The organism is Salmonella sp. NW38 (genome assembly GCF_051807745.1).
Taxonomy (GTDB): Bacteria; Pseudomonadota; Gammaproteobacteria; order Enterobacterales; family Enterobacteriaceae; genus Salmonella; species Salmonella enterica.
In genome coordinates this window covers 57672-112776 of record NZ_JAMMTO010000009.1, presented here as the reverse complement: position 1 = coordinate 112776, position 55105 = coordinate 57672, and the positions used below count along the sequence as shown (strand labels likewise).

Genomic DNA, 55105 nt, shown 5'->3' with positions numbered 1-55105 from the left:
CTGCGCCGTATTGATCGCTCCAACGTGCGTGAAAAAACGGTTCGTGGTCAATACACCGCTGGCTTTGCGCAGGGTCAAAAGGTGCCGGGTTATCTGGAAGAAGAGGGCGCGAATAAAAGCAGCAACACCGAAACTTTCGTCGCGATCCGCGTCGACATCGATAACTGGCGTTGGGCGGGCGTGCCATTCTATCTGCGCACCGGCAAGCGTCTACCAACCAAGTGCTCTGAAGTCGTGGTTTATTTCAAGACGCCTGAACTGAACCTCTTTAAAGAGTCCTGGCAAGACCTGCCGCAGAACAAATTGACGATTCGCCTGCAGCCGGATGAAGGCGTAGATATTCAGGTGCTTAACAAAGTACCGGGGCTGGATCATAAGCATAATCTGCAGATCACGAAGCTTGATCTGAGCTACTCCGAGACCTTTAATCAGACGCACCTGGCGGATGCATATGAGCGCCTGCTGCTGGAAACGATGCGTGGCATTCAGGCGCTGTTTGTCCGCCGTGACGAAGTGGAAGAAGCCTGGAAGTGGGTGGACTCCATTACCGAAGCATGGGCGATGGACAACGACGCGCCGAAGCCGTATCAGGCGGGCACCTGGGGACCGGTAGCGTCCGTGGCGATGATTACCCGTGACGGTCGTTCGTGGAATGAGTTTGAGTAAATTTGCTACTCACTCTTAGGTGGTATTTTACCGGTAACATGATCTAACACAGATTGTAGAATCATTTTTGCACTTTTAAGCCTCGTGTGGATTCACCTGCGAGGCTTTTTTTATTACACTGCCTGAAACGATTTTGCCCCATTATCACCGGACATCATGCATTTCACTGTCTTTCCACATTGATAAAACGCATGGTAAACCCGGTAGCCGGACAGATAAATTTCAGGAGCCTCTATGAATCCTAATTTGTTACGCGTAACACAGCGCATTGTCGAACGCTCGCAGCAGACCCGCAAAGCCTATCTTGCCCGCATTGAGCAGGCGAAAACCGCCACGGTCCACCGATCTCAACTGGCCTGCGGCAACCTGGCGCATGGTTTCGCCGCCTGTCAGCCAGAGGACAAAGCCTCGCTGAAAAGTATGTTGCGCAATAATATCGCCATCATCACCTCCTACAATGACATGCTCTCTGCGCATCAACCGTATGAACATTATCCGGAAATTATTCGTCAGGCCCTGCATTCCGTGAATGCGGTAGGTCAGGTCGCAGGCGGCGTACCGGCAATGTGCGATGGCGTTACGCAAGGGCAGGATGGCATGGAGTTGTCATTACTCAGCCGCGAAGTGATAGCGATGTCGGCAGCAGTAGGCCTCTCTCACAATATGTTTGACGGCGCGTTATTCCTCGGCGTATGCGACAAAATCGTTCCGGGGCTGGCGATGGCCGCGCTCTCTTTTGGTCATTTACCCGCGATTTTTGTTCCGTCAGGCCCGATGGCGAGCGGCCTGCCGAATAAAGAAAAAGTCCGTATTCGTCAGCTATATGCGGAAGGAAAAGTAGACAGAATGGCGCTGCTGGAGTCAGAGGCCGCCTCTTACCATGCGCCGGGCACCTGTACATTTTACGGCACCGCCAACACCAACCAGATGGTGGTGGAGTTTATGGGAATGCAGTTGCCGGGTTCTTCGTTTGTGCATCCGGATGCGCCGCTGCGCGAGGCATTGACTGCCGCTGCCGCACGTCAGGTAACACGTCTTACCGGCAACGGCAATACGTGGATGCCGCTCGGTAAAATGATCGACGAAAAAGTCGTGGTGAACGGCATTGTCGCGCTGCTGGCTACCGGCGGCTCCACCAACCACACCATGCATCTGGTTGCAATGGCGCGCGCGGCGGGCATTCTGATCAACTGGGATGACTTCTCGGATTTGTCGGAAGTGGTTCCGTTGATGGCGCGTCTGTACCCGAACGGTCCGGCGGACATTAACCACTTCCAGGCGGCGGGCGGCGTACCGGTATTGATGCGTGAGCTGCTCAATGCCGGATTGCTGCACGAAGACGTTAATACTGTCGCAGGCTTCGGCCTGAAACGCTATACGCTGGAGCCCTGGCTCAACAACGGCGAGCTGGACTGGCGTGAAGGCGCGGAAAGGTCACTGGATAACGATGTCATTGCCTCTTTTGATAAGCCGTTCTCTCCTCACGGCGGTACTAAGGTGCTAAGCGGTAATCTGGGACGCGCAGTAATGAAGACGTCTGCGGTACCGGTTGAAAACCAGATCATTGAAGCGCCTGCCATGGTATTTGAAAGTCAGCATGATGTGCTGCCTGCGTTTGACGCGGGCCTGCTTGACCGGGATTGTGTCGTTGTCGTGCGTCATCAGGGACCAAAAGCGAATGGAATGCCAGAATTACATAAACTCATGCCGCCACTTGGTGTATTATTGGACCGCCGTTTCAAAATCGCGTTAGTTACTGATGGACGACTTTCAGGCGCTTCGGGTAAAGTGCCTTCAGCTATCCACGTAACGCCGGAAGCCTACGATGGCGGCTTACTGGCAAAAGTGCGCGATGGCGACATCATTCGCGTGAATGGGCAGACAGGTGAGTTAACTCTGCTGGTCGACGAGGCGGAACTTGCCGCTCGTCAGCCTCATATTCCGGACCTGAGCGCGTCGCGCGTCGGAACGGGGCGTGAGTTGTTTGGCGCGCTGCGCGAAAAGCTGTCGGGTGCGGAGCAGGGCGCAACCTGTATCACTTTTTAAGATGACACACTAGTAATCAGGCGAGAGAAGAATTCCGATGAAAAACTGGAAAACAAGTGCAGAAGCAATCCTGACCACCGGCCCGGTTGTCCCGGTCATTGTAGTCAATAAACTGGAGCACGCGGTGCCGATGGCTAAAGCGCTGGTGGCCGGGGGCGTTCGCGTTCTGGAAGTGACTTTACGTACGGCCTGCGCGATGGATGCTATTCGCGCTATCGCTAAAGACGTGCCGGAAGCGATTGTCGGCGCCGGAACCGTTCTCAATCCGCAGCAGTTGGCGGAGGTGACGGAAGCGGGTGCGCAGTTTGCGATTAGCCCGGGACTGACTGAGCCACTGCTGAAAGCCGCGACGGCAGGCACTATCCCATTGATTCCCGGTATTAGCACCGTTTCTGAACTGATGTTGGGCATGGACTATGGTCTGAAAGAGTTCAAATTCTTCCCGGCGGAAGCGAATGGCGGCACTAAAGCGTTGCAGGCGATTGCCGGTCCGTTCTCTCAGGTGCGTTTCTGCCCAACCGGCGGCATCTCTCCGGCAAACTATCGTGACTATCTGGCGCTGAAAAGCGTGTTGTGCATCGGCGGTTCCTGGCTGGTGCCGGCCGACGCGCTGGAAGCGGGTGATTACGATCGCATCACCAAACTGGCGCGCGAAGCGGTAGAAGGCGCGAAGCAGTAAGCCGTTAAATGCCCGATGGCGCTTGCTTATCGGGCTTACGAGTGGCGATCAGGCAGGTCTGATAAAAATGCGCTAACGTCGCCATCAGGCGATGGCGCATTAGCCTTTTACCGTCACGCGGCTGGCGGCCTTTTTCGCTCTTATCACCGCTTCTTCAACGTTTTCACCTGTCGCTAACGCTACACCAAGACGACGGGTGCCGTCGATCTCAGGCTTACCAAACAGCCGTACCTGCACTCCGGCCCCTACCGCCGCGTGAACATTATCAAACGTCACATTTTGACTGGTAAGCTGCGGCAGAATCACGGCCGAGGCAGCGGGACCATACTGGCGAATAGCGCCTACGGGCATTCCCAGAAAGGCGCGCACATGCAGCGCAAACTCAGAGAGATCCTGAGAAATCAACGTGACCATTCCGGTATCGTGCGGGCGAGGGGAGACTTCGCTGAAAATGACTTCATCGCCACAGACGAAGAGTTCAATGCCGAACAGGCCATGACCGCCTAACGCCAGTACCACATGACGGGCAATCTCTTGCGCCCGCTTCAGCGCCAGTTCGCTCATCTGCTGTGGCTGCCAGGATTCGCGATAGTCGCCATCTTGCTGACGATGACCGACCGGCGCGCAGAAATGCACGCCATCGACGGCGCTAACGGTGAGCAGCGTAATTTCAAAATCAAATTTAACCACGCCTTCCACAATCACGCGACCCGCGCCAGCGCGTCCGCCCTGTTGAGCATACTCCCATGCCTGCGCGAGCTGTTCGGCCGAGCGGATAAAGCTCTGGCCTTTGCCGGAAGAGCTCATGACCGGTTTGACGATGCAAGGAAAACCCACTGCGGCTACCGCATCATGAAAACTGGCCTCATTGTCGGCAAAGCGATACGTCGATGTCGGCAGTCCTAATTCTTCTGCGGCCAGGCGACGGATCCCTTCGCGGTTCATCGTGAGCTGCGTTGCACGGGCGCAAGGCACGACATTCAGCCCTTCGCCCTCCAGCTCGCGCAGCGTATCGGTGGCGATCGCTTCTATTTCCGGCACGATATAATGCGGTTTTTCCTCTGTAATCACATGACGTAGCGCCTCGCCGTCCAGCATATTAATGACGTGTGAACGGTGAGCCACATGCATGGCGGGAGCATCAGGATAGCGATCGACGGCGATAACCTCGATCCCCAGGCGTTGGCATTCAATCGCCACCTCTTTTCCCAATTCTCCTGCCCCTAATAACATCACCCGCGTTGCTGCCGGACGCAGCGCAGTGCCTAATAGCGTCATATTTCTGTCCCCTTATTTACCTGCGCGCAGTATATACGAAAACGTTTGCGTATGTCTTTTCGAATAGATTGCTTTTCTTGCTGCCTTGCAATATACTGTATATAAACACAGGTAAATAAGGGGCTGCAAAATGGCGGTTGAAGTTAAATACGTAGTCATTCGCGAGGGTGAGGAGAAGATGTCATTTACCAGTAAAAAGGAAGCCGACGCCTGGGATAAAATGCTCGATACTGCCGATCTTCTTGATACCTGGCTTGAGCAGTCGCCAGTCGTGCTGGAAGATGGACAGCGCGAGGCGTTGTCGCTGTGGCTGGCGGAACATAAAGAGGTGTTAAGCACTATCCTCAAAACCGGTAAGTTGCCTTCTCCGCAGGCGGTTGAAAAGGACGCCGCGAGTAAAACGAAAAAGCAAGCCGCCTGAACCCACACTTGCGCTCCCGGCGTTTTGTACCATGCTTTTCCTGAATCATTGTGCTAAGGAGAAAAGTATGAATAAAAGAGGAGCGTTGTTGAGCCTGCTGTTGTTATCCGCCAGCGTATCGGCATTTGCGGCATCCACCGAGAGTAAATCGGTTAAGTTTCCGCAGTGCGAAGGGCTGGATGCCGCCGGGATTGCGGCAAGCGTGAAGCGCGACTACCAGCAAAATCGTATCGTGCGGTGGGCAGACGACCAAAAAAAGGTCGGGCAGGCTGACCCGGTCGCGTGGGTTAATGTGCAGGACGTTGTGGGTCAAAATGATAAATGGACAGTTCCGCTAACCGTTCGCGGTAAAAGCGCCGATATTCATTATCAGGTCATCGTTGATTGCAAAGCCGGCAAGGCGGAATATAAGCCCCGCTAGCAGCGTAATTTGCGCTTCTTTTGCTGGAACAGACAATTCCTGACATCCCCTCAGGTACGCTTGACCATTATTGGTCTGTATTTGAGGGGTACTATGGCTAACTGGTTGAACCAATTACAATCACTTCTTGGGCAAAAAGGCGCTTCCGCATCGCCTTCCGGTGAACAGGGGTTAAATAAACTGCTGGTTCCCGGCGCGCTGGGCGGTCTGGCTGGACTGTTGGTCGCCAATAAGTCTTCGCGCAAATTATTAACCAAATACGGTACTGGCGCTTTGCTGGTGGGCGGCGGCGCGGTGGCGGGTTCCGTATTGTGGAATAAGTACAAAGATAAAGTACGCGCCGCGCATCAGGGGGAGCCGCAATTCGGCAGCCAAAGTACGCCGCTGGATGTTCGCACTGAGCGACTGATCCTGGCGCTGGTTTTTGCTGCAAAAAGCGATGGGCATATTGATGCCAAAGAACGCGCGGCGATTGAGCACCAACTGCGAGAATCAGGTGTAGAAGAGCAAGGGCGTGTGTTTATCGAGAAAGCTATTGAGCAGCCGCTTGATCCACAACGTCTGGCACAGGGCGTTCGCAATGAAGAAGAAGCCCTGGAAATCTACTTCCTGAGCTGCGCCGCCATTGATATTGACCACTTTATGGAACGTAGCTATCTGAATGCGTTAGGAGACGCACTAAAAATTCCTCAGGAGGTTCGGGACGGTATCGAGCAGGACTTGCAGCAGCAAAAACAGGCGTTACCAGGCTGATAACCTGCCATTAAGTAACATGTTTCGCTTGCATCATGCGTGTCTTTTGCCACCCTTATAGGATGGATAGTTTACGTCATTCATGTTGCAGGATAGCGGCGAAGCAGTGACATCTCAGGCGCTTACCGAGGTGAGCGACCGGGACTACCATGCTACGCCGCTGTGTTTGCCGCGTGATATATAACAAATATTAACGCAAAAGAAAAAACGACATGTTGCCAAAAGCCAATCGAATTCCCTATGCCATGACCGTACATGGCGATACGCGCATTGATAATTATTACTGGCTGCGAGATGACACTCGCTCGCAGCCGGAAGTCCTTGATTACCTGCATCAGGAAAATGAGTATGGCCGGAAGGTCATGTCCTCTCAGCAGGCGTTACAGGACCGCATTCTAAAAGAAATTATCGATCGTATCCCGCCCAGAGAAGTTTCCGCTCCGTATGTGAAAAACGGCTATCGCTACCGTTATATCTATGAACCCGGCTGCGAATATGCCATCTATCAACGACAATCGGCGTTAAGCGAAGAGTGGGATGTGTGGGAAACCTTGCTCGATGCGAACCAGCGGGCCGCGCACAGCGAATTTTATACGCTCGGCGGACTTGCCATTACGCCGGATAATACCATCATGGCGCTGGCAGAAGATTATTTATCCCGTCGTCAGTATGGGTTGCGTTTTCGTAACCTCGAAAGCGGTAACTGGTATCCGGAACTGCTGGATAACGTTGCGCCTGAATTTGTCTGGGCCAATGATTCCCTGACCCTTTACTATGTGCGTAAGCATAAGAAGACGCTGCTGCCCTATCAGGTTTGGCGGCACACGATTGGCACTCCGTCATCGCAAGATGAACTGGTATATGAGGAGAAAGACGATACCTTTTATGTCAGCCTGCATAAAACCACTTCGCAGCATTATGTGGTGATTCATCTTGCCAGCGCCACCACTAGCGAAGTGCTGTTACTTGACGCGGAACTGGCCGATGCCGAGCCGTTTTCATTCTTACCGCGTCGCAAAGACCACGAATATAGTCTCGATCACTATCAACATAAGTTTTACCTGCGTTCTAACCGGAACGGTAAAAACTTTGGGTTGTACCGTACCCGCGTGCGCAATGAAAACGCCTGGGAAGAGCTGATCCCTCCGCGCGAGCATATTATGCTGGAAGGGTTTACCCTGTTTACCGACTGGTTAGTGGTCGAAGAGCGTCAACGGGGGCTTACCAGCCTGCGGCAAATTAACCGTAAAACCCGTGAAGTGATAGGCATTGCCTTTGACGATCCGGCTTACGTGACGTGGCTTGCCTATAATCCCGAACCTGAGACCTCCCGGCTGCGTTACGGCTATTCTTCAATGACGACGCCAGATACCTTGTTTGAACTGGATATGGATACCGGAGAACGACGGGTACTTAAACAGACGGAAGTGCCTGGGTTTGATTCTGGCTGTTATCAGAGCGAACACCTGTGGATCACCGCGCGCGACGGCGTCGAAGTGCCGGTATCGCTGGTTTATCATCAGAAGTATTTTCGTAAAGGGCAAAATCCGCTTCTGGTTTACGGCTACGGATCTTACGGTTCCAGTATTGACGCCGACTTCAGCAGCAGCCGACTGAGCTTGCTGGATCGTGGCTTTGTTTACGCAATCGTACACGTTCGCGGCGGCGGTGAGCTGGGGCAGCAGTGGTATGAAGATGGCAAGTTCCTCAAAAAGCGGAATACTTTTAATGATTATCTTGATGCCTGCGATGCCTTATTAAAACTGGGTTACGGTTCGCCGTCGCTGTGTTACGGGATGGGCGGGAGCGCGGGCGGAATGTTAATGGGCGTCGCTATCAACGAACGCCCCGAGCTTTTCCACGGCGTTATTGCCCAGGTACCCTTTGTTGATGTATTAACCACGATGCTGGATGAGTCGATCCCACTAACGACAGGAGAGTTTGAAGAGTGGGGGAACCCGCAGGATATTGAGTATTATGACTATATGAAAAGCTATAGTCCTTATGACAATGTCAAAGCGCAGGACTATCCGCACCTGCTGGTGACGACAGGATTGCACGATTCCCAGGTGCAATACTGGGAACCGGCGAAGTGGGTGGCAAAATTACGCGAGCTAAAAACGGACCAACGTCTGCTGCTGTTATGTACGGATATGGACTCCGGGCACGGTGGTAAGTCGGGGCGGTTTAAATCCTACGAAGGCGTCGCGCTGGAGTTCGCCTTTTTAATCGGCCTGGCGCAGGGAACCTTACATAGCGCATAGACGCGCGCCCGCAACGGCTTGTGAGCGTCTCGGGTTATTGTGGTGTTCCATTGCTGCGTTGCTCGTCAGCCTGAACATCTTCCAGGTAGTGTTTAAGCGTCAGGCGAAGTTCCGGGCTCATATTATCAAGGTTATTAAAAAGCCAGCGTAAATAGCCCGGATCGCGTTTTGCGACTTCAGATACCGCCTTACCGCGGTATTTACCGAACGGGAAAGTGGTTAACAGCGCAGGACGGCCCGTGATATTGACCATTTCTTCCGCGGTCCAGCCGGTGGTTCGCATAATATCAATCAGCAAGGCGGCGGTGATATAGCAATCATAAAGCGCCCGGTGATGATGCAGCCCCGGCGGCGTTTGTACGCTTAGTTTGCGCGATTTATAGAGCGCCATATTGCTGTATTTTATTCCCGGCCACAGGCGTCGCGACAACTTCATGGTACAGATCCACTCACCCGGCAATTCAGGTAATACGCGTCTGTCGAAACTGGCATTGTGAGCGACATACCACTCACTACCGTAATAAAGCGGTATGACATCTTCAATCCACGGCTTATCGGCAACCATGGCTTCGGTAATACGGTGTATCGCCATCGCCTGCGGCGTAATAGGGCGATCGGGGCGTATCAGGTGACTCATGGGATTGACAATGTTGCCATCAATGACATCAACAGAGGCTATCTCTACGATCCCGCCCTGCAGCCCGCAGGTTTCCGTGTCTATAATCCGCAACATGATTCATTCCTCACCGAAAGACCTTAGCGTAATGGAATGATATCGCCTTGCCAACCCTCGGTTGTGCGCAGACCCGTCAGTAATAGCGAACCGCAATCGGCACGAACAATAAGTTGCCCGCTTTCATCCCACAGCGCGCTACTGCCACAGGCATTGGCCATCAGTACGGCCAGCGCATATTTATGCGAAAAACGTTGTAAGCGTGAGGTAGAGGCATGGAGTTCAGGCTCGTTAAGACATTGACTGGTTGTGAATAACGTAAATGAGGGATCTATATCACCACCTTCTGGCTGCTCATCCACCACGTTGATAGCGCTTCGCTGCCTGGCAATACAGGCGCCATGACTTTTGTGAAACATGAGCGGCGACGTTAGCCATGGGGCAAAAATAGCGATGCCTTTTACGAAGCGGCAGTTATGCTCAACAGGCATACCCACAATGATAGTCATATGGTGAGTATCGGCCGCATGAGTGAGCGGCTGTAAAAGCGCCTCGTCAGGCGGGGCGGGCAACGATTTATTTCTTTCGTCGCAGCCTAATAGCGACAGTGACGGAAAGACCAGCAGTTCGCACTGTTGACGAGCCGCAAGCTCAATATATTCCAGATGATGGGCAACATGCTCCGCCGGCGAGGCGTTCAGGGGCGCATACTGCGCAGCAGCAATTTTCCAGGAGGACATAATGACTTCCTTTTCATAGTCTCTACAGCCATTCTAAAAAGCATAGGTTAAGAATCGCCTTATAATGTAGTCGTCTGCATGTAAGGAAGTGTAACGTTATATAATTTTTATTTAACTTTGGGTTCGTAAGGGAGTCGGGATAGTGATACGGAAGCCAGACGATGGGCAATCAGCCGCTCGCGAAACCAGGCGCGTAGATGCTCTGGCTGCTCACGTTCGACCACCTCCGCGACAACTGGCATATTGTAGCGCTCTTTAAATGCTACCCCGGCTGCCGCCAGGTCCACATTGACTTTATCCATTTCCGCTTGTTCAAGCTGAGCCAGATTCGTTTTCATACGCGTCTCCTTTTTTGTTGCCGCCAGAAGGTACTAAGAGTCCGCGGTAATGGCAAGATGGAAATGATGATCCTCGACTCATTGATTGTTGAAGGTTATTCTTTGTAACGTAGGTATAACAAAAAGGAATAGTGAATATGGCTTCTTCTGCACCATCGCGACGTTTAGCTTTACTGCTGTTGGCATCGACATTTGCGACGCCAGCGGCCTGGGCACATGCGCACCTGACGCATCAGTATCCAGCGGCGAATGCTGCCGTTACGGCCTCGCCACAGGCGCTGACCCTGAATTTTTCTGAAGGGATTGAGCCAGGATTCAGCGGCGCAACCATTACAGGCCCTCAGCAAGAGCTCATCAAAACGCGCCCGGCAAAGCGAAATGAACAGGATAAAACGCAGTTGATTATCCCGCTTGAGCAGCCGTTAAAATCTGGCGCTTACACGGTAGACTGGCACGTTGTGTCGGTGGATGGGCATAAAACAAAAGGGAAATACACCTTCAGCGTGAAATAAATGATGCTGACATTCGTCTGGATAACTCTCCGATTTATTCATTTTGCTAGTTTGATGCTGGTCTACGGCTGCGCGCTTTACGGCGCCTGGCTGGCACCCGCATCAATTCGTCGTTTAATGACGCGTCGATTTTTACATCTGCAACGACATGCCGCCGCCTGGAGCGTTATCAGCGCGGCTTTCATGCTGGCGATTCAGGGCGGACTTATGGGCGGCGGCTGGCCCGATGTTTTTTCCGTCTCGGTGTGGGGCGCGGTACTGCAAACCCGCTTTGGCGCGGTCTGGATATGGCAAATTATCCTCGCGCTGGTCACGCTGGTGGTGGTAGTCATTGCGCCGGTAAAAATGCAACGACGGCTTCTTATTCTAACCGTTGCTCAGTTTATCCTGCTGGCAGGCGTTGGACATGCGACGATGCGCGATGGTGTAGCGGGAACATTACAGCAAATTAACCATGCTCTGCATTTGCTCTGTGCCGCAGCCTGGTTTGGCGGGCTGTTGCCAGTGGTTTATTGTATGCGCATGGCTCAGGGACGCTGGCGTCAACATGCCATTAGCGCCATGATGCGTTTTTCTCGTTATGGTCACTTTTTTGTGGCGGGCGTATTGCTCACAGGCATTGGCAACACGCTATTTATCACGGGATTTACCGCTATCTGGCAGACCACCTATGGACAGTTGCTTTTGTTAAAATGTGCGCTGGTGGTGCTTATGGTAGCAATTGCGCTGACGAATCGGTATGTTCTCGTACCACGTATGCGACAGGAAAATCCCCGGACTGACCTATGGTTTGTCAGGATGACGCAAATTGAATGGGGAGTTGGAGGCATAGTTCTGGCGATCGTCAGCCTGTTTGCAACCCTCGAACCTTTCTGATGGACTGGCATAACGAATGAAAAAAATACTCCTTCCGGCGCTTCTGCTGGCCACTTCGGGCGTAGCGTTGGCGGCGCCGCAGGTGATTACCGTAAGTCGTTTTGAAGTAGGAAAAGACAAGTGGGCGTTTAATCGGGAAGAGGTCATGTTGACCTGTCGACCTGGCCAGGCGCTCTATGTGATCAACCCCAGTACTCTGGTGCAGTATCCCTTGAATGCCATTGCCGAACAGCAAGTAGCGGAGGGTAAAACGCGCGCTCAGCCTATCGCTGTCATTCAAATCGATAACCCGGCGAAGCCCGGTGAGAAAATGAGTCTGGCGCCGTTTATCGAACGTGCGCAAAAGCTTTGTGATCCATCCAATAGCTGACTGATTTTTAATAAAAAACCGTAAACCTTCACGAAAAGGCTTACGGTTTTTTTATCTCTGATGACAGACAAAACGCCAGGTTTTTTCAATCACCTTCGTCACAAACTGGAAAACCTGGCGTCGTCATCTATTCTTAAAGGGCAAGGCGATTTAGCCTGCATTAATGCCAACTTTTAGCGCACGGCTCTCTCCCAAGAGCCATTTCCCTGGACCGAATACAGGAATCGTATTCGGTCTCTTTTTATTTCGATTATAAATCAATGGGTTATGTGTATCCCCTCGAAATTCCTCGAAATTTCCTCGAATTTCTGTATTCCGGTCTTTTTGTTTATATCACATCCAAATCCAGTTTAACATTTCTTTTACAACAAAATCAGAGCATCACGTAAGCTTTATTATCGCGTTCATCGAGATAGAGTTTCGTGGTGTTCTCTGAGGTGTGGCCCAGTAGTTTTTGAGCGAACTCCTCGCCGCGTTCGTCTTTGTACAGCCGACCAGCCAGGCTACGGATCTCGTGAAATGTCGGTGGGTTATCACTAAATTTAGCGCCTGAAATTTTTCTGGCTTTTACAAATTTCTTTGTCAGCCCATCCGGGTGAATATTCCCGGTTGGGCTATTTTTCCTGATTCCTGCACTGATCATGAAATCAGTTCGGCTTACCAGCCGGCAGCGATCGATTACCGTTCCCAGACGTAACCCCGTTGCCTGAAGTGTCAGGGAGAGGGGAATGGCTATTTTCATTCCGGTTTTAATCTGAGTTACGTATAAGCGGTTGTCAAAATCATCACTAAATTTCATATTTACGATATCCTCCCTACGTTGACCAGTAACGAGCGCTAAATCCATCGTGAGAGGGAACCATGCAGGCATATGCTCTGCTGCCGCTCGTGTGGCGTTATACGTTTCCAGTTGCAAGCGTTCCCTGGCCGCCTTAATCTCTGGTAACCGGGTTGCTTCCACCGGATTCGTTGTTATTCTTCCTTCCACAATTGCCTCACGAAAAATGTCAGATAGTACAGACCTCATCGCCCCCGCCATCGTGTTTTTACCTTCCGCGATCCATGACTCCGGATACTCAGCAATATGCCGCGTGGTCACCTCTGCCAATATCATTTCCCCATTTTTTCGCGCACGGTCGCTAACTGATTGCCGCGAATTTTGTATGTGTTGGCCGCTAAATCCCGTCGTTTTAGTAACACGTCATAGCGGTCTATCCCGTTTTCTCCTGCAGAGGGGCCAGCACCGTCGGTGCGTTCTGTTTCATCTGATTTAACAGCAGAAGCTGCGCCGGGGATAGCCAGACCGGGCAGCAGCCAGGGATGAGCGAACAGATATCAACCTCATTCATCGGTAACCGTAAACCGGATGAGTTGCTAAATGCTATGGAGCGGTATTTCAGGGAGAAGGCCATCACAGCCAGTGTTAACGACCAGAACACAGGGATTATCGCCGGTACCGGGGATGATCCGGAACTGAGTTCGTTGTATCTGGACTGTTCACTGTTACCGCAGACACAAAATATCCAGGAGCATTACCGTATCGTCGCGCAGGTCTGGAGTGCCGGTGAAGGCAGTAATGTTTCGGTAATGGTGACAGGCACTGCCGGACTGGATATTGCCGACGGTAGCGCCACATACCAGATTACCGTCAAACTGTACCGATATTGCCCCTCCTGATATTCCGGCCAGTCATATTGCTGTATTTGACTCTGAAACCGAAACGTGGAGTCTGAACGAAGACCATCGCGGCGAAACAGTGTGCGACACGCAAACCGGCAACCCGATTTATATTTCAAAACCCGGCCCGTTACCGGAGAACACTACCACACAGGCCCCCACATCACCAATAGATAAATTTGAAAACGGTCAGTGGGTGGCTGACCTTGCGACCGTACTCGGTCAGAAATACGCTGAGATTAATGCGTGGCGTAATGCGCAGGAAAACGGTAACTACCCGTTCACACTGAATGATCACCACTGGGGCTGCGGTAAAGCGTCGCAGGACCGACTGTCGCCAGTAACGGCGGTGGCAAAACAGGGAGCGCTACCGCCAGGATTCTTCTGGACGGATGCAGATAACATCGATGTGCCAATGAGCGCAGACGAACTGATTAAACTCGAAGCCGCTATGCAACAAAACATGGTACTGGTGGGTTTTAAAATACACGAACGCCAGCGGCAGATGAAGGACGAAGTGAACAGTCTCACCAACGCACAGGCTGTACTGGATTACGTGGTTGGCTGGCCGGAAAACCGTTAAGGAATGTATTATGAGCTGCTTCACAACCCCGGCCATTCTTGAAATGCCTGGCCACTACCTTTGGCGTGTACATGAACCTTTTGAATTTTACCTCAGCGACGACAACAGCGACGTAATCAGCGTACCAGCCGGATTTGTAACTGATCTCGCCACCGTTCCACGCATCTTCTGGTCAGTCATGCCGCCAGACGGCAAATACGCTAAAGCGGCAATAATCCACGACTACCTTTACGACAATGCGCCGCGCACGAAAAAAGAAGCCGATTTGATATTCCTTGATGGAATGACCGTGCCTGGCGTGCCGAAGTGGAAACGGATTGTGATGTATCTGGCGGTCAGGTGGTTTGGCAGGGGAATGTATGGGAAAGAACGTAAATACTGTGAATGATTTGCCACAGATGACGAGATTAAACGGCTGGAGGCATGGGAACTCTACAGCGTAATGGTAAACAGGGTGGATATATCTGCCCCCTCCTGGCCGGATAAACCAGCCAGTCTGTAGTCGTTACTGTGGTACTTTAATTATCCATATATCACAAATTACTTGTTTACACGGTAATTAATCACCCAGGTTAATAAAAGGTTGTTTCGTTTACCAGCATATTTTACCCTCTGGTAGTTCTGGGATTGATATACCTGCCGGCCAGATTTTACACCACGGAAACGAAATGCCCGGGAATCCTTTGTTACCGCTTTCAGTGGCCATTGCAGATGAAGAAAATGTTATGGCTGATATAGCAAAAACCAGCGCTAACAATACACTGTTAAATTTATTCATAATATTATCCACATAGTTGAGAGTTATGCTTCCTTCTTAATTTTTACCGCAATCCTTTTACCAGGATAAAGCAGAGGCGAAAATTTTTCTTGTCTGTCTACTGATTGTTAAGCAAGTATTTACTTTTAAAATGGAATAATAAGTATGGTAACTTTCATTCTCTACAGAAAATTTACTTGTATCTGAATGAACTCGTGTAGATACCAGAACCAAATTAACGCCTAAAAAACTGCAAGTTAGTAGTATTACTGTGGTAATGCAGACCATCTGATTACTGTGAAGGTGGCCTCATCTGAAACGCCTGTTAAATCCAGCGTTTTAAGCTTCCTGATATAAGCCATCCATTTAGCCTGGCTGGCTTTATCGTCGTCACTGCTTTCACCCCGCGCCAGTTCTGTTCGTCAGTCGGCAATGGTGCTTGTCAAAACTTTGTGGCAGCTACTCTGGATTTATCTGCCACTTTCTGGCAAGTATGATTCTGTTTTCATCAGATAACCAGCTATTTACAGCGTCAAGAAGATACTGATTATACTTCGCCATCATATAGACTTTATTGTTGGCAGTGTCGGGGAGGATACTCTTGGTTGATACGCAGAAGACACCTGGCTCTTTGTTCTGGTAATAAGTACCTTCGAGCAAGTCGGTAAACATGACATCAGCGCTGCGTTCACGAATCCTCTGCAGAGTGGCATCATTATCTCTTTCGTGAATAACATCTGCATACCTGATATGCTTGTCAACATAGTCCTGATTTGTACCACCTGGATTAACAACAATCCGCACGCCCTTACGGTCAATATCTCCAAGAGATTTGAAGTCATTAATCCTGTTACATTGCGTCAGCGCTATTTTCCCATTTTTAAGTACCGGAGAAGAAAGTGCGAACTGTTTTCTTCTGCCGGGAGTTTCTGTAACCCCTCCCATTGCAATATCAAATTTGTCTGCAGCCAGGTCAGCTGACAGCGTAGACCAACTGCTAGGTACAAACAGGATATTCAGGTGCAGAGCTTTGCCCAGTGAATATGCCATATCAATATCAAAACCGATTAATTTATTTTGTCTGTTGTGAAATGCGAGGGGAGCATAGTCACCAGGCACCCCCACACGTAACTCTTTGCTTTCTTTAATCTCCTGCCAGGGTTTTGCCATCGCGGAATAAATACTTGAAAGTGACAACAAGATAAAAAACATAAAATATACTTTTTTCATTACTCTTACCCTAATGTTTGATCAGTAGACTACAGATGAGATTGTCTTCTCTCCATTGCGCCTGTAACCTTTACTGGGCAGGGAATCCAATAATAGTGGTATATTAAACGGGAGATCCTCTCGCCACGATATACCATCCGCTATGAAGACCTGCTTCGGGTTAAGTGACAGCTTCAATTAAATTTTCACCCTGATTTTTCACATTTCTGATGTGATGGATTACCGCAGTCACGTTGTTTGCAAGAGCGTGCCTTGGTAGGCTGCCTGCTGTTTAGTCAGAACTGACTGTAATCGTGTTTATAGGTCGTACAGTTCACTATTGTGATGTAACGTCGTATGTTGATCAGCAGATCGTATGCTGACGATTTCAAAAGTACATAATTAAGTACATTTTTATATGTCACTTTTGTTTAATTCTATTTAATTCAGTTAGTTGAGTTTTTGCTTTCGTAATCGTTATTAAATAATAATCACAGGAACAATGGGAGCAGCCGGGCGCCTCATTAGGGCCGGAGTACCGTAACAGCAGGTAGCGATTATTTATGATGTTGGCGTTTCGACGTTGTACAGAAAATTTCCGGCGAGTAACATGCCTTTGATGCCATTCATGGGAAAATAACACTCCTTTAATCATCCATAAGAGTTAATTATATAAACTTAAATGGATTGGTTAATTGAATTTCATCAAGATTAACTCTATATAAAAGATTTATTGTCTTTGTTATGGCGTCTATATATTCTGCGCTATTCATTATAGCAGTGTATTTATCGTATGCTTCGAAGCAATGATTTTCATTAATATATTCACTGCTATTGTTTTTATAAATTTCATATGACTCTTCCTTTTTGAAAATGCGCGCATCTAGCCAAGGGTCAAGTATATATTCCGATATTCCTTTTGAATCAGTAAAAGTCAAAAAAACGACCACATGATTCCCTCCTGACGCGCTATTATACATAAGGGATGTGCTTATTCTGGCATCAAATACACTATTTTTCGAAAATCCTATTCCGGTTAGTCTTTGTGGTATATATTTTGCAATAATCGCACCTAAAATTAGCGACATATCAGCACAGTTCCCTGTGTTATATTTTATTGAATCAATGGAAGAATATATTAGACTCAGAGATATTGGGTTTTCTGGTCTTTCAGCCATAGCTCTGTCAAAAGAGTTTGCTTTTATAGCTTGCAGAAATTTCTTGTGATGTTCTCTTTGTAAATTAAGAGCGTCGTATTTTTCCTGCGTATCAATTTTAAGCCTGTCAATTTGCATAGCATCATAACTGTCCGATTTCTTTATTATTGTTCTGACAAAAACGGTACATTCTGAAGCAGCATTAATAATACAGGAGGATAAATCAACTGAAGTACTCTGTTGGTTGTTACAGGCGCTCACTCCAGTTGTGTCGAATTTTTCTGTAGCTACATGTCCAACATTTATAATCAATTATATTTCCCTATATTCAAAATTAAGCGATATTCTTATGTCACGACAACCTAACAGGGACTGACTACAAAGATCTTTAAATAAACGTTCATTATTGTATCTATTGATGAACTCCCTTCAGATTTAGAGGTTGTGCCCATGGTCGAAAAGCTCCTATACGCTCATATACTTAACTTATCGGGGACATGGTAGGTTAGGATGTGAAAACACAGGGACAGTTACTGTCACTGCGAAGGCAGCAATAAGGAAGCCTATCCTGTACGAACTGTGGAAAACTATATCTTGTTCACGATCACCTGCATCGTTGACGATGCGCGATCCCGGAGGTTTGACGACTGCCCGGTATGATCGGTGCCGCAGCCACATCGTATGCAAGAACGAGCTGCGGCAAGCTGGCGATCGTTCGATAGTGCGAGTATTGAATGGTTGCCAGTTGCGGCGGATTTTACTTGTTCAGGATGACTAACCAATGTGTTTAATCTGAAACTAGCCACCTGTTCAACTTTTCGCGATCGCTTTTGTTGGCATCACTATTAAGCCTTCGTCTACATGGGTATTTGGCATCGGGAGTCCCCCAGTGGAAGAGGTCGAGTGATATATGGGCAGTGAGTTTGTTTGGTCGGAGGATTTATACGCAAAATGGTTCGAAATATGTCCGAATTAAAACATAAAAAGTGATAACTAATTGAATCTATTAGAATCAAAAATAACGTATTCTAATCGTTAAAATCACTTAGTTAATATGTAATGTTATGAATTTAAAGAGAAAAATCAATTGTTGCCGTAAACAGGAATCGTATTCGATCTATTTTTATTTCGATTATAAATCAATGGGTTATGTGTTTCCCCTCGAAATTCCTCGAAATTTCCTCGAATTTCTGTATTCCGGTCTTTTTGGTTATATCACAATCAAATTAAATTTAACATTTATTTCACAACGAAAATTGGAGTATTAGAGCATCATATAAGCTTTATCATCACGCTCATCGAGATAGCGTTTCGTGGTGTTCTCTGAGGGGTGGCCCAGTAGTTTTTGGGCGAACACCTCGCCGTGCTCGTTTTTGTACAACCGCTCGGCCAGACTTCGGATCTCGTGAAATGTCGGTGGATTATTGCTGAAGTTAACGCCGGAGGCTTTTCTTGCTTTTACAAATGTCTTTGTCAATCCATCCGGATGAATATTCCCGGTCGGGCTATTTTCCTGATTCCGGCACTGCTCATGAAATCAGTCCGGCTTACCAGTCGGCAGCGATCGATTAAGGCGGGCAACGGCATAGACATGAGTAACCTGTGCATCTTCGTTCTCACCCGGACAGTGTACCAGCTTCTCTTCCAGACCAAACTCGAAGCTGAAATCGTCACCTTCACGGACAACGCGCGCGGAAAGGCTGGCAATCTGTCCGGAACGGCGGGCAAGGTCGATCATTCCCCGGTAGCCAATAATTAACTGAACGTTTTTTTGCCTGACTTTTCGTTTTTGTTTCCGAACGGCAGCAGATAGGCATGACCGAGCGCGCCGCCGGGTTCCAGCCCAAGCTGGGAACACTGAATGATGGCGCTGACAAAACTCATGGTGTCACAGTCACACAGCGCCGGAACTTTTCGGATTTCCGTTGTGGCTACCGCCGGTACGCCGTCAACTGGCAGAGCCGCGTCATCTGGCAGGGCCAACCCCGGCACAACTGATGATGGAAGAATTTAGACGGCGTAAGGCGGCGGGAAGGCTTTAACAGGGGGGACTTATGAGCAGAAATTACACACCGGCGCAGAAAGCTGAAATACAGAAGCGCCTGACGGAACTGGTACGAACACACGGTCGGATGACGTTTGGAGAGCTGCGGAAGATAACAAGGTTAACCATTTTTACAGCCCGCCACTACCTGGAAAAGGCGGAAAGTTGTGGGGATCTGTATCAGGCCGGGAGAAGCGGTATTTTTCCTTCGGAACAGGCTTTCCTGCTTTGGAAGCAGAAACGTGAAGATGCCAGGATTACCCGCTTTCTGAAAACGCCGGAAGGTGTCGTGAGTTCCTACGACCGGACCAGAAACGTTATCTGTACGGAGTGCCGGAACAGCGTGACGATGCAAAGGGTACTGGCATTTTATCCGGGACATTACCGGGAGGCGAAATCTGCATGAAAATCGAATAATATAACTTTGCAGAGGTAGTGAATATCGTAATCACCCGTTCGGCATTTGAATTCCGTGAGCACAGTCGTGTTGTGAATGTCGCCTTGTTCACAACACCAGGAATATTCCACTGTCAACTGGTTGTCTGCGGCTGGACATAATTTTATCTGATATTCAGGCTGTACCAGCGCAAAGGTTCCGTGAGTCCGACTGTCTTTTTTGCTTCCAAATATTCAGTTTTAATTATCTGAGTATGGCAAGGTGATCATCTGTATCAAACACCGGGCAACTGGTTTTACTTTACCCAACGATTACGTCCCTGTTGTTTAGCCCGATAAAGGGCCTCGTCCGCTCTGGCAATAATGCCGGTAACAGTGTCACCGGCTGTGGAAAGGGTGATGCCCATGCTGACGGTGACCGTTTCGCTAACCGCAGATGCTGCATGCGGCAGTGCGGTTTCACGCAGGTTTGTCTGAATACGTTGAGCAACCAGTGCTGCTTCATTCAGCGACGAAGAAGGCAGCACAACGACAAACTCCTCGCCCCCGTAACGTGCCACCAGGTCTGCCGGAGTACGAATCGACCTCTTCACTACACAGGCCACCTTTGCCAGACAGGCATCGCCAGCCTGGTGACCATAATGGTCGTTATAGTTTTTGAAATAGTCCACATCGAGCATGATCAGTGCAAACGGCTCCGTCTGGCGGAGAGCATCCCCAAGAAAACTTTCCATTGAACGTCGATTAGCGGTCCCGGTCAGTGCATCTTGGTGAGCCATAACGTCGAGACGCGCGATAAGCATCCGGTTTTCCTGGTAACGCAACCAGGCTTCATCAAACCAGCGCTGCAGGATAAAGCGACCATAAATGAGTATGGCGGTAAGAGTAAGCCAGACTAATAAAAACCGGATATTCACATACTGGTTAAGCTGCACACTGGCCAGTAGGGCGGTCAGCCATAACGGGACGATGAAAAGTAGCAACGCTAGCAGATGATAATAAAGCGCAGCCAGCGCGGTAAGCATAAGGATGACACTGAGAGGCCAGGCAAAAGGCAGCTGCCACCAGACAATAAAACAGTAGCTGCAATAGCTCCACATCAGACTGAGAATCAGCAGCATCACCAGACAAAGAGGAGTAAATCTGGTCGGAAGGCGGTAAATGAAAAGGAGTATCAGGAACGAAAAAACAATAATACTGCCCATAATATCGTCTATTAAAGGCAGTATTCCAGTCTGTGCACTGATCGACTTGTCAAAGTCACTGATGAGTATGTGGCGAAATAAAATGATAAGCGCAAAGCTGATATTCACAAATGTGAACCACGGAATACTTACACGTAGCGCTTGCCTGACCATATCTTTATGATCCTGCCATACCCTTCCAGCACTGGAGGTACGGCGCCTGTCGTCCGAATCCTGCCCCATCCTTAATCGCCTCATATAATGAATAATTACTATCCAGTGTAGTGCGGAGATACTTCACGGTGAAAAATGGAAAAGCTATCAGGCCAGGCTGCATTTTTGGCTGATGAGATGATTTTTTGCTCCACAGTGACGAACTTATAGTCACAATTCCTGTAGTAGGGGGGAGAATTATAGTGTCTCCCGGAAACTGGAAGCGAGTTTACCCCACTTACTAAAAGAGGATGTAACTGGCAGACGTAAAATACGATTTATTTGTATCCATAAATAGTGAAATGTAACGTTTTGATTATATTTAAAAGAGCGAAAATGGCCAGGAATAACTTTAATTGTTTGAATTAACAGATAATTAATCGATCAGACTGAGTGATACAGAACATTTTTACATGAGGGGTACAAATGAGACTTAAGTTGATCGTTAAAAGTTTTGCGCTGGCGGGGCTACTCTCTTCCACTGCGCTGACACCTTTATTTGCACAGGAAGCCCCAAAAGGTGCCACTGCTTCAACCAAGCAAGCTAACGATGCGCTTTATAACCAACTTCCTTTCTCTGATAACACCGATTTCACGAATGCCCATAAAGGCTTTATCGCTGGTTTACCTGAAGAGGTGATTAAGGGAGAGCAAGGGAATGTCATCTGGAATCCACAGCAGTACGCTTTCATAAAAGAAGGAGAAAAATCTCCTGACACTGTTAACCCTGGTCTGTGGCTTCAGTCCCAACTAATCAATATCAGTGGCTTGTTTGAAGTAACAGACGGCGTCTACCAGATTCGTAACCTTGATTTTGATCTTACCCAGTAATAGTGGACACGCGACTAAGTGAGTAAACTCTCAAGTAAGAGGTGACTTATATGACAAAACCAGCATCAACCACCAAAAAGCCACGCAAGCAGCACACGCCTGAATTTCGTCAGGAAGCCCTGAAACTGGCTGAACGCATTGGGGTGGCCGCTGCCGCCCGCGAACTTAACCTGTATGAATCACAGCTCTACAACTGGCGAAGCAAACCGCAAAATCAGCTCTCTTCCTTCTGAACGCGAGCAGGAGATGTCCGCTGAGATCGCCCGTCTGAAACGTCAACTGGCAGAACGGGATGAGGAACTGGCCATTCTCCAGAATGGCCGCGACATCATATTTAAACTATCGTAATGGAACAAAGAGTTACTTTAAAGAGCTCTTTGTTCCTTTAACCTTGATGAAGATGGTCAACGTCTGGTTTTACAAATCCGATACAGACAGGATAGCTGCTATGTTTGTTATCCATCTGGAAGGTTATCTGGCTGATAGCATCAAGCGCCAGTTGCGGCCATTGCTTCAGTACCCAGTGTGCCACTACAGTGCCACTACATTGGTGGCCGTAGGCCAAAACTGACGCCGGAGCAATGGGCGCAGGCAGGGTGCCTCATTAGGGCAGGAGTACCGCGACAGCAGGTAGCGATTATTTATGATGTGGGGCTGCCGACGCTGTACAGAAAATTCCCTGTGTTAGGGTAATGCAGTATTTCCACGGTGCGTGCCGCCCAAATACGTGCTGTGGATGCTTTATAGGGTGTGCCATTTTTGTGTCAAACATGGTGAAGCGTTATTCTATTTCTAACATCATGTGCCATTGAGTTGAGCAATGTGAATGCGGAAACGTGTATTTGAAACAGCTAGTTAAATGTGATTCTACTAATTCGTAATGCGAAGGTTGTAAGTTTGATTCCTATTATTGCACCATTTCAACGTTACTGTAACTTCCGTGTTAGCCCATAACCATTCCAATTTCTACAAGACAGGTGCTTGCTATATATTTACCAATCAGTCATTTTAAAAGTGCGTCATAACCGGAGAACTGTCCTCGTCAGGAGGCCTGTTTTCAGAAAGGCAATATCCTGTTTCGACAGTAGCTTATATGTGACCGGGTTAGCAGCACATTCCCCTCCGCCACATTCCAGTACAGTTGAAATAAGGTTGGCAGTAATCAGTAACAGAAATACCCAACCGACAATACTGAACAGGTCCGGATTAATATTCAATGAACGAAATGCAACATTCATGCTACTGATTGCCAGAATTACCGCAACAGCAATAATAATCAGAATTGACGTAATCAGAGTCCAGGTATAAAAGTGTAATCCAAAAAATGCAGAACCATATCCTGTGTCACCGGGCATGATATGCAAACATATTTGCCGGGATGCCATAACTCCGGTCAGGATACTGCCAATAATTACCATCCCGTAATGTATACCTCGTAGACCAAAGCAGAGGTTAAATAAAAAGCCAAAACCGGCGATGATGAGGCCAGCCCGCTGTAATAAGCAAATTGGACAAGGCAGCTCATGCCTGACGAGTTGATAATAAAAGGCTACAACCAGAGCAACGCATATCCCAAGGAGTCCCACCTGATTAATCAGATGAACAAATGTTGTTGGATGATGATGCGTTTTCATACACACTCCTTAAAATGACAAAGTCAGCGAATTGGTCATATGATGAATGAATGATAAAATAGTGACGATGAGTAAAACGGCCCACAGAATGTAGCTGACTTTATCCTTTCTGTTTATGGCCCCCATTGCCACGCTCAGTGCAAGCAAGAATGGCAGAAACATGAACATAAAAAACTCCTTTATTACATTGCTTGTTAATATAATCGCTGTGTATTACCGGGTCTGTATTCCAGCTTATCCACCCCGCATTAGCCGGAGCTCAGTAAGGCATCAGGAATTATTTGCGTTATTATAAATCGATTATTTCTGTGATGAGTTATCCCGGCATCGGCTGGTTACAGGGATATTTCTGGCGACAAGAGTAAGAAATATCCCGATAACTAATGGTATAATAAGCAGCATTGAGTGTGTTGAAATAGCATATCCATAAATATAGTCTTCCAGACTTACCGCAATCAGCGGAAAGATAAGAAATACAAGCGAAGCCTGGAAGGCATTAGCCTTTTGCTGAAGTGCAAAGTAGCACAGGATACCAAAAACTCCGGCAAAAGCCCCGAGATACAGGGTAGCTAATATTGAGTGTACTGAGAAGGTTGATACTTGTGGTCTTTCAAAAAACCATCCTGTCGCAGAAAGTATCAACCCAGCTAAAAGGCACGGGAGCGCATTAAATGTGATAACAGAGACAGTACAACTTCTTTTCTTACATTGTGTATATATTATGGCATGGATTAACACAGCAGAAATAAGCGCAGTGATACCCTGCCAGTGACTCTCTGTACTTGTATTCGTTTCTTCAAGAAGTATCCCCGTCAATGCAGTGATTGCGATAGTTAAGCCCGCGATCTGCATTAGTTTCGCTTTTTCATTTAGAAACAAAACCGATGCTATCAAAACGGCCACAGGCATATTCGCAAAGATAATGGCGGCAAGCCCAGAGTTGACATAGGTTTCACCATAAATCATTAGTGAGAAAGGAATGCAAAAATAAAAGATGCATATCACAAACTGGAATAATCGTTGTCCGGGAGGAAACAACAGTGTTTTTTTTCTTAACCATGCAATGATGATTAAAAAAGGTGCTGCAAACATAAACCTCATTCCGGTTGCAAACACTGGAGGGATAGTTTCAACGGCAATTCGCATGGCCAACCATGTAGTCCCCCAAGTCAGTGAAACTAGCATGAATAATATAGATATCGACACCTTGCGCATAAGATCCTCTCCGTAAAAAAATTAATTTAGCTTTTTAGCTAGAAAAAAGTAGCGTTTTCTTCACTGTGTTTTTTATATGTTTAGATAAAAATTTCTCTATCAGAAGACGCAGTTATGCTGAATGAGAAAAATAATAAATGACTCAGGCTGTTACCACACGATTGTCCACTGCGCCTGTAAGACCTGGCAGCAGTTGTCGATTTAATGTCTATTCTTGCTGGAAGGCATAAAACGCCTTGAAGATGAAGAGCTCATCATTAGTCGGGTCCCTTGTTGAGCCAGGACAGGTTTAACTTATCGCTTTCAACCCTTACGATGATAAATGATCTTATCCACCCATAATGGACATACGGCTAAATGAGTAAATTCTCAAGTAAGAGGTAGGATCTGTATCAACCAGTAAGAAGCCCCAGAAACAGCACCGGCTGAATTCCGTCAGGAAGCTCTGAAACTCGCTGAATGTACGTTGCCCGCGAACGATTGTTAATCAGCGCCATAGCAAGAATAATTGTTTGTTTCACAAGGAGATAGAAAAAACTATAGCTTTGCGCCGGGGCGGAGGCAGGAGGAGATAACTCGTTGTAATAGAATGTTTTTATATGGCGACCTTAATACTGGCGCCATTTGGGATAAAATCTAATCAATTAACAAAATTGTGATCCGCTTCTAAATTACTTCTCCTGGCCGTACGGCTACCTGGAAGAATTTGTTCTGAGTCAGATTCATCACCAGAGCTTGTAAAACCCATTACGTAACCGCAGAACATAATGGGTTACCAGAGCAAAACAGTTTATAACGTAATATAGATGCCAGACACACTACGACGCGATGCCTGTAATTGCGCATTAACGCTTCCTGCTGTTACTGTTTGTCCGCCGATCGCCTCAAGTGAGGCAGTAAAATCACCGCTGTAGGTTTCTACTGAACCGGATGATACCCGTGTGGTTAAATCTTTATAGCCATACCAGCCTCGGGCGTTGCCGATGCCCGTCCTGATACGATCGGGCAACAGATTAATCGGCGTACCGGCATCGTTATAGATGCGAATTCCCACTCCGGAAGCTACGCCGGGGTCGCCATAATGGGCGTCCAGTAGCCACGACAGACCGCCTGCGGATGCGGTTATCCCCAGGCGACGAGCCACCGCCACGGCGGTGGGTTGATTAACGACAAACCCCATTGCGACATTGGCGGCACTAATGGTTGGACGGGGGCTGGATACGGCGCCGGACTCACATTCGAGGCTGACGTGGAAAGGTACCTGGCTACTCCCCCCGGCGGCTAATACGCCGACGGCGACAGGGGGAATTTTCACGATCGCAGGATAATCTGTGATTTTACATAACGCGCCGCGCGCCGGTAGTGCGAAGTTGATGGAAGCACTGGACCATCTTAACGCAAAAGACGGGAAGGGAAAGTGATAGCTAATTGAATCTATTAGAATCAAAAATAACGTATTCTAATCGTTAAAATCACTTAATTAATATGTAACAGCGGCCTCAGGCCCGACCGAAGAGGCGGCTCTGATGGCGCTAGATACGTTCGCGAAAGTCCGGGACGATAAATATCCGCAAATCAGCAAAAGCTGGCGTGCGCACCGGGAAAACCTCAATACGCTCTTCAGTTATCCGCCGGATATCCGCAAGGCCATCTACAAGACAAACGCAATCGAATCCCTGAACAGCGTGATCCGTGCCGCGATTAAGAAACGCAAGGTGTTCCCGACGGATGACTCAGTACGAAAAGTTATTTATCTGGCAATCAAGGATGCGTCAAAAAAATGGAGTAGGCCGATCCAGAGCTGGCGGCTGGCGATGAGCCGTTTTATTATCGAGTTCGGTGACCGCCTGAGCGATCACCTTTACTAACTGGGCAGTTACACAGAATTACTGACAGGCTCATTCTTTTGTGTTGCGCATCTCTGTTTCTATTGTTTTAGATAGCCATAAGAGCTCCGTTGCTGAGAGTTTTAGTCGTGGGGTTCTTTCTTCTGTACCGGGTGGTCGCATTTCAAAACTGCAGGAACATCTGCTGAATACTGTATACTCCTGTATTTTGCATGTTGTTGAGATCAGTGTGCAATTCCTCGGTACTGGCTTGTTCTGTATAGGTCCGGAGATTTCTGGGTAGTGTCCTTGTGGACCTGAACATATGTTTTTGATTGAAAATGGCATCGTGTTTTATCCTTTACGCTGTGAAATGTTGTTTTGTGCTCTTCTGTTGTGATTGGTGATGTGACGGGATCGTCCATGCACCCTTCCTTTTATTGACGGCGTATCAGTCCATTGATGCCATGCTTGCTTAATTTGTCCAGCATCAGCAAGCCGTCGTTTTCTTTCTGCTGCAATTCAAGCAACTTAAAGCGTATTTCGTTAAGTAAAGGTTTAATAACTCCGCGCTTGCGAACCACTTTTTTGATAACGTCTTTTCGAAGTATAAACGACAGAAGTGATTTTCATAATTCGCCTACACTTTTCACCCAGCGCTGGCAAATTTTCAACGCTGAAAGGCTGGGGAGAAGGGCGTCCAGTTGCTGAACGGAGAGCGTACCAAACGCCCTGATTCCACGCGTTATCAAACTTCATGCCGTGGTTATCATCCAGACAAGGCGCTTGAGGTTGCTCATGTCTTTTGGGGAAAAAGGTTCGGTGGTGGGTACTGGATATCCTGGATCGGGAAGTTGGTTCCACTGGTGCCAAATACAGGGTGCTGGTAAACCGGGTGGATACCTCAAATCCTGACAGGCCAGAGCATCAGCCTGATAAAATCGTATTACTGATTTCTAACCAGTGGCACATTAATTGTACCAGCTCAGACTCCAACTGACGGTCTGCTTTAAGCGAGTAGCGGACGTGGCCTGCCCCCAGGAGTAAAAATAAACTTTCTATTGATACATTTGATTAACTTATTTATAACGTTATATTCCAAATGCAAACTTGTTCAATTGGATATGTATGGACATTCAAATCACACATCAAGTTACTGAATTTGATAAAGAAGAACTATTAGCCGGATTAAGAAGCTACAATGCTCAGTTCGTCGATTTTAGTAAAAATGGGCAGCTTGGGGTCTACTGCAGAAACGAAAGCGGCGAAATGGTAGGCGGATTAATTGCTGACAGAAAAGGTCCGTGGCTCTGCATCGACTATCTTTGGGTAAGTGAATCTGCAAGGAGCAACGGTCTGGGGAGCAAACTTATGGAGATGGCCGAAAAAGAAGGTTTGCGGAAAGGCTGTGTTCATGGACTTGTAGATACCTTTAGCTTCCAGGCTCTCCCTTTTTATGAAAAACAGGGTTATATACTTCAAATGTCGCTACCGGACTTTCCTAAAGTAGGTTCGCAAAGGCATTATTTAATTAAGCCTGGTTTATAGCTTTGCTGCATTTGAATACCCATAGTTTTATGAAAGCTGCAATCAGGTGGCTTTATAATATATCGTACTGGTGGCCTGTACACACCATGATCAGCGTCCGCTTCTGGCACAGGCGTTTAGAAGACAGTTCAATTGCGATCTGCTGGCAGGGATTTCGTCGCGCCACTCAAAAATGCGCAGAGTTTTTCACCCGTCGTCAATGGCTCAATGGGCGTTTTTCCGAGAGCGGTCTCAGTCATGACGATGGCAGGACCAATAAGCATGGACCATACTTCGCTCGCGTCTTGCTCAAGCGATGTGAAGGCAAGGAACAGTGTCTTATCTGAAGGAAAGCGGTGCTGAGTATTAAAAAGTTTCAGCCAGGCGCGGGACTGCCGGTCGGCCTGTGCTGATCGCGTACCGAAGCGGAGTACTCTTTTTAGTATGGTGATACCCACAATGCCTGGCCCCAGAATAAAGGGACTCCCGACGTTTATGGTGACGCCGACCCCGAGAAAAACGAGGGCAAATGACAGCACGTTATCTACTCTTCTGGTAAGGGTACTGTATAGCTTTTCCAGATAGTACCGGTAAAGAATTTGATAACTGATTTCATCCGTGCTCATACATCATCCAGATGGTTTTTCGATTACGCTCCGGTATGCTCCCGGAATCCTGACAGATTCTGCAATTATGCCACACTTCCTGGAGGGTATTAATTAGATAGAATATAAATAGCAGGCAAATATTTTGAGCTTTTAGTCGATATCGCTTTGAAAATCATTTCTCCTGCACCAGGAGATGCTGTTGTCGGGAATCGTGTCAAACGTTGCTGCGCCGGTCGGACTGCACAGGGTAACTCTCGTAGTCAGACTCTCATTATGGTCTCTAAATGGATAATCCGCAGTCGTAACACGCCGAATGTCACGACTGACGCTATTATTACCCTGGCTTGTTAAAGCGGCATGACCACATTTTCTATATATAATAATTGGTTGTCTTTCGACCAGTATTGTCGAGTTTTTTGGTTTAATTCAACAATCCATTTAAAAACGCCTGCTGTTGCCAGATCGGTACAGTATTTTTCATAGGAATGTTCCCCCGAAAAGTGTTTGGCTGAAGTCAATTTTATTAATTTCGTATTTGGTGTTGAATTGACTTTAATCAGCTTTCTATTGCTTTTAATAGAAATGAAGTGGCCTGCATGAGTGATAATTTTCACATTACCGGTAGCAACAAAATAGATGTAATAAGCGATATTATTATATTCCAGATCGATTAGAAATGCGTTGAAATTTGCATCCTTTCTGACGCGCTCGAAAAAGTGGTTAAGCATAAGCTGTAATTCCATTTGTTAACCTATTGTAAGTTATAATGTTATATGTTGTGTTAGAGTATTGTTGCTTAAAAGCAGCCATACAAAGATGTTACCTAAAAGCAATAATAATCGTCTGGTATCATATAGTTTACGTTATGATTGGAATAGTGTTGCAATTGTTACTGATTATTTCTCGTAGCGCGTTTTTTTGACCACTAATAGATGAGTCAATCCATTTCATTTGTAGTTTTTCTGAACGCCATGAAAAGTCATAATATATAAAAATCAGTTAATTAATTGATATTTAGATAAGGGTTACAGTGGCGGAGAGGTTTGGCATGGCGACTTTATAGGTTTTGAAAAAGCGGCTAACTCGCTGGCAGGATAATTGGTCGCCAGCCTGTGAATGGGGGCAAAATCGTAACAACATCAGCATAAATAATAATATTCATGAATGTTTTGTGTGACGCAGTAGTTGAATTGAAGTGATGTTTTGCCTGTTCAGGATTGTCCCGATAAAAATGTTCCTCGATAAAAGTCGATCACCTTGCGCCGAAAAAAAACAGGCTAAGTGACAGAAGAACAAAATCCATCAGGAAAATAAAATTTATAAAGATCAATGAGTAAAAATGGTTGTGGAGAAGGTGGCTATTTTTTGAAAGCAAGAAATATAAATAAAGTGTAGCTATGCATAGTTATCTAAAAGGAGAACTACCGTGACTAACATAACACTATCCACCCAGCACTACAGAATCCATAGAAGTGACGTTGAACCAGTAAAAGAAAAAACAACGGAGAAGGACATTTTTGCAAAAAGTATTACTGCCGTTAGAAATAGCTTTATCAGCCTGTCGACGAGTTTGTCAGATCGCTTTAGCCTGCATCTGCAAACAGACATACCGACTACCCATTTTCATCGTGGGAGCGCCTCTGAGGGGAGGGCAGTATTAACCAGTAAAACTGTTAAAGATTTTATGCTGCAAAAGCTCAATAGCCTGGATATCAAAGGTAATGCGAGTAAAGATCCGGCCTATGCTCGTCAGACATGCGAAGCCATATTAGCAGCCGTGTACAGTAATAATAAAGATCAATGTTGTAAATTACTCATCAGTAAAGGGATCAGTATTACCCCATTTCTGAAAGAGATAGGAGAGGCTGCGCAGAATGCGGGGCTACCTGGAGAGATGAAAAACGGCGTATTTACTCCAGGTGGGGCAGGGGCGAATCCTTTTGTCGTCCCCCTCATTGCTGCAGCGAGCATTAAATATCCGCATATGTTTATAAATCATAATCAGCAGGTGTCTTTTAAAGCGCATGCTGAGAAAATCGTTATGAAAGAAGTTACGCCGCTGTTTAATAAGGGGACGATGCCAACGCCACAACAATTTCAGTTAACTATAGAAAATATTGCGAATAAGTATCTTCAGAATGCCTCCTGAAGATAGCAAACACAATACCGCTATTAACCGTATGAATTAATAGCAGATTTTCTGAAACTATATATTCATTTTTATGGCGACGCTTTTAACAAAACGTCGTCATATTTATTTTAATATAAAAATCAAATGGATACCCTTAAAACTTAAAATAATTGTTATTACTCTAAATACCGGTATAACCAGACAGTTTTTTTTGTAACGCTGCGTGTTGTTAAGTCTATGATACCCGCGCACGGATGATGTCTCGATAAGGATTAATGGTCTGTTAACTGTCAGGAGAGGTTATGCCGCCTTTAAAAAAAATTATGCTGCTCCTGTTTGTGGGGGCGATGGTCGCCACGGTAACGACACCTGCATTGGCGCTGGTTTGCCTTGCATCTCACTCAGCTACAGAGTGTGCTGAAGCCTGTGGTGTCGATATGTGGTTTATGTTTCCGATATGTTTTTAAGGAGGGAGAATATTGAAGGTGAACAGGCGATAGTGAGTAGCTCGCTGCGCCAGGGGATAATACTCCCCTGGCGCAGCCAGTTATATTTTAGTGCGGTGATAACAAAGCATTTACTCACTACTGATGAAATTCGCTATTTACAACAGAGCACGTTTACTAAGCAAAAAAAATCTGCACACGCTATCTTTTTATATCTGTCCTGGGTAATGAACGACAGGAAAAACATGATGCGGCCTGAAGAGATTTATCAGCGAATAGAGGCAAAGAATTGGCGGCATGTCTGGGTGGTCGGCGATATCCACGGCTGTTTTTCAATGTTAATGAAAAAGTTACGTGAGTGTCGATTTGATCCGCAACAAGACTTGTTAGTTTCTGTGGGCGATCTCATTGATAGAGGCCCGGACAGCCTGGGTTGCCTGGCTTTACTGCGTGAGTCCTGGATGATGGCGGTTCGCGGCAATCATGAACAAATGGCGCTGGATGCGCGGGCCTCATCGCAGTCGACGCTGTGGTTGATGAATGGTGGCGACTGGTTTACCCGCCTGACGGCTGAACACGCTGCGCAAGCTGAAGCGCTTTTTATCCTTTGTCAGCGGCTGCCCTGGATACTGGAAGTTCGCTGCCGCCATAGCACGCATGTGATCGCTCATGCAGATTATCCAGCGTCAACCTATCAATGGCAAAAAAAGGTCGACTTACATCAGGTTCTCTGGAGCCGCGAACGGCTCATAAATAAGCGTGGCGGGATTAGCGGAGCTGATCATTTTTGGTTTGGCCATACGCCGTTGCGCCGGCGCATGGATTTTGCCAACGTACACTATATTGATACAGGCGCGGTATTTGGCGGGCAATTGACGTTAGCGCGGATACAATAGCGGTATCAGCGACCAGGGTTAAAAATCGCTATATTGCTGCGCAGGTCGCCAGAAGCCGTCGATAAAATCCTCTACCGGAAAACAGCCGCCATGGCGAATCCGTTGATCGTCCATCGAATAAAGACATTGCTGCTCGGTATCGTAGATGTCCACGACAATATCCTCGCATCCTCCATCCAGGTAACATACAAAAAGTACCAGCGCGAACATTACATCCTCAATGTTAACTACTTTACACGATAGTGTAGGAGAGGTTAGTGCAGGGGGGAAATGAGAAAAGGAAGAATAAATAACCCGCCTGGCGACGGGTTCTTTTTGAGTCAGGCAAGACGCATGACCCAGGCATCAGATTTAGGATCGTAATGATTACGGAACAAAACGGAATGTTCCCCGTTGAGAATGGCGGGAACGCTGGTTTCGGCATCCCAGGCGTCCAGTTGCATACATAAATCCGGATCGGATTTACAGGGGATAGTTAACGTTCGCTCCCCCGGTGATTCGCCATGTAATTCGGCATCGTCGATTTCAAAAGCGCCAATGCGCACACTGGTTTTCATCATCGTGCTCTCCGTTAATACGCTAATTGTGGTACGACCAGTTTAGCCGTCCATTTTTCAGCGTAGTCAACGTACGCAAAAGCGCCAGTCAAAAAGTGCGGTTTTTTTGTGCGCCTTTTAACTGTTACCAGTAAAGAGTTTGCCATCACGTACCAGTTCACGCGGGTAACTGTTCTTTATTCTGGCGCCGATACGTTTTGCCAGACCAAGCGGCTGATGCTGGAACGTCACCAGGACATCATCAGCGGCAGGGGGTGTTTGCGGATAAATATCCCGACCGCGATACCACTCCTCCGCCTCTTGCGCAGAAAGTTCGAACGCGTGAGCATGAGCCGGACAGGCAAGGGCTATCGTCGCCTCATGTTGCCAGCGATAGCCTTTATTATGACTTTCGGCCAGCTTAATGCCGAGCCGGGAAAAACGGATTTTTCCGATCAGTGATTCAATCTCTGCCGGGAACAGCCAGACCTCTTTTTCACGCTGCCAAAGATGGAGATTTTCATCCCATAGCAGTCCGACGGCGTTGGCCGCCTGGGTAACGTGTAATGCTTCGCGGCCTTTGAGAGGGGTAAAAGGAAACGCCCCCACTTTATACCCCGGCGCGGGCATGGCTGGAAGGGATGACATTTTACGCAGACGTGCGACAAAGAATCCTTCGCAGTCGTAAATTTGCGGGAAGACGTGCAGGAAGCCTTCCGGGGTGAGGGCGCGGTCAGCGTCAGGAAACAGATCACCCAGCGGCAAAAATTCAACGGCGTCGGCGTAGGTCTCTTTCAGCCAGAGGCAGACCGCTTCGTTTTCCTGGCGATTTAACGTGCAGGTGGAGTAGACCAGCGTGCCGCCGGGTCGTAAAGCATGAAAAGCGTTGTCGAGCAGTTCCCGCTGCGTCGCCGCGATATCCAGATTGCTTTCTGGCGACCAGTTTTTTAGCGCATCAGGATCTTTACGTACTACGCCTTCGCCAGAGCAGGGCGCATCCAGCAGGATAGCGTCAAACATCTCCGGTAACGCAGCGCCAAATACGCGGCCATCGAAATGCGTCAGTGCGGTATTGGCGATTCCACATCGGCTGATATTAGCGTGCAGAACTTTGACGCGGCTGGCCGAAAATTCGTTGGCCAGAATGGCGCCGCGGTTCCCCATGCGGGCAGCGATCTGCGTGGTTTTGGAGCCAGGCGCCGCTGCCATATCCATGACCCGCTGCGGATGATTATCATCGGCGAACAGGGCCGCGACCGGCAGCATCGAACTGGCCTCCTGAATGTAAAACAGGCCGCTTAAATGCTCAGCGGTACTGCCAAGCGGCAATGCATCTTCATCATCGCGCTCGATCCAGAATCCTTCATGACACCACGGAATTGGCGTGAGCGACCAGCCGTAGGGCGCGATTAGGGCAAGGAAATCAGCCACGGATATTTTAAGCGTATTGATGCGTATACTACGGCGCAACGGGCGTTGGCAGGCCGAAATAAATTCATCAAAAGAGAGCGTGGAAGGCATTGCTTCACGCATTTGCGTCAGAAAAGCGTCAGGAAAATAGACAGCGTGTTGAGCCACAGGTGTATCGCCGGCAAAAAAACAGGCGCGCAGTGTAGCATAAAACGCTCCGGCGCGAGTACGCCGGAGCCTGGTGTTTAACGTGGCAGAGCGGTGCCCCATTCACGCCACTCTTTCGGTTCGCTCTCTTGTAACAGGAAATGCTTACCGGCTTGCGCTTTTGGCGCCAGCGGCGTACCTGGTGGAGTAGCGAAGGCGATACCGCCACGGATGAACTGATTAAATGTCCCCGTTTTCACCACGCCGCCGGTCAGACCAAAGTCGAGACTATAGCCGGAGGCGAGCCAGAATACGGAGTTATTACGCACCAGATATTGGTAACGCTTACTGATGCGCAAGGTGATCATCACGCGATCGGAGAGCGACCCCAGGGACATTCCGGTGACGGTTCCCACTTCGATACCGCGGAACAGGACGGGGGTGCCAATATTAAGCGAGCCTGCTTCTGGCGCCTCTACGACGATGCTTAACCCATCCAGATAGCGTGAGTCGGTAATCGTGGCTTCCTGCAGTTCAAAGTCGCGCCGCGCCGCGCCGCGTCCTGGCTCAACGTTAATATAGGGCTGGAGAATCGTATCCAGATGCTCGACGCCCGCCGCGGAAATTTGTGGCGTAATAACGGAAAAACGTGTCCCGGCGCGGGCAAATGTCTGTACGTACTCCGGATAAAGTACGGCTTTTGCCTGCACTTCATTACGTGCGGTGATCAATTCCAGCGTCTGGATCTGGCCGATATCAATACCGAGGTAACGAATTGGCATCCCTTCCGCCAGTTTTCCGGCGTCGAACGCGTGCAGCGTAATTTGTCCGCCTACCGCGCGAGCGGAGGTTTCTGAAGCATAAAGAATGCGTTTATCGCCTTTGTGCCGGCTGGCGCTGGCGCCGCTCAGGTTATCAAAACTAATGGCCCCTTTCAGCGCGCGGGAGAGTGGCGAGGCCTGTACCGTTAGGCCGCTGCCGTTAAGTTGCACCTTCGCGCCGCCTTCCGCCCAGAACACGCTATTGCTGGTTAACAGGTGGCGATATTCCGGCTTAATATGCAAGTCGATGTCAAAGGTATTGGCGCGTGGGCGAACGGTGATGACTTCGCCTACCTCAAATTTTCGATACAGCACGACGGAACCTGCCTGGACATCCGGCAACGTTTCGGCCGTCAGCGTTAAGGTGGTAGTCGGTAAGTCACTGAGGCTATTTTCCAGCGCTTTTTCCAGGTTAGCATAGAGCGGGTAGGTGGATTTCATCTTCCCGCTCGTACCGGGTAAAATACGAATTCCGCCGTCAATCCACTCGCTGGCGCTGGCGCCGAGGAACTCTACGCCGTCAAGGCCGACTTTGACATCCACCCGGCTGTTGACCACGAATTTACTGTCGCCCTGTACCAAATCCCGGTGCTGCGGTTCAATCGCGACGGTGAATGACACGCCTTTACTGGATAAGTTGCGCTCGATGACCTGGCCAATTTTTACACCATGTAAAATTAACGGCTGGCCCGGTTCGATGCCGTAACTTTCCGGGGCCGTCAGCGTCAGGGTTAAGGCATTCGCCTCATGCAGCAAGGCTTTTTCACCCGGCACCACCACAAATTCACTGCGCGGTTCGCCGTCGCCCGGCACCAGTTCGAAGGTTTTTCCGGTTAACAACGAACTGATATTCGCGTCGCTTAACGACAGTTTGGGATTGCGTAACTCAATACGCGTATTTTCCCGCATCAGCGGAACAACGCTGGGATCGACGGTCATCTCTCCGGTGACTTTACCGCCAGGGTTGAGCGTCAGTTTAGAAAGCTCACCCACCTCCAGTCCCTGGTACATGAGCGGCGTAGATTCCGCCTTCAGACCGTCTCCGCTGGGCAGCTCAAGTTTAACGATTACCCCTCGTTGGCTGTGGGCTAAATCTTTATATAAGCCGAACGTGTCATCCTGGGCGGCGGGTTTGGAATTGTCCGGCGAGTCAAACGCAATCGCGCCATTGACCAGGGCCGCGAGGCTCTCCAGTTTCACCTTCGCGCCGCTCAGGCTTAGATCGGCGTCAATGCCGGAGACATTCCAGAAACGGCTGCCTTTTTTCACCAGATCGGTAAACCGTCGCTCAATTAGAACGTCAATCGTCACGCCTTGTTTGTTAGGGTTAATCGAATAGTCATACACCCGTCCGACAGGGATTTTACGGAAATAGACCAGTGAACCGCTATTAAGCGAACCGAGATCCGGCGCATTGAGATGAATCATCAGATCGCCGTTGCTAAGCCGGTATTTGGGCTGTGTATCCAGGGCGACGAAATGATCTCTGGGCTTGCCTTTACCCGGCATCATACCGATGTAATTCCCGCCGACCAACGCATCCAGGCCGGAAACGCCCGCCAGCGAGGCTTTGGGCGTCACCAGCCAGAATTGCGTCTCTTCGCGCAACGCATCTTCCATATCTGATTTGATACTGACGCGAACTTCAATTTTGCGCAGATCTTTGCTCAGGCTGACATCTTCCACGGTGCCGACTTCTACTCCCTGATAGCGAACGGGAGTACGGCCTGGTACGATACCGTCCGCCGACATAAAATCGATAGTCACGCTATTACCGCGATCCTGGTAGCTATCCCATACTAGCCACCCTGCGATCATTAGCGCGATAAGCGGTAGCAGCCAGAAAGGTGAAATACGGCGTTTGGTTTTAATTTGCGCTTCAGTCTTCGAAGCGGGCGTTTCCTGACTCATGTGCATCCCAAAGTAAGCGGCTATCCAGCCATTCCACTGCAAGAATAGTCAAAATTACCGCTGCGCCGAAATAAAACGCAGCCGGTCCCATAGTAAAAGCCAGAATCTGATCGCGATTAATCAGAGACATGGTTAACGAGATAACGAAAAGATCCAGCATCGACCAGCGGCCTATCCATGTCACCAGACGCAGCAACAGAATTCGCGTCCGCAGTCCCTGTTCGCATTTAAAATGGATACTCAACAGTAGCGTAAACATCACGATGACTTTGGTAAACGGCACCAAAATACTGGCGATAAAAACGACGGCGGCGACGGCGATATTGCTGCTGGCAAGCGACATAATGCCCGACAGGATAGTATCTTCCTGACGCCCGCCGTTAATGTAGATTACCGAGATAGGCAGCAGGTTTGCCGGCAGCAAAAAGACAATAGACGCCAGCAAGGCCGCCCAACACTTTTGTATGCTCTGTTTTCTGCGTAACCGCAGCGGAATATGACAACGCGGGCAGCGTCCTTTCGCATCCGGATAGCCGCTAAAGTGGCAGCCAAGACAGACGCGCAATCTTTCGTCCGCACGTTGAGCAGGGCGCTGCGGATAAAATCGTTCCCATAGTTGCTCCACATTCAGATGAAGCATAGTCAGAATGCTAAGAACCACCAACGAGACGAACGCTAAAAGCCCGATGCCCGGCTGCAGAAAGGCATAGTCCTGCACTTTGATAGAGGCAACGCCAATACCGACCAGATAGATGTCCAGCATCACCCACTCTTTCAGTTTTTCCAGCATCAGCAGGACTGGACGCAGATTCATGCCGAGGAGGCTGCCAAACCACAGATAAGCAATTGAAAAAACCAGAATAAGCGGCGCGCCCACCACGCAAAAGAGCACCATTGCGGCGGTTAACGGATCGCCCTGCTGCGTCATTTGCCAGATGCCGTGCATCACATTGGCATCAATGCGTACGCCCAACAGGTAGATATGGAGTAACGGTTCGCTCCAGGCAAACGGCATCAATAGCAGCATGGTTACCGCCATCGCGGTCAGCCGCGTCAGCGACCAGTCGCGCCCATCGCGAATTTTGGCCTGGCAACGAGGACAATAAGCGCTTTGATGAGCGCTCATCTCCGGCAAGCTGAACAGCATGTCGCATTCAGGACAGCGCTGGTAGTGGCTGCGCGGCAGCGCTTCGCTAATTGACCTGATCGTTAGCTTTTTTGTTGGCGTGACGTGTGAGGTGTTCAGAGCCATGTATCGTGAATCAAAGTGTTAGAATAATGTAATCTTAACTCATGACAGGAATAATCTTGAGCAAGAACGCATTTAATGCTTATTTTAATAGCCTGTGTTTAGGAGTAAGACCACGAAGTGATTATATAATGAGCAAAACAGAACTATACGCGGCGTTAAACCGCGATTTTCAGTCGTTAATGGCAGGTGAAACCAGCTTTCTGGCCACGCTGGCGAATACCAGCGCGCTACTGTTCGAACGTCTTACCGAGGTGAACTGGGCAGGATTTTATCTCCTCGAAGGCGATACGCTGGTGTTGGGGCCGTTTCAGGGGCGAATCGCCTGTGTGCGGATTCCGGTTGGTCGCGGCGTGTGCGGCGCAGCGGTAGCGCAGAATAAGGTTCAACGTATTGATGATGTTCATGCGTTTGACGGCCATATTGCCTGTGATGCCGCCAGCAACGCCGAAATTGTGCTGCCTGTCACGGTTGGCGAACGGATTATCGGCGTGCTGGATATAGATAGCACGGCGTTTGGCCGTTTTACCGAAGAAGATGAACACGGCCTGCGTACGCTGGTCGCACAGCTTGAAACCGTGCTTGCAACGACGGATTACAAAAAATTCTTTGCGAGCGTCGCAGGATAATCAACGGATAACGTAGCAATTACTGATGGCGTCATTATAATGACGCCTGTTCATGCCTGCTGCTTGTTGGCTACGTCCGTTGTAATCAGGAAATTTCATGGAAAATCAACCTAAGTTGAATAGCAGTAAAGAAGTTATCGCGTTTCTGGCCGAGCGTTTTCCTCACTGTTTTAGTGCGGAAGGCGAAGCTCGCCCGCTGAAAATTGGTATTTTTCAGGATCTGGTAGAGCGAGTTGGGGGCGAAATGAACCTCAGCAAAACGCAACTTCGTTCCGCTTTACGTCTTTATACTTCAAGCTGGCGTTACCTGTACGGCGTTAAGCCGGGCGCAACGCGCGTCGACCTTGATGGCAATCCGTGCGGCGAGCTGGAAGAGCAGCATGTCGAACATGCGCGTAAGCAGCTTGAAGAAGCCAAAGCCCGTGTTCAGGCGCAGCGCGCAGAGCAGCAAGCGAAAAAACGCGAAGCTGCCGCGGCGGCTGGCGAAAAAGAAGACGCGCCGCGACGCGAGCGTAAACCTCGCCCGGTAGCGCGTCGTAAAGAAGGCGCTGAACGTAAACCTCGCGCTGATAAACCGACGACGAAAGCGCCGCGTGCGCCTCGCGAAGAGAAGCACACGCCGGTTTCTGATATTTCAGTATTGACCGTAGGGCAGTCCCTCAAGGTGAAAGCGGGTAATAATGCGATGGATGCCACCGTATTAGAAATCACCAAAGATGGTGTCCGTGTACAGCTGAATTCGGGTATGTCTTTGATTGTACGCGCAGAACACCTGGTGTTCTGAAACGGAGGCCAGGCCTGGCATGAACACTTTTTTTAGGCTTACCGCGTTAGCTGGCCTGCTTGCATTAGCAGGCCAGTCCTTCGCCGTGGAAGATATTACGCGTGCCGATCAAATTCCCGTATTAAAGGAAGAGACGCAACATGCGACGGTGAGCGAGCGCGTAACGTCGCGTTTTACCCGCTCCCATTATCGCCAGTTCGATCTGGATGAGGCATTTTCGGCAAAGATTTTTGATCGCTATCTGAATCTTCTCGACTATAGCCACAACGTTTTGTTGGCGAGCGATGTCGAGCAGTTTGCGAAAAAGAAAACCGTGTTGGGCGATGAGCTGCGCACGGGTAAGCTGGATGTTTTTTACGATCTTTATAACCTGGCGCAAAAGCGCCGGTTTGAACGTTACCAGTACGCGCTAAAAGTGCTGGAACGGCCAATGGATTTCACCGGAAACGATACGTTTAACCTGGACCGCAGTAAAGCGCCTTGGCCGAAAGATGAGGCTGAGCTAAATGCGCTGTGGGATGGTAAAGTGAAATTCGATGAGCTCAGTCTGAAACTCACCGGCAAGAGCGACAAAGAAATTCGCGAAACGCTGACGCGTCGCTACAAATTCGCTATTCGTCGCCTGGCGCAGACCAACAGTGAAGATGTGTTCTCGCTGGCGATGACCGCTTTTGCGCGTGAAATCGACCCGCATACGAATTATCTTTCTCCCCGCAATACCGAGCAGTTTAATACCGAAATGAGCCTGTCTCTGGAAGGTATCGGCGCGGTGCTGCAAATGGATGACGATTATACTGTCATTAACTCATTGGTCGCCGGCGGCCCGGCAGCGAAGAGCAAGTCGATTAGCGTCGGCGATCGTATCGTCGGCGTAGGGCAGGCCGGAAAACCGATGGTCGACGTGATTGGCTGGCGTCTTGACGATGTGGTGGCGCTGATCAAAGGGCCAAAAGGCAGCAAGGTCCGACTGGAAATACTGCCGGCTGGTAAAGGGACGAAAACGCGTATCATCACGCTGACGCGTGAACGGATTCGTCTTGAAGATCGTGCGGTTAAAATGTCGGTGAAAACCGTCGGCAAGGAAAAAGTTGGCGTACTGGATATTCCAGGCTTCTATGTTGGCTTGACCGATGATGTCAAAGTTCAGCTTCAGAAGCTGGAAAAACAGAACGTTAATAGCATCGTTATCGATCTGCGTTCAAACGGCGGCGGGGCGCTGACGGAAGCCGTTTCACTTTCCGGTCTGTTTATCCCTTCTGGTCCAATAGTTCAGGTGCGCGACAATAACGGCAAAGTGCGTGAGGATAGCGACACCGACGGCGTGGTCTACTACAAAGGCCCGCTGGTGGTGCTGGTCGATCGTTTCAGTGCCTCGGCATCGGAAATCTTTGCTGCCGCGATGCAGGATTATGGTCGCGCGCTGATTGTCGGTGAGCCGACCTTCGGTAAAGGGACGGTACAGCAATATCGTTCGCTAAACCGAATTTACGATCAGATGCTTCGCCCGGAATGGCCTGCGCTGGGTTCGGTGCAGTACACCATTCAGAAGTTTTACCGTGTCAACGGCGGTAGTACGCAGCGTAAAGGGGTCACGCCGGATATCATCATGCCGACTGGCAATGAAGAGACGGAAACCGGAGAAAAATTTGAAGATAACGCCTTGCCGTGGGATAGCATTGATGCGGCGAAATACGTGAAATCGGACGATTTGGCCCCGTTTGGCCCGGAATTATTGAAAGAACACAACGCGCGTATCGCCAAAGATCCTGAGTTCCAGTACATCATGAAGGATATCGCACGTTTCAATGCCATGAAGGATAAGCGCAACATCGTCTCTCTGAATTATGCGCAGCGTGAGAAAGAGAACAATGAAGAAGACGCTCTGCGTCTGGCGCGTATTAACGATCGGTTTAAACGCGAGGGTAAACCGTTGCTGAAGAAACTGGACGATCTGCCAAAGGATTACCAGGAGCCGGACCCGTACCTTGATGAAACGGTGAAGATTGCTCTGGACCTGGCGCATCTTGAAAAAGAAAAACCAGCGGAGCAGGCGGCAGCCAATAAGTAACGCTAAACAGGCACAAAAAATTGTGCCTGTTTTTTTTAACAAGCGCAGAAGTCGTCAGGATAATGCTACAAAATGTAAAGTTGTGTTTTTCTCGTGACTTACCGCCTGGTGATGCTTGAAAATAGCCATAAGACCCATACGATGTGGGTAATCGCATAGTGCGCTTTGTTAAATTGAGGTTAAAAGAAAATTATGATGCGAATCGCGCTCTTCCTGCTGACGAACCTGGCCGTGATGGTCGTTTTCGGGCTGGTTCTGAGCCTGACAGGGATACAGTCGAGCAGCGTGCAAGGCTTGCTGATCATGGCGCTGCTGTTTGGTTTTGGCGGTTCTTTTATTTCATTGCTGATGTCCAAATGGATGGCGTTAAAATCCGTAGGAGGGGAAGTTATTGAACAGCCTCGCAATGAAAGAGAACGCTGGTTGATGAACACCGTAGCAACGCAAGCGCGCCAGGCCGGTATCGCCATGCCGCAGGTTGCTATCTACCATGCGCCGGACATTAACGCGTTTGCGACGGGCGCACGCCGTGACGCCTCATTGGTCGCTGTGAGCACCGGTTTGTTGCAAAACATGAGCCCTGACGAAGCGGAAGCCGTCATTGCGCATGAAATCAGCCATATTGCCAATGGCGATATGGTGACGATGACGTTGATTCAGGGGGTGGTTAACACCTTCGTTATCTTTATTTCGCGCATTATCGCGCAAATTGCCGCTGGTTTTCTGGGCGGCAACCGTGATGAAGGCGAAGGAAGTAACGGTAATCCGCTAATCTATTTCGCCGTTGCGACGGTGCTGGAACTGGTCTTCGGTATTCTGGCGAGCATCATCACCATGTGGTTCTCCCGTTACCGTGAGTTTCATGCCGATGCGGGATCGGCGAAGCTGGTTGGCCGTGAAAAAATGATTGCCGCGTTGCAGCGCCTGAAAACCAGCTACGAGCCGCAAGAAGCGACCAGCATGATGGCGTTTTGTATTAACGGTAAATCGAAATCGTTAAGCGAGCTGTTTATGACGCACCCACCGCTTGATAAACGCATTGAAGCGCTACGTAGCGGTGAGTACCTGAAATAATAAGCCTACTGGCAAGTATGAAAAGCGCGTCGAATGACGCGCTTTTTTTACGCCTGAACGCGTGGTTGCGTAATACGTAAACCGCTCACTACCGCCGCGAGAGTCGCCAGGATCGCCGCTGCGAGCAGCGAAAGATGCGTACCGCTATCGCCAAACTGGTTCAACATTAGCGCTACCAGCGCGGCGCCAGTACTTTGGCCTAACAGTCGCGCCGTGCCCAGCATCCCGCTGGCGCCACCGCTGCGCTCACGCGGCGCGGAAGTGATAATGGTGTGATTATTCGGCGACTGGAACAGGCCAAACCCTGCGCCGCAAAGGATCATCGGCCAGATAATATTCAGATCGGAGGGGGAGCCTGGCAACATGACCAGCGCAAACAACCCGGCTGCCATTATCACCATTCCCAGCGCCCCCAGCAAACCGGCATGAAGACGTTCTATCAGGTATCCCGCCAGCGGCGCCATCACCATCGTTGCCAGCGGCCAGGGCGTCAATAACAGGCCGGTTTCTACTTCGCTACGGCCCAGCACGGTTTGCAGATAAAAAGGTAGCGAGACCATGGCTAACATTTGCGCGCAGAACGAGCAAATTGACGTGCCGATCGAGAGTGAAAAAAGCGGAATGCGTAACAAGTCGATGGGTAACAAAGGGACGGGCAAAGAAAGCTGGCGGCGCACGAAGAAAAAACCGACCACGACCAGAACGAGCAGCTCTGCGCCAATCAACGTTAGCGACTGTCCTTGGGCAAATCCGCTCAATGCGGTAATCAGCAGGCCAAATGTGAGCGCATTCATTACCGCGCTCGGTAAGTCAAAGCGCGGCTTAGTGTCATGGGCGATGTTTGCTGGTAAAAAGCGTATGGCCAGAATTAACGCGATGATACCTAACGGGACATTAATCAGAAACAGCCATTTCCATGATGAGATGGACAAAATCGCCGCGGCGATCGTCGGACCCGCGGCGGAAGAGACTGCGACGATAAAAGAGTTAATTCCCATGCCTCGTCCCAGATGACGCTGGGGGTAGATAAGACGAATCAGCGCCGTGTTTACGCTCATTAGCGCCGCGCCGCCAAATCCCTGCGCGATGCGCGCCAGCGTCAGCATCTGCAGCGAGTCTGAAAGCGCGCAAAACAATGATGAAAGCAGAAATACCACTAAACCACATTTATAGATCCGGCGATAACCAAACATGTCGCCTAAAAAAGACAGGGAAAGTAGTGAGACGACAATGGCGATTTGGTACGCATTGACAATCCAGATAGAGCTGGCAGGGGAGGCATGTAAATCAGTCGCAATGGTTGGCAGCGCGACATTAGCGATTGCGCCATCCAGAACCGCCATCGAAATACCGATAATAATCGTCAGGATAACGCCGTATCTCTGCGGGAGGGGCAGGCCATCGGCCCGTGTTTTTTCCATAAGTATTTTGTAATAAGGGGAATTATGAGCTGAATAATAATGTTAGCATTAATACTGAGTTGTTATGTCGCAGATTTGTAACGAAGTAAGCAAAGATGGATTGCGGGCGACCTGGCGTGAAATTATAATAAAAACTCGTTCTGAATTTTATAAAACGCTCGTAATGAGGTGATAAATGGCAAACGCAGATCTGGATAAGCAGCCTGATTCTGTATCTTCTGTGCTGAAAGTTTTCGGCATTCTGCAGGCGCTGGGTGAAGAGCGTGAAATAGGGATTACCGAGCTATCGCAGCGCGTCATGATGTCGAAAAGCACCGTTTATCGCTTTTTGCAAACCATGAAAACGCTGGGCTACGTGGCTCAGGAAGGGGAGTCTGAAAAATACTCTCTGACGCTAAAGCTGTTTGAGCTGGGCGCACGAGCTTTGCAAAATGTTGATCTCATCCGCAGTGCGGACATTCAGATGCGTGAACTGTCTCGTCTGACAAAAGAAACTATCCATCTTGGCGCGCTGGATGAAGACAGCATTGTCTATATCCATAAAATTGACTCTATGTACAATCTGCGGATGTACTCACGTATTGGGCGTCGTAATCCGCTGTACAGTACGGCCATCGGTAAAGTGCTTCTGGCCTGGCGCGACCGTGATGAGGTTAAGCAGATTCTCGACGGCGTTGAGTATAAGCAAAGCACGGGACGCACGATTACCAGCACTGAGGCGTTGCTGCCGCTGTTGGATGAGGTGCGTGCGCAAGGCTACGGTGAAGATAACGAAGAACAGGAAGAAGGGTTACGTTGTATCGGCGTACCGGTATTTGACCGTTTTGGCGTAGTCATCGCAGGGTTAAGCATTTCGTTCCCGACGCTGCGCTTTTCAGAAGAACGCTTGCAGGAATATGTGGCTATGTTACACACCGCCGCGCGTAAAATTTCTGAACAAATGGGTTACAACGATTATCCCTTCTAAGCAACGTTATTAGCATGACGTTAAAAAAAAGCAGCTGCGAAAAATGTAGCTGCTTTTTTTATAACATCGGGTGGGATGAAATCGTAAAAGAAGATAATGTCTGTCGGCTTATTTAACGGTTATTAAAATATTATTTAACAGTACTTATGAACAACAGCCAATATAGGGGAATTATTGGTGATAGTTTCACTGTGAAATTATTTATTGCCGCTTAGCCATTATCCACCACGGTGGCGATTTTTCTGAAAATGGGACAGTCGGAAAAGCCAATAATGCCGCTGTTGGTATGGAGATATTGCGCCGTGCTGGTGCCGCGTGCGGTCAGGTAATGGCACTGTAAACCCAGCCCCGCAGCGTTCACTTTACTTCCCACCAGGATGCCATAGCCGCTCATCAGCAGGCCTATCCACACCAGGGCAAACAATACAATTGCGCGAATGATCAAACGCATTACTACCTCTTTTCTTTTTTAGTTAGAATAAGAGTAGCGTGTACATTGATTGAAACAAGTGAATCATTCCTAAAAACATATAATGCCGCTACAGTTACTCCTGGTTTAAGTAACTCATGATAATTTAGCGACATAAGATGTAAGATCGGAGAGTGGAGTGAAAAAATTTCGATGGGTCGTCCTCGGCATCGTGGTGGTAGTATGCCTGTTGCTGTGGGCGCAGGTGTTTAATATCATGTGCGATCAGGATGTACAATTTTTCAGCGGTATTTGCGCCATCAATAAATTTATTCCCTGGTAAACGTTTTACACCAGAGATTTCCTTCCCGTGTAGCAGTGGTAGAATGACGTCTCTACATCGAGGTGGTGAAATGAACGACGTTTTAAACGCTGGTGCGTTTTCTCTTGCATCTTTAATAGTATCAATGGTGGTTCTGGTGGTGGGGCTGGCGCTCTGGTTCTTTGTCAACCGGGCAAGTTCCCGTGCCAACGAGCAGATAGAACTGCTCGAAGCGTTATTGGATCAACAGAAGCGGCAAAACGCGTTGTTACGCCGCCTTTGCGAAGCAAACGAACCAGAAAAAGAAGCGGAACCCGCAACAGCGGCAAGCGAACCAAAAGAGGATGAGGACATCATTCGTCTGGTTGCTGAACGATAATGCTTACCGGGGCGCAAATGGCGCCAGTGCCATACGCCCCATTTCTCCGTCGGATCACTCCGCGTTGCCGTTTGCAACTGATACTACGGCATCAACGCCTTACATAATATATGGCTTTATATGCAACATAGTTTTATATGTATAACAAAAGGACATATGGCATTTTTGTGATACCGCTCATTCTCTATTAAAAGCGAAACGTTTCTCTCTCTTTATGGATTGTCATTGTTTGTTCATTATTTTAAGGCATTCTGTAAAGACGCAGAACATCACAAAAAGCGGTGTCGAAAATCGCTTTTCTTTTCTATTATTTTGATTAGAAGGTGTTTTTTATCATTGTGACAATTTATGCATAACTCAGCATAAAAAGTGATATGAAAAATACAGCTTTTAAATGTGATTTGATGCACTGGAAGAAGCGAAGTTATTGAGCTATGGTAGAAAAATGGCTTTTCAGCAGTGACGTTGTCAGGAGTCCGTCAGCGCGTGAGGATATATCTTTCGCAATTTTGTTGCATAAACGTGCTGTCAATTTGTGAAGGTTCTCGTAATTTGTGCGACGGATCGAGACACGTTTAAAAATGGCTTGCCATAATTAACGTTGTATGTGATAACAGGCTTTGGGTTAAACGAGGTACAGTTCTGTTTATGTGTGGCATTTTCAGTAAAGAAGTCCTGAGTAAACACGTTGACGTTGAATACCGCTTCTCTGCCGAACCTTATATTAGTGCCTCAAGCAGTAATGTCTCAGTTTTATCTATGTTATGCCTACGGGCAAAGAAAACACTCTAAGGAATTTTGCAAATGGCAAAGATTAAAGGTCAAGTTAAGTGGTTCAACGAATCCAAAGGTTTTGGCTTCATTACTCCGGCTGACGGCAGCAAAGATGTGTTCGTACACTTCTCCGCTATCCAGGGCAATGGTTTCAAAACTCTGGCTGAAGGCCAGAACGTTGAGTTCGAAATTCAGGACGGCCAGAAAGGTCCGGCTGCTGTTAACGTAACAGCTATCTGATCGACACCACTGATTTGATGCGTTTGTCGCGTCAGCCTCAGATATAAAGCCTCGCTAAAAGCGGGGCTTTTTAATTCAATATCCTTCAAAATGTGTCTGGACGCGCTCTCGTTAGCGATTTGTTGCAAAGGCGCGATGTTATTAGCATTGTTTTTTCTGGTTTTTCCGTCCGTTTCCCGTTAAATCAATCACCTGAAAAATGATTCGGCTGGAGATCAGGTGAAAAAGAAAAGCGACGGCGATACCCGTAATTTTACGCCCATACGTTTTGCACTACTTTGCACTGCCATTCTGCTCAGTATGGCATTGTTGTTAGGGCGGGTGGCATGGTTGCAAATTGTTACGCCGTCGAAACTGGTGAAACAAGAAGATATGCGCTCGCTTCGTGAAGTGACCACGGCCTCTCCACGTGGCATGATCACCGACAGAGAAGGGCGGCCCTTAGCGGTGAGCGTTCCGGTTAATGCTGTCTGGGCCGATCCGAAGACTATCATAAGCAAAGGCGGCGTTGGCTACAATGAGCGCTGGCAGGCGCTGGCCAGCGCCTTACATCTGTCGCTCAGTACGCTTGCGGAACGGATAAACAGTAACCCGGCAGGCCGTTTTATCTACCTTGCGCGCCAGGTTTCACCCCAGCAAGCCGAATGGATAGATAAACTGAATCTACCGGGTATTAACCTGCGGGAAGAGTCGCGCCGTTTTTACCCTGCCGGACACGTAGCGGCCAATTTGATCGGCTTTACCAATATCGACGGGCAGGGAATAGAAGGTATTGAAAAGAGCTTTAATGCGCAACTGACGGGAAAACCGGGCTCCCGGCTGGTGCGTAAAGATAAATTTGGTCACGTTATTGAGAACATTACGGAAGTGAATCCGGTTCCTGCTCATGAACTTCAGCTTAGCATTGATGAACGTCTGCAAACGGTTACCGAAGATGCGCTGGATAACGCCGTCATCTGGAACAAAGCGGAATCCGGCGCTGCCGTATTGATTAACATCCCAACGGGTGAAATTCTCTCGATGGCGAGCTACCCGGATTTCAACCCGAACAATCGTGAAGGCGCGCAGTTGGACGATTTTCGTAACCGCGCGATTAGCGACACTTTCGAACCCGGTTCTACTGTGAAGCCATTGGTCATTATGACTGCGTTACAGCAGGGCATCGTGCAGCCGGACAGCGTTATCGATACCCATCCTTTTACTCTCGATGGACACCGTATCCGCGACGTCGGTTACTATCCGGAACTGACATTAACCGGCATTTTGCAAAAATCCAGCGATACCGGCGTTTCTCACCTTTCTCTGGCGATGCCGGTGCAGAAATTAATAGATACTTATAAAAGCTTTGGTTTCGGCGTGCCTACCGGACTGGGTCTCACCGGAGAGAGCAGCGGGTTATTACCGAAACGCCGTTACTGGAGTGATTTAGATCGCGCTACCTTCGCTTTTGGCTATGGATTAATGGTGACGCCGCTGCAACTGGCGCATGTTTATGCCACGATTGGCAGCTTTGGTATCTACCGTCCGTTATCGATCACCAAAGTTGATCCGCCCGTGATCGGCACGCGGGTAATGCCGGAAGAACTGGTGCACGAGGTGGAACATATGATGGAGAGCGTCGCGTTGCCTGGCGGCGGCGGAACAAAAGCCGCAGTAAGAGACTACCGTATTGCGGTCAAAACCGGGACGGCGAAAAAAATTGGCGATGATGGTAAATACGTCGATAAGTATGTGGCATATACCGCAGGCGTCGCGCCGGCAAGTAACCCCAGGTTTGCGCTGGTGGTGGTGATTAATAATCCGCAAAACGGGGCTTATTATGGCGGCGCGGTATCTGCGCCCGTATTCAGCCAGATCATGGGCGATGTGCTGCGGCTGGAAAATGTTGAGCCAGACGGTATGCCAGCCGATTCAGATCACCTTCTGGTGATGCATGGCAGCCACGTTGCGGTTCCGGGCTCGTAAAGGATTTTCCCGGGGCGCAATTCGCGTTACACTTGCGCCCTTTAGCGCCCCAGTCCGGAGTTGTCATGTCGTTTACCTGTCCGCTTTGCCATCAGCCGCTTACGCAGATTAATAACAGCGTTATATGTCCACAGCGCCATCAGTTTGATGTGGCGAAAGAGGGCTACATCAATCTGCTACCGGTACAGCATAAACGTTCGCGCGATCCGGGCGACAGCGCCGAAATGATGCAGGCGAGGAGAGCGTTTCTTGATGCGGGCCATTATCAGCCGCTGCGCGATGCCGTGATTAACCTGTTGCGCGAGCGGCTGGATCAGTCGGCCACGGCGATTCTGGATATCGGCTGCGGCGAGGGGTATTACACTCATGCTTTTGCCGAGGCGTTGCCGGGAGTCACCACGTTTGGACTGGACGTTGCTAAAACGGCGATCAAAGCGGCGGCGAAACGCTATTCGCAGGTGAAGTTTTGTGTGGCGTCAAGCCATCGACTGCCCTTTGCCGATGCGTCAATGGATGCGGTGATCAGAATCTACGCCCCGTGTAAGGCGCAGGAATTGGCGCGTGTGGTGAAACCTGGTGGTTGGGTCGTTACCGCCACGCCAGGGCCGCATCATCTGATGGAACTAAAAGGGCTCATTTATGATGAGGTGCGTTTACATGCGCCGTATACCGAGCAGCTCGACGGATTCACATTGCAGCAGAGTACCCGCCTTGCTTATCACATGCAGCTCACCGCCGAAGCGGCTGTAGCACTGTTGCAAATGACGCCATTTGCCTGGCGCGCCAGGCCAGAAGTGTGGGAACAACTGGCTGCCAGCACCGGACTTAGCTGCCAGACGGATTTCAACCTTCATCTCTGGCAGCGTAACCGTTAACCGTGAAAATGCGTCCAGAGGATCTGGACGCCAATTCCTATCAGTACGACCCCGCCGAGAATTTCAGCACGCTTACCCAGCATTGGGCCGATAAAGCGACCGATCATCATTCCGAGGGTGGACATGATAAGCGTGGCGCAACCGATAGCTAATGCGGTAGCGATGATGTTTACCTGCAAAAACGCCAGACCGACGCCAACCGCCATCGCATCGAGGCTGGTCGCGATAGCCGTCGTGACTAATAGCCAAAAGCTGTGGCGGCGTAACGGTGTTTCGTCTTCATCACTACCGCCGCGGATACCTTCGATGATCATGCGTCCGCCCAGAAAGATCAGCAGAACAAAGGCTATCCAGTGGTTCCACTCCAGAACGAATTTACTCGCCAATATCCCCAGCCCCCAGCCGATTAACGGGGTCAGCGTTTCAACCGCGCCAAAGATAAGGCCGGTACGCAACGCTTCTGAGAATTTGGGTTTATGTAGGGTGGCGCCTTTGCCAATTGATGCCGCGAAAGCATCCATCGACATGCCGAAAGCGAGAAGAACAGTAGCAGTAAAGTGCATGACAACGTCCTGACCGGGGTATCCATTAAACACATCACTGCCCCCAGCAAACATGCATGTCGCCATTCTGTGACGAAATACACAGCAGTTGATGCGCCTATGGTCTCGCCTGACCAGCGGCGGCTGGTCCGTACGCGCCACGTTTTGCAACGAGTATGTTGACGCGTACATTTCCGGAGTCTGGAAATCGGCTACTCCCCAATTGACGGCGCAACATTAACATATTTTTAGAATATAAAACAACAGCGATAAAATATTATTTGTCTTCTAATTGAAAACGATTTTCATTTAGATTTATTCATCAATAAAACGTTAAATTAAATAACAATTGGTCAATAGAAAATATAGCCTTAGCTATATTATGATTCGAAATAAAATTCGAAAAACATAGTTGAGGTTATATCTTAGGTTATTGATTTTCAATAAGAAGCTTATATATTTTTTCCAGATCGTCGATATTGCGTACACGGATAAGCAAGCGTCGTTGTTCTAATTGCATCACCAGTACGCCGTCCTCCGATAAATTCATCTCTTTAATACGGTTATATTCTATCCAGACATTGGCGAAGAAAAAGCCACGTTGTTTAAAGATGATCCGTGGCGTGCGGATCCAGAATATATAAAACCCCATTAACGCCAGCGCACTTAATAACCATGTGGTCATCTGCGCTCCGTGGCTGGTTACGTTGTTATAAATAAGGATGGCGACCAGCCCAACGAAGATAACGCTGTCTACGCGACCACGGCGAAGCAGGGCTATAGAAAGCAGAGTGGGGCCATTGCGACGGGGCATGATGAACTGATCGTAGAGAGCGTAAGCCAATAATGCGGCAATAAAGAGAATCAGCACCAGGTCCGTGATAGTCATTTATCCTCCAGAGAAATAAAAAAACGGGGCCGTTTGGCCCCGGTAGTGTACAACAGCCTTATTGGCCCAGCAGTCCTACGGAGTAGCCGGCGATACCGATGACGAAGAAGCCCACGATAATCCACAGCGGGTTAACTTTCTTACGCAGCAGCCACATACAGGCAAAGGTCAACAGTAGCGGAACCAGCCCCGGCATCAGCTGGTCGAGAATGGTTTGCACGGTGGTAACGCGTGTCTGACCATCCTGACCGGTGATGGTGGAGACCACCAGCGGGATATTCACATGCGTCCACTTGTTAACCAATGCCCCCATGACAAACAGGCCGAGGATTGACGCCCCCTCAGTCAGTTTTTGCAGGAAGCCGCCGCCCATATCTTTAACGATATCGACGCCTTTGCGGTAGCCATAAGCTACGCCATAATAGCGGGTCGCCAGACGCACCAGGTTAAACAGGATGAAAAACAGCAGCGGACCAAGCAGGCTGCCGCTCATTGCAATACCTGCGCCCAGCGCCGCGAATACCGGACGGACGGTACCCCAGAAGATAGGGTCGCCGACGCCTGCCAGCGGTCCCATCAGACCGACTTTGATACCGTTGATAGCGCCATCGTCAATTTCTGCGCCGTTCGCACGCTTTTCTTCCATTGCCAGGGTCACGCCCAGTACCGGCGCCGCAACGTAAGGATGAGTGTTAAAGAACTCCAGGTGACGCTTAATCGCCTGTTTACGCGCGTCATTATTCTCCGGATACAGGCGACGAATCGCCGGCACCATAGAGAAACAGAAGCCCAGCGCTTGCATACGTTCGAAGTTCCATGACCCCTGGAACAGGTTAGAACGAAGAAATACGCCGCGAATATCGCTCGGAGTGAGTTTTTTCTCGGTGGTAGTTTTAGTCATATCAACCATTTCGCTCACCTGTTAGTCCAGTTCGTTGTCGAGATCGTTATTGCCAGCAGCCGCTGCAGGCGCGCCCGCTACACGGTTGTATTTCGGGCTCAGCTGGATGTAAAGAATAGCCATCACTGCGCCGATGACACCCAGTGCGACCAGGTTGAAGTTTGTGAAAGCCGCGGTGACGAAACCGAGGTAGAAGAACGGCATCAGGTAGCCTGCGCGCATCATGTTGATAACCATCGCATAACCAACCACGACGATCATGCCGCCGGCGATGTTCAGACCGCCTGTGACGACTTCAGGAATCGCATTCAGCATTCCCTGTACTTCGCTGGTGCCTACGGAGATGGCAACGATAACCGCCGGGATAGCGATACGCATTGCCTGCAGGAACAGAGAAGAAACGTGCAGCCAGGAGAGCGCCGTCAGGTTGCCGTTTTCAGCCGCCTTGTCCGCCGCGTGCTGGAATGCCACGGTGATGGTACGAACGATAATGGTCAGTACCTGGCCTGCCGCCGCCAGCGGAATCGCCAGCGCGATACCGGCGCCAATGCTTTGATGCCCGGCGATGACCAGAACGGTAGAGATGATGGACGCCAGTGCGGCATCAGGCGCAACGGCAGCACCGATGTTCATCCAGCCCAGAGCGATCATTTCCAGAGTACCGCCGATGATAATACCGGTTTTCATGTCCCCCAGAACGGCGCCGATTAAGGTACAGGCGATCAGCGGACGGTGGAACTGAAATTCATCAAGTACCGACTCCATACCTGCGATACATGCGACGATGAACACCAGCACAATCTGAAGAGTGGTAATCTCCATTGTACTTCTCCTATTGCTATCTTAAGTGTGAAAGCTAATTAAATGCCGGCGGTTATTTCGCCACTTTGGCAATTAAATCCATCATTTTCAGTTTCGGATCGGTGGAAACTTTACGCACCTCAAGCTCGATGCCGCGCTCGTTGAGCTTTTTAAAGGCTTCGATATCCTTTTCATCGACGGAAACGGCGTTGTTCACCTGCGTTTTACCTTGACGATAGGCCATACCGCCAATGTTCACGGAAGTGACTTTCACGCCGCCCTCAACGATGCGCTCGACGTCGGTAGGATTGGTAAACAGAAGCATCACGCGTTCGCCGGCGTATTTCGGGTTATTGTAGACGCGAATCATCTTCGCGACGTCAACCACATGCGCCGTAACGCCCGGCGGCGCAACTTGCGTCAGCAGCGTTTTACGTACGGTATCCGCCGCGACTTCATCGCTCACAACAATAATACGGCTGACATTGGTCTCTTTGGTCCAACGGGTAGCGACCTGACCGTGAATGAGGCGGTCATCAATACGGGCAAGCCCGATAACCATATAATCATTCGGGCCCATCGGTTTTGCCGGCGTGGCCGCTTTTGGCGCGGCGGCGACTGGCGCTGGCGCGGCTTTTTCTACCGGTTTCGCTTTCAGCGCTTTTACGCCTTCACGACCGGTTTCTACCGCCAGTGCGACCAGCTCGTCAAAGCTCGGATCGTCGTCACGAGCCATAAACGTTTCGACCAGCATCGGGATGTTGACGCCGGCAATAACTTCATAGCGCTCTTTATCGACGACAATGCGGCTGGCAGCATTAAACGGGCTGCCTCCCCATGTATCAACGAGAAATAGCACGCCTTTACTGGTATCGAGTTTAGCCAACTGAGCGTTGTACTTTTCGATCAGCGTTTCGGCATTTTCGCCTGGAACGAAATCGATCCAGCCGACGTTTTCCTGCTCGCCTAACAGCATTTCGGCTGTTTTAAGTAACTGCTCTGCAGCCCAACCATGTGTGCCTATAACAATAGCAATGGTCACTTGCTACCTCCTTTATTATTGTCAACACATCAACTTGACAGATGTATTTTTTGAATCGCCGTCCGCAAGCGAATCGATTCAGATGAGGGTTACAACGAAAAACGCATGATTTTCGTGAATTATTTTAGATATCGAAAAAAATATTTTGTGTGATGGAGATCCGTAATTTTGTTTTCGATAATGAGAAATTTCGAAGTGTAAAATATCCTGGTTACATCTCTTTGCAAAGGAAGGTAAATCTTTGCCAAAAACCAGTTGTCTCTGTTATGTTTAGCTTCCGTTTAATTAGAATGGGGTATGGGGCAGCAGCCCGTTGTATGGATCGTCACCGACGTCATTTCACTCTTTGGCCGTTTTGCGCCTGTCAATCTGGCATATCTTGCCATAGCCTTACTTTGTTTATTGCGTTACCGCCTGCATCCTTTGAGATGTTGTGGGCGCCGTTTAGTCATTCCTTAAGCAGGAGCTTGTCATGGAATTATTAATGGATCCCTCAATTTGGGTGGGTTTACTCACGCTCGTCGTCCTGGAAATTGTCCTGGGTATCGATAACCTGGTCTTTATCGCGATCCTCGCCG

General features: G+C 49.0%; 58 protein-coding genes, 13 pseudogenes and 1 riboswitch (2 of these 72 only partly in view). Of the genes and pseudogenes, 38 read left to right on the top strand and 33 right to left on the bottom strand.

All coding sequences use genetic code 11. The features are described 5' to 3' along the window. The 3 genes from zwf to kdgA all read left to right on the top strand — a co-directional run. Positions 1 to 666, top strand: the final stretch of a protein-coding gene (gene zwf / locus NA624_RS16310; RefSeq protein ID WP_000301711.1) for a glucose-6-phosphate dehydrogenase. It extends 810 nt beyond the left edge of the window; the window shows 666 of its 1476 coding nt (coding positions 811-1476); its start codon lies beyond the left edge, outside the window; its stop codon occupies positions 664 to 666. A 234-nt stretch (positions 667 to 900) separates the two neighbouring features. Beyond that, positions 901 to 2712 (top strand): phosphogluconate dehydratase, encoded by a 1812-nt coding sequence (gene edd / locus NA624_RS16305; protein ID WP_001069118.1) that lies wholly within the window; start codon positions 901 to 903, stop codon positions 2710 to 2712. A gap of 37 nt (positions 2713 to 2749) precedes the next feature. Continuing rightward, positions 2750 to 3391 (top strand): bifunctional 4-hydroxy-2-oxoglutarate aldolase/2-dehydro-3-deoxy-phosphogluconate aldolase, encoded by a 642-nt coding sequence (gene kdgA / locus NA624_RS16300; RefSeq protein ID WP_000800494.1) that lies wholly within the window; start codon positions 2750 to 2752, stop codon positions 3389 to 3391. Between the two features lie 99 nt (positions 3392 to 3490). Here kdgA and purT read toward each other — a convergent pair whose 3' ends face one another. Beyond that, entirely contained in the window at positions 3491 to 4669 is a 1179-nt protein-coding gene (purT, locus tag NA624_RS16295) for a formate-dependent phosphoribosylglycinamide formyltransferase (RefSeq protein ID WP_000173423.1), read from the bottom strand. A 130-nt stretch (positions 4670 to 4799) separates the two neighbouring features. Between purT and yebG the strand changes: the two genes are divergently transcribed. The 4 genes from yebG to ptrB all read left to right on the top strand — a co-directional run bounded on the left by yebG (position 4800) and on the right by ptrB (position 8528). Further along, entirely contained in the window at positions 4800 to 5090 is a 291-nt protein-coding gene (gene yebG, locus NA624_RS16290; RefSeq protein WP_000257723.1) for a DNA damage-inducible protein YebG, read from the top strand. Between the two features lie 67 nt (positions 5091 to 5157). Next, the gene (gene yebF / locus NA624_RS16285; RefSeq protein ID WP_001042123.1) at positions 5158 to 5511 is read left to right on the top strand and encodes a protein YebF; all 354 of its coding nucleotides are present in this window, start codon (positions 5158 to 5160) and stop codon (positions 5509 to 5511) included. A gap of 93 nt (positions 5512 to 5604) precedes the next feature. Beyond that, a complete protein-coding gene (locus NA624_RS16280; protein ID WP_000024707.1) occupies positions 5605 to 6264 on the top strand; it encodes a tellurite resistance TerB family protein in 660 nt (219 codons plus the stop codon). Positions 6265 to 6476: 212 nt separating this feature from the next. Next, complete coding sequence (ptrB, locus tag NA624_RS16275) at positions 6477 to 8528, top strand: oligopeptidase B (protein ID WP_000936990.1); 2052 nt, start codon at positions 6477 to 6479, stop codon at positions 8526 to 8528. Positions 8529 to 8562: 34 nt separating this feature from the next. Here ptrB and exoX read toward each other — a convergent pair whose 3' ends face one another. The 3 genes from exoX to NA624_RS16260 form a co-directional block, all read right to left on the bottom strand. Beyond that, positions 8563 to 9261, bottom strand: a complete 699-nt coding sequence (gene exoX, locus NA624_RS16270; RefSeq protein ID WP_000944280.1) for an exodeoxyribonuclease X — start codon at positions 9259 to 9261, stop codon at positions 8563 to 8565. A 23-nt stretch (positions 9262 to 9284) separates the two neighbouring features. Further along, positions 9285 to 9941 (bottom strand): carbon-nitrogen hydrolase family protein, encoded by a 657-nt coding sequence (locus tag NA624_RS16265; protein WP_000100257.1) that lies wholly within the window; start codon positions 9939 to 9941, stop codon positions 9285 to 9287. Positions 9942 to 10048: 107 nt separating this feature from the next. Continuing rightward, complete coding sequence (locus NA624_RS16260) at positions 10049 to 10279, bottom strand: DNA polymerase III subunit theta (protein WP_000856225.1); 231 nt, start codon at positions 10277 to 10279, stop codon at positions 10049 to 10051. 137 nt (positions 10280 to 10416) lie between these two features. Between NA624_RS16260 and yobA the strand changes: the two genes are divergently transcribed. Genes yobA through NA624_RS16245 form a run of 3 tightly spaced genes read left to right on the top strand, consistent with a single transcriptional unit; the run spans position 10417 to position 12037 of the window. Then, positions 10417 to 10791, top strand: coding sequence for a CopC domain-containing protein YobA (gene yobA / locus NA624_RS16255; RefSeq protein WP_000168393.1), 375 nt, complete (start codon positions 10417 to 10419; stop codon positions 10789 to 10791). Next, positions 10792 to 11667: a copper homeostasis membrane protein CopD gene (copD, locus tag NA624_RS16250; RefSeq protein WP_000979696.1), complete on the top strand. Its 876-nt coding sequence runs from the start codon at positions 10792 to 10794 to the stop codon at positions 11665 to 11667. A gap of 16 nt (positions 11668 to 11683) precedes the next feature. Continuing rightward, positions 11684 to 12037 (top strand): YebY family protein, encoded by a 354-nt coding sequence (locus tag NA624_RS16245; protein WP_000722368.1) that lies wholly within the window; start codon positions 11684 to 11686, stop codon positions 12035 to 12037. 373 nt (positions 12038 to 12410) lie between these two features. On the opposite strand, the gene NA624_RS16240 is transcribed toward NA624_RS16245, so the two are convergent. Further along, on the bottom strand, positions 12411 to 13202 hold the full coding sequence (locus NA624_RS16240) for a tyrosine-type recombinase/integrase (protein ID WP_371062513.1): 792 nt from the start codon (positions 13200 to 13202) through the stop codon (positions 12411 to 12413). 128 nt (positions 13203 to 13330) lie between these two features. On the opposite strand from NA624_RS16240, the pseudogene NA624_RS16235 reads away from it, so the two are divergent. From NA624_RS16235 to NA624_RS16220, 4 genes and pseudogenes are all read left to right on the top strand, one after another. Continuing rightward, positions 13331 to 13666 (top strand): annotated as a pseudogene (locus NA624_RS16235) (hypothetical protein); the annotation flags it as partial. Next, positions 13638 to 14297 (top strand): DUF4376 domain-containing protein, encoded by a 660-nt coding sequence (locus NA624_RS16230; RefSeq protein ID WP_223152472.1) that lies wholly within the window; start codon positions 13638 to 13640, stop codon positions 14295 to 14297. The pseudogene NA624_RS16235 and the gene NA624_RS16230, both read left to right, overlap by 29 nt. A gap of 10 nt (positions 14298 to 14307) precedes the next feature. Continuing rightward, on the top strand, positions 14308 to 14685 hold the full coding sequence (locus NA624_RS16225; protein ID WP_001277619.1) for a DUF1353 domain-containing protein: 378 nt from the start codon (positions 14308 to 14310) through the stop codon (positions 14683 to 14685). Between the two features lie 3 nt (positions 14686 to 14688). Beyond that, positions 14689 to 14799, top strand: a pseudogene (locus NA624_RS16220) (tail fiber assembly protein); the annotation flags it as partial. Positions 14800 to 14889: 90 nt separating this feature from the next. Here the strand turns inward: NA624_RS16220 and NA624_RS16215 are convergent. The 3 genes and pseudogenes from NA624_RS16215 to NA624_RS16205 form a co-directional block, all read right to left on the bottom strand. Next, entirely contained in the window at positions 14890 to 15075 is a 186-nt protein-coding gene (locus tag NA624_RS16215; protein ID WP_071585801.1) for a PagK family vesicle-borne virulence factor, read from the bottom strand. Between the two features lie 245 nt (positions 15076 to 15320). Then, positions 15321 to 15494: pseudogene (locus NA624_RS16210) on the bottom strand (tail fiber assembly protein); the annotation flags it as partial. A gap of 19 nt (positions 15495 to 15513) precedes the next feature. Then, positions 15514 to 16284 (bottom strand): transporter substrate-binding domain-containing protein, encoded by a 771-nt coding sequence (locus NA624_RS16205; protein ID WP_000758582.1) that lies wholly within the window; start codon positions 16282 to 16284, stop codon positions 15514 to 15516. Between the two features lie 490 nt (positions 16285 to 16774). On the opposite strand from NA624_RS16205, the pseudogene NA624_RS16200 reads away from it, so the two are divergent. Then, positions 16775 to 16903 (top strand): annotated as a pseudogene (locus tag NA624_RS16200) (helix-turn-helix domain-containing protein); the annotation flags it as partial. Between the two features lie 28 nt (positions 16904 to 16931). Here NA624_RS16200 and NA624_RS16195 read toward each other — a convergent pair. The 3 genes and pseudogenes from NA624_RS16195 to NA624_RS16185 all read right to left on the bottom strand — a co-directional run. Next, a complete protein-coding gene (locus tag NA624_RS16195; RefSeq protein WP_001542520.1) occupies positions 16932 to 17732 on the bottom strand; it encodes a hypothetical protein in 801 nt (266 codons plus the stop codon). 952 nt (positions 17733 to 18684) lie between these two features. Further along, a pseudogene (locus tag NA624_RS16190) lies at positions 18685 to 18992 on the bottom strand (tyrosine-type recombinase/integrase); the annotation flags it as partial. Next, positions 18991 to 19355 (bottom strand): annotated as a pseudogene (locus NA624_RS16185) (recombinase RecT); the annotation flags it as partial. The pseudogenes NA624_RS16185 and NA624_RS16190, both read right to left, overlap by 2 nt. A 119-nt stretch (positions 19356 to 19474) precedes the next feature. Here NA624_RS16185 and NA624_RS16180 point away from each other — a divergent pair. Further along, positions 19475 to 19870 (top strand): DUF977 family protein, encoded by a 396-nt coding sequence (locus NA624_RS16180; protein WP_000089423.1) that lies wholly within the window; start codon positions 19475 to 19477, stop codon positions 19868 to 19870. Positions 19871 to 20156: 286 nt separating this feature from the next. Here NA624_RS16180 and NA624_RS16175 read toward each other — a convergent pair whose 3' ends face one another. Next, a complete protein-coding gene (locus NA624_RS16175; protein ID WP_000529514.1) occupies positions 20157 to 21287 on the bottom strand; it encodes a GGDEF domain-containing protein in 1131 nt (376 codons plus the stop codon). A gap of 396 nt (positions 21288 to 21683) precedes the next feature. On the opposite strand from NA624_RS16175, the pseudogene NA624_RS16170 reads away from it, so the two are divergent. Both NA624_RS16170 and NA624_RS16165 read left to right on the top strand, forming a co-directional pair. Continuing rightward, a pseudogene (locus NA624_RS16170) lies at positions 21684 to 22070 on the top strand (hydrolase); the annotation flags it as partial. A 68-nt stretch (positions 22071 to 22138) separates the two neighbouring features. After that, positions 22139 to 22421 (top strand): annotated as a pseudogene (locus NA624_RS16165) (transposase); the annotation flags it as partial. A 52-nt stretch (positions 22422 to 22473) separates the two neighbouring features. Here NA624_RS16165 and NA624_RS16160 read toward each other — a convergent pair. Then, a complete protein-coding gene (locus NA624_RS16160) occupies positions 22474 to 22620 on the bottom strand; it encodes a hypothetical protein (protein WP_000951652.1) in 147 nt (48 codons plus the stop codon). A 14-nt stretch (positions 22621 to 22634) separates the two neighbouring features. On the opposite strand from NA624_RS16160, the pseudogene NA624_RS16155 reads away from it, so the two are divergent. Continuing rightward, a pseudogene (locus NA624_RS16155) lies at positions 22635 to 22781 on the top strand (helix-turn-helix domain-containing protein); the annotation flags it as partial. A 326-nt stretch (positions 22782 to 23107) separates the two neighbouring features. On the opposite strand, the gene NA624_RS16150 reads toward NA624_RS16155, so the two are convergent. The 4 genes and pseudogenes from NA624_RS16150 to NA624_RS16135 form a co-directional block, all read right to left on the bottom strand. Further along, positions 23108 to 23722 (bottom strand): disulfide bond formation protein B, encoded by a 615-nt coding sequence (locus NA624_RS16150; RefSeq protein ID WP_000848069.1) that lies wholly within the window; start codon positions 23720 to 23722, stop codon positions 23108 to 23110. A 9-nt stretch (positions 23723 to 23731) separates the two neighbouring features. Then, entirely contained in the window at positions 23732 to 23890 is a 159-nt protein-coding gene (locus NA624_RS16145) for a DUF5993 family protein (protein WP_000480735.1), read from the bottom strand. A gap of 132 nt (positions 23891 to 24022) precedes the next feature. Continuing rightward, positions 24023 to 24937, bottom strand: coding sequence for a DMT family transporter (locus tag NA624_RS16140; RefSeq protein WP_001233445.1), 915 nt, complete (start codon positions 24935 to 24937; stop codon positions 24023 to 24025). 790 nt (positions 24938 to 25727) lie between these two features. Continuing rightward, positions 25728 to 26294 (bottom strand): annotated as a pseudogene (locus NA624_RS16135) (fimbrial protein); the annotation flags it as partial. Between NA624_RS16135 and NA624_RS16130 the strand changes: the two are divergent. Both NA624_RS16130 and NA624_RS16125 read left to right on the top strand, forming a co-directional pair. Further along, a pseudogene (locus tag NA624_RS16130) lies at positions 26281 to 26352 on the top strand (DUF4113 domain-containing protein); the annotation flags it as partial. The pseudogenes NA624_RS16135 and NA624_RS16130 overlap by 14 nt on opposite strands. Before the next feature lie 90 nt (positions 26353 to 26442). Next, positions 26443 to 26805: pseudogene (locus tag NA624_RS16125) on the top strand (transposase); the annotation flags it as partial. Between the two features lie 142 nt (positions 26806 to 26947). Here the strand turns inward: NA624_RS16125 and NA624_RS16120 are convergent. Both NA624_RS16120 and NA624_RS16115 read right to left on the bottom strand, forming a co-directional pair. Next, on the bottom strand, positions 26948 to 27088 hold the full coding sequence (locus tag NA624_RS16120; RefSeq protein WP_001640444.1) for a hypothetical protein: 141 nt from the start codon (positions 27086 to 27088) through the stop codon (positions 26948 to 26950). Between the two features lie 165 nt (positions 27089 to 27253). After that, a pseudogene (locus tag NA624_RS16115) lies at positions 27254 to 27522 on the bottom strand (hypothetical protein). Positions 27523 to 27891: 369 nt separating this feature from the next. On the opposite strand from NA624_RS16115, the gene NA624_RS16110 reads away from it, so the two are divergent. Further along, positions 27892 to 28311, top strand: a complete 420-nt coding sequence (locus NA624_RS16110; RefSeq protein WP_000354401.1) for a GNAT family N-acetyltransferase — start codon at positions 27892 to 27894, stop codon at positions 28309 to 28311. 128 nt (positions 28312 to 28439) lie between these two features. Here the strand turns inward: NA624_RS16110 and NA624_RS16105 are convergent, their stop codons facing one another. After that, positions 28440 to 28916: a hypothetical protein gene (locus NA624_RS16105; RefSeq protein WP_000102091.1), complete on the bottom strand. Its 477-nt coding sequence runs from the start codon at positions 28914 to 28916 to the stop codon at positions 28440 to 28442. Positions 28917 to 29245: 329 nt separating this feature from the next. Beyond that, entirely contained in the window at positions 29246 to 29641 is a 396-nt protein-coding gene (locus NA624_RS16100) for a DUF1398 domain-containing protein (RefSeq protein WP_000422881.1), read from the bottom strand. A gap of 683 nt (positions 29642 to 30324) precedes the next feature. Between NA624_RS16100 and sopE2 the strand changes: the two genes are divergently transcribed. The 3 genes from sopE2 to pphA all read left to right on the top strand — a co-directional run bounded on the left by sopE2 (position 30325) and on the right by pphA (position 32371). Beyond that, the gene (sopE2, locus tag NA624_RS16095) at positions 30325 to 31047 is read left to right on the top strand and encodes an SPI-1 type III secretion system guanine nucleotide exchange factor SopE2 (RefSeq protein WP_000182069.1); all 723 of its coding nucleotides are present in this window, start codon (positions 30325 to 30327) and stop codon (positions 31045 to 31047) included. A 284-nt stretch (positions 31048 to 31331) separates the two neighbouring features. Beyond that, entirely contained in the window at positions 31332 to 31496 is a 165-nt protein-coding gene (locus tag NA624_RS16090; protein ID WP_001134848.1) for a hypothetical protein, read from the top strand. A 224-nt stretch (positions 31497 to 31720) separates the two neighbouring features. Further along, the gene (gene pphA, locus NA624_RS16085) at positions 31721 to 32371 is read left to right on the top strand and encodes a protein-serine/threonine phosphatase (protein WP_000986166.1); all 651 of its coding nucleotides are present in this window, start codon (positions 31721 to 31723) and stop codon (positions 32369 to 32371) included. A gap of 18 nt (positions 32372 to 32389) precedes the next feature. Here the strand turns inward: pphA and NA624_RS16080 are convergent, their stop codons facing one another. The 5 genes from NA624_RS16080 to yebS all read right to left on the bottom strand — a co-directional run bounded on the left by NA624_RS16080 (position 32390) and on the right by yebS (position 38448). After that, positions 32390 to 32581, bottom strand: a complete 192-nt coding sequence (locus tag NA624_RS16080; protein WP_000457838.1) for a YebW family protein — start codon at positions 32579 to 32581, stop codon at positions 32390 to 32392. 110 nt (positions 32582 to 32691) lie between these two features. Next, positions 32692 to 32928 (bottom strand): YebV family protein, encoded by a 237-nt coding sequence (locus tag NA624_RS16075; RefSeq protein WP_024131167.1) that lies wholly within the window; start codon positions 32926 to 32928, stop codon positions 32692 to 32694. A 117-nt stretch (positions 32929 to 33045) separates the two neighbouring features. Continuing rightward, complete coding sequence (gene rsmF, locus NA624_RS16070) at positions 33046 to 34485, bottom strand: 16S rRNA (cytosine(1407)-C(5))-methyltransferase RsmF (RefSeq protein ID WP_001562951.1); 1440 nt, start codon at positions 34483 to 34485, stop codon at positions 33046 to 33048. A gap of 77 nt (positions 34486 to 34562) precedes the next feature. Continuing rightward, positions 34563 to 37196, bottom strand: a complete 2634-nt coding sequence (locus NA624_RS16065) for a PqiB family protein (RefSeq protein WP_001542507.1) — start codon at positions 37194 to 37196, stop codon at positions 34563 to 34565. Beyond that, positions 37165 to 38448: a membrane integrity lipid transport subunit YebS gene (yebS, locus tag NA624_RS16060; protein ID WP_439040277.1), complete on the bottom strand. Its 1284-nt coding sequence runs from the start codon at positions 38446 to 38448 to the stop codon at positions 37165 to 37167. Before yebS ends, NA624_RS16065 begins: the two co-directional genes overlap by 32 nt. A gap of 128 nt (positions 38449 to 38576) precedes the next feature. Here yebS and NA624_RS16055 point away from each other — a divergent pair, with 128 nt between their 5' ends. The 4 genes from NA624_RS16055 (at position 38577) to htpX (ending at position 43000) form a co-directional block, all read left to right on the top strand. Beyond that, a complete protein-coding gene (locus tag NA624_RS16055) occupies positions 38577 to 39074 on the top strand; it encodes a GAF domain-containing protein (RefSeq protein WP_001518229.1) in 498 nt (165 codons plus the stop codon). A 97-nt stretch (positions 39075 to 39171) separates the two neighbouring features. Continuing rightward, a complete protein-coding gene (gene proQ / locus NA624_RS16050) occupies positions 39172 to 39858 on the top strand; it encodes an RNA chaperone ProQ (RefSeq protein ID WP_000431401.1) in 687 nt (228 codons plus the stop codon). 19 nt (positions 39859 to 39877) lie between these two features. After that, on the top strand, positions 39878 to 41926 hold the full coding sequence (gene prc, locus NA624_RS16045) for a carboxy terminal-processing peptidase (RefSeq protein WP_001091237.1): 2049 nt from the start codon (positions 39878 to 39880) through the stop codon (positions 41924 to 41926). Positions 41927 to 42118: 192 nt separating this feature from the next. Beyond that, positions 42119 to 43000, top strand: coding sequence for a protease HtpX (gene htpX / locus NA624_RS16040; protein ID WP_000984498.1), 882 nt, complete (start codon positions 42119 to 42121; stop codon positions 42998 to 43000). Between the two features lie 47 nt (positions 43001 to 43047). Here htpX and NA624_RS16035 read toward each other — a convergent pair whose 3' ends face one another. After that, positions 43048 to 44421 carry an MFS transporter gene (locus tag NA624_RS16035; RefSeq protein ID WP_000416145.1) on the bottom strand — a complete coding sequence of 458 codons (1374 nt, stop codon included), beginning with the start codon at positions 44419 to 44421 and terminating at the stop codon, positions 43048 to 43050. Between the two features lie 175 nt (positions 44422 to 44596). Here NA624_RS16035 and kdgR point away from each other — a divergent pair, with 175 nt between their 5' ends. Continuing rightward, positions 44597 to 45388, top strand: coding sequence for a DNA-binding transcriptional regulator KdgR (kdgR, locus tag NA624_RS16030; protein ID WP_001262196.1), 792 nt, complete (start codon positions 44597 to 44599; stop codon positions 45386 to 45388). Between the two features lie 211 nt (positions 45389 to 45599). Here kdgR and yobH read toward each other — a convergent pair whose 3' ends face one another. Continuing rightward, a complete protein-coding gene (gene yobH / locus NA624_RS16025; RefSeq protein ID WP_001236777.1) occupies positions 45600 to 45839 on the bottom strand; it encodes an invasion protein YobH in 240 nt (79 codons plus the stop codon). A gap of 157 nt (positions 45840 to 45996) precedes the next feature. Between yobH and mgrB the strand changes: the two genes are divergently transcribed. The 6 genes from mgrB (at position 45997) to rlmA (ending at position 50352) form a co-directional block, all read left to right on the top strand. Beyond that, positions 45997 to 46140 (top strand): PhoP/PhoQ regulator MgrB, encoded by a 144-nt coding sequence (mgrB, locus tag NA624_RS16020; protein ID WP_000714547.1) that lies wholly within the window; start codon positions 45997 to 45999, stop codon positions 46138 to 46140. Between the two features lie 70 nt (positions 46141 to 46210). Continuing rightward, entirely contained in the window at positions 46211 to 46498 is a 288-nt protein-coding gene (locus tag NA624_RS16015) for a YebO family protein (RefSeq protein ID WP_001000654.1), read from the top strand. Between the two features lie 648 nt (positions 46499 to 47146). Beyond that, entirely contained in the window at positions 47147 to 47290 is a 144-nt protein-coding gene (locus tag NA624_RS16010) for a DUF2627 domain-containing protein (RefSeq protein ID WP_001537930.1), read from the top strand. A gap of 12 nt (positions 47291 to 47302) precedes the next feature. Then, the gene (gene cspE / locus NA624_RS16005; RefSeq protein WP_001062678.1) at positions 47303 to 47512 is read left to right on the top strand and encodes a transcription antiterminator/RNA stability regulator CspE; all 210 of its coding nucleotides are present in this window, start codon (positions 47303 to 47305) and stop codon (positions 47510 to 47512) included. Between the two features lie 219 nt (positions 47513 to 47731). Continuing rightward, positions 47732 to 49477 (top strand): peptidoglycan glycosyltransferase FtsI, encoded by a 1746-nt coding sequence (gene ftsI / locus NA624_RS16000; RefSeq protein ID WP_000730315.1) that lies wholly within the window; start codon positions 47732 to 47734, stop codon positions 49475 to 49477. Positions 49478 to 49542: 65 nt separating this feature from the next. Then, entirely contained in the window at positions 49543 to 50352 is an 810-nt protein-coding gene (gene rlmA / locus NA624_RS15995) for a 23S rRNA (guanine(745)-N(1))-methyltransferase (protein WP_000010925.1), read from the top strand. Here rlmA and mntP read toward each other — a convergent pair. The 5 genes from mntP to manX form a co-directional block, all read right to left on the bottom strand. Beyond that, on the bottom strand, positions 50349 to 50915 hold the full coding sequence (mntP, locus tag NA624_RS15990; RefSeq protein WP_001518359.1) for a manganese efflux pump MntP: 567 nt from the start codon (positions 50913 to 50915) through the stop codon (positions 50349 to 50351). The two genes, rlmA and mntP, sit on opposite strands and share 4 nt — an antisense overlap. A 111-nt stretch (positions 50916 to 51026) precedes the next feature. Then, a riboswitch (yybP-ykoY riboswitch) is annotated at positions 51027 to 51128 on the bottom strand. A 196-nt stretch (positions 51129 to 51324) separates the two neighbouring features. Continuing rightward, positions 51325 to 51783, bottom strand: a complete 459-nt coding sequence (locus NA624_RS15985) for a DUF986 family protein (RefSeq protein WP_000156280.1) — start codon at positions 51781 to 51783, stop codon at positions 51325 to 51327. Between the two features lie 58 nt (positions 51784 to 51841). After that, positions 51842 to 52693: a PTS mannose transporter subunit IID gene (locus NA624_RS15980; RefSeq protein ID WP_001518647.1), complete on the bottom strand. Its 852-nt coding sequence runs from the start codon at positions 52691 to 52693 to the stop codon at positions 51842 to 51844. A gap of 12 nt (positions 52694 to 52705) precedes the next feature. Then, on the bottom strand, positions 52706 to 53506 hold the full coding sequence (manY, locus tag NA624_RS15975) for a PTS mannose transporter subunit IIC (protein ID WP_000406918.1): 801 nt from the start codon (positions 53504 to 53506) through the stop codon (positions 52706 to 52708). 52 nt (positions 53507 to 53558) lie between these two features. After that, the gene (gene manX, locus NA624_RS15970; protein ID WP_000150523.1) at positions 53559 to 54527 is read right to left on the bottom strand and encodes a PTS mannose transporter subunit IIAB; all 969 of its coding nucleotides are present in this window, start codon (positions 54525 to 54527) and stop codon (positions 53559 to 53561) included. A gap of 152 nt (positions 54528 to 54679) precedes the next feature. On the opposite strand from manX, the gene NA624_RS15965 reads away from it, so the two are divergent. After that, on the top strand, positions 54680 to 55012 hold the full coding sequence (locus tag NA624_RS15965; RefSeq protein WP_371065704.1) for a protein YoaL: 333 nt from the start codon (positions 54680 to 54682) through the stop codon (positions 55010 to 55012). Then, positions 55000 to 55105, top strand: partial view of a CNNM family cation transport protein YoaE gene (yoaE, locus tag NA624_RS15960; protein WP_000421815.1) — the 5' portion only. It continues 1454 nt past the right edge of the window; the window shows 106 of its 1560 coding nt (coding positions 1-106); the start codon lies at positions 55000 to 55002; the stop codon falls past the right edge of the window. Before NA624_RS15965 ends, yoaE begins: the two co-directional genes overlap by 13 nt.

What these genes read in the sequence shown, in the direction of transcription:
- edd (WP_001069118.1), top strand. Translation starts at nt 901, where the DNA reads ATGAATCCTAATTTGTTACGCGTAACACAGCGCATTGTCGAACGCTCG.
- kdgA (WP_000800494.1), top strand. Translation starts at nt 2,750, where the DNA reads ATGAAAAACTGGAAAACAAGTGCAGAAGCAATCCTGACCACCGGCCCG.
- purT (WP_000173423.1), bottom strand. Translation starts at nt 4,669, where the DNA reads ATGACGCTATTAGGCACTGCGCTGCGTCCGGCAGCAACGCGGGTGATG.
- yebG (WP_000257723.1), top strand. Translation starts at nt 4,800, where the DNA reads ATGGCGGTTGAAGTTAAATACGTAGTCATTCGCGAGGGTGAGGAGAAG.
- yebF (WP_001042123.1), top strand. Translation starts at nt 5,158, where the DNA reads ATGAATAAAAGAGGAGCGTTGTTGAGCCTGCTGTTGTTATCCGCCAGC.
- NA624_RS16280 (WP_000024707.1), top strand. Translation starts at nt 5,605, where the DNA reads ATGGCTAACTGGTTGAACCAATTACAATCACTTCTTGGGCAAAAAGGC.
- ptrB (WP_000936990.1), top strand. Translation starts at nt 6,477, where the DNA reads ATGTTGCCAAAAGCCAATCGAATTCCCTATGCCATGACCGTACATGGC.
- exoX (WP_000944280.1), bottom strand. Translation starts at nt 9,261, where the DNA reads ATGTTGCGGATTATAGACACGGAAACCTGCGGGCTGCAGGGCGGGATC.
- NA624_RS16265 (WP_000100257.1), bottom strand. Translation starts at nt 9,941, where the DNA reads ATGTCCTCCTGGAAAATTGCTGCTGCGCAGTATGCGCCCCTGAACGCC.
- NA624_RS16260 (WP_000856225.1), bottom strand. Translation starts at nt 10,279, where the DNA reads ATGAAAACGAATCTGGCTCAGCTTGAACAAGCGGAAATGGATAAAGTC.
- yobA (WP_000168393.1), top strand. Translation starts at nt 10,417, where the DNA reads ATGGCTTCTTCTGCACCATCGCGACGTTTAGCTTTACTGCTGTTGGCA.
- copD (WP_000979696.1), top strand. Translation starts at nt 10,792, where the DNA reads ATGATGCTGACATTCGTCTGGATAACTCTCCGATTTATTCATTTTGCT.
- NA624_RS16245 (WP_000722368.1), top strand. Translation starts at nt 11,684, where the DNA reads ATGAAAAAAATACTCCTTCCGGCGCTTCTGCTGGCCACTTCGGGCGTA.
- NA624_RS16225 (WP_001277619.1), top strand. Translation starts at nt 14,308, where the DNA reads ATGAGCTGCTTCACAACCCCGGCCATTCTTGAAATGCCTGGCCACTAC.
- NA624_RS16215 (WP_071585801.1), bottom strand. Translation starts at nt 15,075, where the DNA reads ATGAATAAATTTAACAGTGTATTGTTAGCGCTGGTTTTTGCTATATCA.
- NA624_RS16205 (WP_000758582.1), bottom strand. Translation starts at nt 16,284, where the DNA reads ATGAAAAAAGTATATTTTATGTTTTTTATCTTGTTGTCACTTTCAAGT.
- NA624_RS16180 (WP_000089423.1), top strand. Translation starts at nt 19,475, where the DNA reads ATGAGCAGAAATTACACACCGGCGCAGAAAGCTGAAATACAGAAGCGC.
- NA624_RS16175 (WP_000529514.1), bottom strand. Translation starts at nt 21,287, where the DNA reads ATGGGGCAGGATTCGGACGACAGGCGCCGTACCTCCAGTGCTGGAAGG.
- NA624_RS16150 (WP_000848069.1), bottom strand. Translation starts at nt 23,722, where the DNA reads ATGAAAACGCATCATCATCCAACAACATTTGTTCATCTGATTAATCAG.
- NA624_RS16145 (WP_000480735.1), bottom strand. Translation starts at nt 23,890, where the DNA reads ATGTTCATGTTTCTGCCATTCTTGCTTGCACTGAGCGTGGCAATGGGG.
- NA624_RS16140 (WP_001233445.1), bottom strand. Translation starts at nt 24,937, where the DNA reads ATGCGCAAGGTGTCGATATCTATATTATTCATGCTAGTTTCACTGACT.
- NA624_RS16120 (WP_001640444.1), bottom strand. Translation starts at nt 27,088, where the DNA reads ATGTTCAGGTCCACAAGGACACTACCCAGAAATCTCCGGACCTATACA.
- NA624_RS16110 (WP_000354401.1), top strand. Translation starts at nt 27,892, where the DNA reads ATGGACATTCAAATCACACATCAAGTTACTGAATTTGATAAAGAAGAA.
- NA624_RS16105 (WP_000102091.1), bottom strand. Translation starts at nt 28,916, where the DNA reads ATGAGCACGGATGAAATCAGTTATCAAATTCTTTACCGGTACTATCTG.
- NA624_RS16100 (WP_000422881.1), bottom strand. Translation starts at nt 29,641, where the DNA reads ATGGAATTACAGCTTATGCTTAACCACTTTTTCGAGCGCGTCAGAAAG.
- NA624_RS16090 (WP_001134848.1), top strand. Translation starts at nt 31,332, where the DNA reads ATGCCGCCTTTAAAAAAAATTATGCTGCTCCTGTTTGTGGGGGCGATG.
- pphA (WP_000986166.1), top strand. Translation starts at nt 31,721, where the DNA reads ATGATGCGGCCTGAAGAGATTTATCAGCGAATAGAGGCAAAGAATTGG.
- NA624_RS16080 (WP_000457838.1), bottom strand. Translation starts at nt 32,581, where the DNA reads ATGTTCGCGCTGGTACTTTTTGTATGTTACCTGGATGGAGGATGCGAG.
- NA624_RS16075 (WP_024131167.1), bottom strand. Translation starts at nt 32,928, where the DNA reads ATGAAAACCAGTGTGCGCATTGGCGCTTTTGAAATCGACGATGCCGAA.
- NA624_RS16065 (WP_001542507.1), bottom strand. Translation starts at nt 37,196, where the DNA reads ATGAGTCAGGAAACGCCCGCTTCGAAGACTGAAGCGCAAATTAAAACC.
- yebS (WP_439040277.1), bottom strand. Translation starts at nt 38,448, where the DNA reads ATGGCTCTGAACACCTCACACGTCACGCCAACAAAAAAGCTAACGATC.
- NA624_RS16055 (WP_001518229.1), top strand. Translation starts at nt 38,577, where the DNA reads ATGAGCAAAACAGAACTATACGCGGCGTTAAACCGCGATTTTCAGTCG.
- proQ (WP_000431401.1), top strand. Translation starts at nt 39,172, where the DNA reads ATGGAAAATCAACCTAAGTTGAATAGCAGTAAAGAAGTTATCGCGTTT.
- prc (WP_001091237.1), top strand. Translation starts at nt 39,878, where the DNA reads ATGAACACTTTTTTTAGGCTTACCGCGTTAGCTGGCCTGCTTGCATTA.
- htpX (WP_000984498.1), top strand. Translation starts at nt 42,119, where the DNA reads ATGATGCGAATCGCGCTCTTCCTGCTGACGAACCTGGCCGTGATGGTC.
- NA624_RS16035 (WP_000416145.1), bottom strand. Translation starts at nt 44,421, where the DNA reads ATGGAAAAAACACGGGCCGATGGCCTGCCCCTCCCGCAGAGATACGGC.
- kdgR (WP_001262196.1), top strand. Translation starts at nt 44,597, where the DNA reads ATGGCAAACGCAGATCTGGATAAGCAGCCTGATTCTGTATCTTCTGTG.
- yobH (WP_001236777.1), bottom strand. Translation starts at nt 45,839, where the DNA reads ATGCGTTTGATCATTCGCGCAATTGTATTGTTTGCCCTGGTGTGGATA.
- NA624_RS16015 (WP_001000654.1), top strand. Translation starts at nt 46,211, where the DNA reads ATGAACGACGTTTTAAACGCTGGTGCGTTTTCTCTTGCATCTTTAATA.
- NA624_RS16010 (WP_001537930.1), top strand. Translation starts at nt 47,147, where the DNA reads ATGTGTGGCATTTTCAGTAAAGAAGTCCTGAGTAAACACGTTGACGTT.
- cspE (WP_001062678.1), top strand. Translation starts at nt 47,303, where the DNA reads ATGGCAAAGATTAAAGGTCAAGTTAAGTGGTTCAACGAATCCAAAGGT.
- rlmA (WP_000010925.1), top strand. Translation starts at nt 49,543, where the DNA reads ATGTCGTTTACCTGTCCGCTTTGCCATCAGCCGCTTACGCAGATTAAT.
- mntP (WP_001518359.1), bottom strand. Translation starts at nt 50,915, where the DNA reads ATGCACTTTACTGCTACTGTTCTTCTCGCTTTCGGCATGTCGATGGAT.
- NA624_RS15985 (WP_000156280.1), bottom strand. Translation starts at nt 51,783, where the DNA reads ATGACTATCACGGACCTGGTGCTGATTCTCTTTATTGCCGCATTATTG.
- NA624_RS15980 (WP_001518647.1), bottom strand. Translation starts at nt 52,693, where the DNA reads ATGGTTGATATGACTAAAACTACCACCGAGAAAAAACTCACTCCGAGC.
- manY (WP_000406918.1), bottom strand. Translation starts at nt 53,506, where the DNA reads ATGGAGATTACCACTCTTCAGATTGTGCTGGTGTTCATCGTCGCATGT.
- NA624_RS15965 (WP_371065704.1), top strand. Translation starts at nt 54,680, where the DNA reads ATGGAGATCCGTAATTTTGTTTTCGATAATGAGAAATTTCGAAGTGTA.